At 71.4% G+C, this 48111-nt stretch carries 48 protein-coding genes and 1 pseudogene (1 of these 49 only partly in view); 20 read left to right on the top strand and 29 right to left on the bottom strand.

Annotated features, from left to right (window positions below):
- Positions 1-273: 273 nt before the first annotated feature.
- Positions 274-1677, top strand: coding sequence for a Si-specific NAD(P)(+) transhydrogenase (sthA, locus tag AC5P09_RS26305; protein WP_493876239.1), 1404 nt, complete (start codon positions 274-276; stop codon positions 1675-1677).
- Between the two features lie 9 nt (positions 1678-1686).
- On the opposite strand, the gene AC5P09_RS26300 is transcribed toward sthA, so the two are convergent.
- Positions 1687-2259 carry a DUF5709 domain-containing protein gene (locus AC5P09_RS26300; RefSeq protein ID WP_493876238.1) on the bottom strand — a complete coding sequence of 191 codons (573 nt, stop codon included), beginning with the start codon at positions 2257-2259 and terminating at the stop codon, positions 1687-1689.
- A gap of 345 nt (positions 2260-2604) precedes the next feature.
- On the opposite strand from AC5P09_RS26300, the gene AC5P09_RS26295 reads away from it, so the two are divergent.
- Together AC5P09_RS26295 and AC5P09_RS26290 are read left to right on the top strand one after the other, a co-directional pair.
- Positions 2605-4077 carry an APC family permease gene (locus tag AC5P09_RS26295; RefSeq protein ID WP_493876237.1) on the top strand — a complete coding sequence of 491 codons (1473 nt, stop codon included), beginning with the start codon at positions 2605-2607 and terminating at the stop codon, positions 4075-4077.
- A gap of 11 nt (positions 4078-4088) precedes the next feature.
- Positions 4089-5048, top strand: a complete 960-nt coding sequence (locus tag AC5P09_RS26290) for a hypothetical protein (protein WP_493876236.1) — start codon at positions 4089-4091, stop codon at positions 5046-5048.
- A gap of 77 nt (positions 5049-5125) precedes the next feature.
- Here AC5P09_RS26290 and AC5P09_RS26285 read toward each other — a convergent pair whose 3' ends face one another.
- The 6 genes from AC5P09_RS26285 to AC5P09_RS26260 all read right to left on the bottom strand — a co-directional run bounded on the left by AC5P09_RS26285 (position 5126) and on the right by AC5P09_RS26260 (position 11644).
- Positions 5126-5401: a DUF6355 family natural product biosynthesis protein gene (locus AC5P09_RS26285; RefSeq protein ID WP_493876242.1), complete on the bottom strand. Its 276-nt coding sequence runs from the start codon at positions 5399-5401 to the stop codon at positions 5126-5128.
- Positions 5402-5560: 159 nt separating this feature from the next.
- The gene (nicT, locus tag AC5P09_RS26280) at positions 5561-6712 is read right to left on the bottom strand and encodes a Nickel transporter NicT (RefSeq protein WP_493876235.1); all 1152 of its coding nucleotides are present in this window, start codon (positions 6710-6712) and stop codon (positions 5561-5563) included.
- A 141-nt stretch (positions 6713-6853) separates the two neighbouring features.
- Positions 6854-7708 carry a proteasome subunit beta gene (gene prcB / locus AC5P09_RS26275; protein WP_493876234.1) on the bottom strand — a complete coding sequence of 285 codons (855 nt, stop codon included), beginning with the start codon at positions 7706-7708 and terminating at the stop codon, positions 6854-6856.
- Between the two features lie 73 nt (positions 7709-7781).
- On the bottom strand, positions 7782-8771 hold the full coding sequence (locus AC5P09_RS26270) for a lysylphosphatidylglycerol synthase domain-containing protein (protein ID WP_493876233.1): 990 nt from the start codon (positions 8769-8771) through the stop codon (positions 7782-7784).
- Entirely contained in the window at positions 8768-10267 is a 1500-nt protein-coding gene (locus tag AC5P09_RS26265; protein WP_493876232.1) for a hypothetical protein, read from the bottom strand. Before AC5P09_RS26265 ends, AC5P09_RS26270 begins: the two co-directional genes overlap by 4 nt.
- A 159-nt stretch (positions 10268-10426) precedes the next feature.
- Complete coding sequence (locus tag AC5P09_RS26260; RefSeq protein ID WP_493876231.1) at positions 10427-11644, bottom strand: MFS transporter; 1218 nt, start codon at positions 11642-11644, stop codon at positions 10427-10429.
- Between the two features lie 121 nt (positions 11645-11765).
- Here AC5P09_RS26260 and AC5P09_RS26255 point away from each other — a divergent pair, with 121 nt between their 5' ends.
- Entirely contained in the window at positions 11766-12140 is a 375-nt protein-coding gene (locus tag AC5P09_RS26255; protein WP_493876230.1) for an ArsR family transcriptional regulator, read from the top strand.
- Here the strand turns inward: AC5P09_RS26255 and AC5P09_RS26250 are convergent, their stop codons facing one another.
- The 4 genes from AC5P09_RS26250 to AC5P09_RS26235 all read right to left on the bottom strand — a co-directional run bounded on the left by AC5P09_RS26250 (position 12141) and on the right by AC5P09_RS26235 (position 16919).
- The gene (locus AC5P09_RS26250; RefSeq protein ID WP_493876229.1) at positions 12141-14495 is read right to left on the bottom strand and encodes a glycoside hydrolase family 65 protein; all 2355 of its coding nucleotides are present in this window, start codon (positions 14493-14495) and stop codon (positions 12141-12143) included.
- A complete protein-coding gene (locus AC5P09_RS26245) occupies positions 14492-15229 on the bottom strand; it encodes an HAD family hydrolase (protein WP_493876228.1) in 738 nt (245 codons plus the stop codon). Before AC5P09_RS26245 ends, AC5P09_RS26250 begins: the two co-directional genes overlap by 4 nt.
- A 137-nt stretch (positions 15230-15366) precedes the next feature.
- Positions 15367-15924: a flavin reductase family protein gene (locus AC5P09_RS26240; protein WP_493876227.1), complete on the bottom strand. Its 558-nt coding sequence runs from the start codon at positions 15922-15924 to the stop codon at positions 15367-15369.
- Positions 15921-16919, bottom strand: a complete 999-nt coding sequence (locus tag AC5P09_RS26235) for a beta-ketoacyl-ACP synthase 3 (protein ID WP_493876226.1) — start codon at positions 16917-16919, stop codon at positions 15921-15923. The genes AC5P09_RS26240 and AC5P09_RS26235 overlap by 4 nt, the downstream gene beginning before the upstream one ends.
- Positions 16920-17577: 658 nt before the next feature.
- On the opposite strand from AC5P09_RS26235, the gene AC5P09_RS26230 reads away from it, so the two are divergent.
- Entirely contained in the window at positions 17578-18201 is a 624-nt protein-coding gene (locus tag AC5P09_RS26230) for a response regulator (protein WP_493876225.1), read from the top strand.
- A 15-nt stretch (positions 18202-18216) separates the two neighbouring features.
- On the opposite strand, the gene AC5P09_RS26225 is transcribed toward AC5P09_RS26230, so the two are convergent.
- Together AC5P09_RS26225 and AC5P09_RS26220 are read right to left on the bottom strand one after the other, a co-directional pair.
- On the bottom strand, positions 18217-19446 hold the full coding sequence (locus AC5P09_RS26225) for a sensor histidine kinase (RefSeq protein ID WP_493876224.1): 1230 nt from the start codon (positions 19444-19446) through the stop codon (positions 18217-18219).
- 151 nt (positions 19447-19597) lie between these two features.
- Positions 19598-20029, bottom strand: coding sequence for a MarR family winged helix-turn-helix transcriptional regulator (locus AC5P09_RS26220; protein WP_373464453.1), 432 nt, complete (start codon positions 20027-20029; stop codon positions 19598-19600).
- A gap of 160 nt (positions 20030-20189) precedes the next feature.
- Between AC5P09_RS26220 and AC5P09_RS26215 the strand changes: the two genes are divergently transcribed.
- The 3 genes from AC5P09_RS26215 (at position 20190) to AC5P09_RS26205 (ending at position 23627) form a co-directional block, all read left to right on the top strand.
- Positions 20190-21731: an MFS transporter gene (locus AC5P09_RS26215; protein WP_493876223.1), complete on the top strand. Its 1542-nt coding sequence runs from the start codon at positions 20190-20192 to the stop codon at positions 21729-21731.
- A gap of 166 nt (positions 21732-21897) precedes the next feature.
- Complete coding sequence (locus AC5P09_RS26210) at positions 21898-22464, top strand: hypothetical protein (RefSeq protein WP_493876222.1); 567 nt, start codon at positions 21898-21900, stop codon at positions 22462-22464.
- 347 nt (positions 22465-22811) lie between these two features.
- The gene (locus AC5P09_RS26205; protein ID WP_266451357.1) at positions 22812-23627 is read left to right on the top strand and encodes an AfsR/SARP family transcriptional regulator; all 816 of its coding nucleotides are present in this window, start codon (positions 22812-22814) and stop codon (positions 23625-23627) included.
- 86 nt (positions 23628-23713) lie between these two features.
- Here the strand turns inward: AC5P09_RS26205 and AC5P09_RS26200 are convergent, their stop codons facing one another.
- Positions 23714-24772, bottom strand: coding sequence for a DUF6081 family protein (locus AC5P09_RS26200; protein WP_493876221.1), 1059 nt, complete (start codon positions 24770-24772; stop codon positions 23714-23716).
- Between the two features lie 188 nt (positions 24773-24960).
- Between AC5P09_RS26200 and AC5P09_RS26195 the strand changes: the two genes are divergently transcribed.
- The 5 genes from AC5P09_RS26195 (at position 24961) to AC5P09_RS26175 (ending at position 28646) form a co-directional block, all read left to right on the top strand.
- The gene (locus AC5P09_RS26195) at positions 24961-25881 is read left to right on the top strand and encodes a pseudouridine-5'-phosphate glycosidase (protein ID WP_493876220.1); all 921 of its coding nucleotides are present in this window, start codon (positions 24961-24963) and stop codon (positions 25879-25881) included.
- A complete protein-coding gene (locus AC5P09_RS26190) occupies positions 25878-26561 on the top strand; it encodes an HAD family hydrolase (RefSeq protein ID WP_493876219.1) in 684 nt (227 codons plus the stop codon). Before AC5P09_RS26195 ends, AC5P09_RS26190 begins: the two co-directional genes overlap by 4 nt.
- A gap of 71 nt (positions 26562-26632) precedes the next feature.
- Entirely contained in the window at positions 26633-27712 is a 1080-nt protein-coding gene (locus AC5P09_RS26185) for a DUF6081 family protein (RefSeq protein WP_493876218.1), read from the top strand.
- A complete protein-coding gene (locus AC5P09_RS26180) occupies positions 27709-28188 on the top strand; it encodes a lipocalin-like domain-containing protein (RefSeq protein WP_493876217.1) in 480 nt (159 codons plus the stop codon). Before AC5P09_RS26185 ends, AC5P09_RS26180 begins: the two co-directional genes overlap by 4 nt.
- Positions 28188-28646 carry a PPOX class F420-dependent oxidoreductase gene (locus tag AC5P09_RS26175; protein ID WP_493876216.1) on the top strand — a complete coding sequence of 153 codons (459 nt, stop codon included), beginning with the start codon at positions 28188-28190 and terminating at the stop codon, positions 28644-28646. Before AC5P09_RS26180 ends, AC5P09_RS26175 begins: the two co-directional genes overlap by 1 nt.
- A gap of 115 nt (positions 28647-28761) precedes the next feature.
- Here the strand turns inward: AC5P09_RS26175 and AC5P09_RS26170 are convergent, their stop codons facing one another.
- Positions 28762-29829 (bottom strand): aldo/keto reductase, encoded by a 1068-nt coding sequence (locus AC5P09_RS26170; protein WP_307679066.1) that lies wholly within the window; start codon positions 29827-29829, stop codon positions 28762-28764.
- 5 nt (positions 29830-29834) lie between these two features.
- Positions 29835-30302, bottom strand: a complete 468-nt coding sequence (locus AC5P09_RS26165) for a nitroreductase family deazaflavin-dependent oxidoreductase (protein ID WP_493876215.1) — start codon at positions 30300-30302, stop codon at positions 29835-29837.
- A gap of 133 nt (positions 30303-30435) precedes the next feature.
- On the opposite strand from AC5P09_RS26165, the gene AC5P09_RS26160 reads away from it, so the two are divergent.
- The gene (locus AC5P09_RS26160; protein WP_493876214.1) at positions 30436-31107 is read left to right on the top strand and encodes a TetR/AcrR family transcriptional regulator; all 672 of its coding nucleotides are present in this window, start codon (positions 30436-30438) and stop codon (positions 31105-31107) included.
- Positions 31108-31184: 77 nt separating this feature from the next.
- Positions 31185-32321, top strand: a complete 1137-nt coding sequence (locus AC5P09_RS26155) for an acyl-CoA dehydrogenase family protein (RefSeq protein WP_493876213.1) — start codon at positions 31185-31187, stop codon at positions 32319-32321.
- 85 nt (positions 32322-32406) lie between these two features.
- On the opposite strand, the gene AC5P09_RS26150 is transcribed toward AC5P09_RS26155, so the two are convergent.
- The 6 genes from AC5P09_RS26150 to AC5P09_RS26125 all read right to left on the bottom strand — a co-directional run bounded on the left by AC5P09_RS26150 (position 32407) and on the right by AC5P09_RS26125 (position 38088).
- Positions 32407-33360, bottom strand: a complete 954-nt coding sequence (locus AC5P09_RS26150; protein WP_493876212.1) for an MBL fold metallo-hydrolase — start codon at positions 33358-33360, stop codon at positions 32407-32409.
- The gene (locus AC5P09_RS26145; RefSeq protein WP_493876211.1) at positions 33357-34352 is read right to left on the bottom strand and encodes an aromatase/cyclase; all 996 of its coding nucleotides are present in this window, start codon (positions 34350-34352) and stop codon (positions 33357-33359) included. The genes AC5P09_RS26150 and AC5P09_RS26145 overlap by 4 nt, the downstream gene beginning before the upstream one ends.
- Before the next feature lie 59 nt (positions 34353-34411).
- Positions 34412-35203, bottom strand: coding sequence for an SDR family NAD(P)-dependent oxidoreductase (locus AC5P09_RS26140; protein ID WP_493876210.1), 792 nt, complete (start codon positions 35201-35203; stop codon positions 34412-34414).
- Between the two features lie 17 nt (positions 35204-35220).
- Complete coding sequence (locus AC5P09_RS26135; RefSeq protein ID WP_493876209.1) at positions 35221-35475, bottom strand: acyl carrier protein; 255 nt, start codon at positions 35473-35475, stop codon at positions 35221-35223.
- 64 nt (positions 35476-35539) lie between these two features.
- Entirely contained in the window at positions 35540-36826 is a 1287-nt protein-coding gene (locus AC5P09_RS26130; protein ID WP_493876208.1) for a ketosynthase chain-length factor, read from the bottom strand.
- Complete coding sequence (locus AC5P09_RS26125) at positions 36823-38088, bottom strand: beta-ketoacyl-[acyl-carrier-protein] synthase family protein (RefSeq protein WP_493876207.1); 1266 nt, start codon at positions 38086-38088, stop codon at positions 36823-36825. Before AC5P09_RS26125 ends, AC5P09_RS26130 begins: the two co-directional genes overlap by 4 nt.
- Positions 38089-38264: 176 nt before the next feature.
- On the opposite strand from AC5P09_RS26125, the gene AC5P09_RS26120 reads away from it, so the two are divergent.
- Positions 38265-39284 carry an acyltransferase domain-containing protein gene (locus tag AC5P09_RS26120; protein ID WP_493876206.1) on the top strand — a complete coding sequence of 340 codons (1020 nt, stop codon included), beginning with the start codon at positions 38265-38267 and terminating at the stop codon, positions 39282-39284.
- Here AC5P09_RS26120 and AC5P09_RS26115 read toward each other — a convergent pair.
- A complete protein-coding gene (locus AC5P09_RS26115; RefSeq protein WP_493876205.1) occupies positions 39266-39520 on the bottom strand; it encodes an acyl carrier protein in 255 nt (84 codons plus the stop codon). The genes AC5P09_RS26120 and AC5P09_RS26115 overlap by 19 nt on opposite strands.
- Positions 39521-39640: 120 nt before the next feature.
- Here AC5P09_RS26115 and AC5P09_RS26110 point away from each other — a divergent pair, with 120 nt between their 5' ends.
- Positions 39641-40102: a nuclear transport factor 2 family protein gene (locus AC5P09_RS26110; RefSeq protein WP_493876204.1), complete on the top strand. Its 462-nt coding sequence runs from the start codon at positions 39641-39643 to the stop codon at positions 40100-40102.
- A 4-nt stretch (positions 40103-40106) separates the two neighbouring features.
- Positions 40107-40781: a 2-phospho-L-lactate guanylyltransferase gene (gene cofC / locus AC5P09_RS26105; RefSeq protein WP_493876203.1), complete on the top strand. Its 675-nt coding sequence runs from the start codon at positions 40107-40109 to the stop codon at positions 40779-40781.
- Here cofC and AC5P09_RS26100 read toward each other — a convergent pair.
- From AC5P09_RS26100 to AC5P09_RS26090, 3 genes are all read right to left on the bottom strand, one after another.
- The gene (locus tag AC5P09_RS26100; protein WP_493876202.1) at positions 40751-41227 is read right to left on the bottom strand and encodes a MarR family winged helix-turn-helix transcriptional regulator; all 477 of its coding nucleotides are present in this window, start codon (positions 41225-41227) and stop codon (positions 40751-40753) included. The two genes, cofC and AC5P09_RS26100, sit on opposite strands and share 31 nt — an antisense overlap.
- Before the next feature lie 51 nt (positions 41228-41278).
- Positions 41279-41761 (bottom strand): hemerythrin domain-containing protein, encoded by a 483-nt coding sequence (locus AC5P09_RS26095; RefSeq protein WP_493876201.1) that lies wholly within the window; start codon positions 41759-41761, stop codon positions 41279-41281.
- 111 nt (positions 41762-41872) lie between these two features.
- The gene (locus tag AC5P09_RS26090; RefSeq protein ID WP_493876200.1) at positions 41873-42268 is read right to left on the bottom strand and encodes a YybH family protein; all 396 of its coding nucleotides are present in this window, start codon (positions 42266-42268) and stop codon (positions 41873-41875) included.
- An 85-nt stretch (positions 42269-42353) separates the two neighbouring features.
- Here AC5P09_RS26090 and AC5P09_RS26085 point away from each other — a divergent pair, with 85 nt between their 5' ends.
- Together AC5P09_RS26085 and AC5P09_RS26080 are read left to right on the top strand one after the other, a co-directional pair.
- Complete coding sequence (locus AC5P09_RS26085; protein WP_493876199.1) at positions 42354-43067, top strand: nucleoside/nucleotide kinase family protein; 714 nt, start codon at positions 42354-42356, stop codon at positions 43065-43067.
- The gene (locus AC5P09_RS26080) at positions 43003-43620 is read left to right on the top strand and encodes a hypothetical protein (protein WP_493876198.1); all 618 of its coding nucleotides are present in this window, start codon (positions 43003-43005) and stop codon (positions 43618-43620) included. The genes AC5P09_RS26085 and AC5P09_RS26080 overlap by 65 nt, the downstream gene beginning before the upstream one ends.
- A 15-nt stretch (positions 43621-43635) precedes the next feature.
- Here AC5P09_RS26080 and AC5P09_RS26075 read toward each other — a convergent pair.
- The 3 genes and pseudogenes from AC5P09_RS26075 to AC5P09_RS26065 form a co-directional block, all read right to left on the bottom strand.
- Positions 43636-45467, bottom strand: a pseudogene (locus AC5P09_RS26075) (hypothetical protein).
- 70 nt (positions 45468-45537) lie between these two features.
- Positions 45538-47256, bottom strand: coding sequence for a hypothetical protein (locus tag AC5P09_RS26070; RefSeq protein WP_493876197.1), 1719 nt, complete (start codon positions 47254-47256; stop codon positions 45538-45540).
- 2 nt (positions 47257-47258) lie between these two features.
- Positions 47259-48111, bottom strand: partial view of a carbohydrate ABC transporter permease gene (locus AC5P09_RS26065; protein WP_493876196.1) — the 3' portion only. 50 nt of this gene lie beyond the right edge of the window; 853 of the gene's 903 nt are visible here — the last part of the coding sequence; the start codon falls outside the window, past its right edge — the gene reads right to left on this strand; it ends in the stop codon at positions 47259-47261.

Genomic DNA, 48111 nt, shown 5'->3' with positions numbered 1-48111 from the left:
TGGGCTTTCGGCCGGTGCGGCGAGAGTGCGTGCCGGGCGCCGTGGGTGCTGTGCGGGACTTTCGAAACACCCCCTAGTGCCGCGGCAGGCACCGGACGCCCGTGGGGGCGAGTCGTCGTACGGTCGGCCGCCCCGCGGTGATCACCACTGCGGTGATCACAACTGCCGCCGTTCTGCCAGGAGTTCCCCCGCGCCTCCGTGGTCCCCCGCGTGGCAGGGCAGTTGACCGTTCGCCCTTACGAAGCGGGCACCGGGACTGACACACTCCGGAGCGTGCCCGACTTCGACATGCTTGTCATCGGATCAGGTCCCGGCGGCCAGAAGGCCGCCATCGCCGCGGCCAAGCTGGGCCGTCAGGCCGCCGTCGTCGACCGCCCCGACATGGTCGGCGGGGTCTCCATCCACACCGGCACCATCCCCTCCAAGACCCTGCGCGAGGCGGTGCTGTACCTCACCGGTCTCACCCAGCGCGATCTGTACGGCCAGAGCTACCGGCTGAAGGAGGACATCACCGTCGGTGACCTGACCGCCCGCACCCAGCACGTGGTCAGCCGCGAGGTGGACGTCATCCGCAGCCAGCTGTCCCGCAACCACATCGCGCTCTTTGCCGGCACCGCCCGTTTCGTCGACGCCCACACCGTCGCCCTGCGCGAGGTCACGGGTCACGACAGGCTGGTCAGTGCCGAGCACATCGTGATCGCCACCGGCACCCGTCCCGCGCGGCCGGACAGCGTCGAGTTCGACGGGCGGACGATCATGGACTCGGACAACGTGCTGGCCGTGGAGCGGGTCCCGCGCTCCATGGTCATCGTCGGTGCCGGTGTCATCGGCATGGAGTACGCGTCCATGTTCGCGGCGCTCGGCAGCAAGGTCACCGTCGTCGAGAAGCGTGCCGGGATGCTCGACATGTGCGACGTCGAGGTGATCGAGTCGCTCAAGTACCACCTGCGGGACCTGGCGGTGACATTCCGTTTCGGGGAGACGGTGGCCGCCGTCGAGCACCACCCGAGGGGCACGCTCACCATCCTGGAGAGCGGCAAGAAGATCCCGGCCGACGCGGTGATGTACTCGGCGGGCCGGCAGGGCCTCACCGACGAGCTGGACCTCGACAAGGCGGGGCTGTCGGCGGACCCGCGGGGCCGGATCACGGTGGACGAGCACTACCGCACCGAGGTGCCGCACATCTATGCCGTCGGTGATGTCATCGGTTTCCCCGCGCTGGCGGCGACCTCGATGGAGCAGGGCCGGGCCGCGGCCTACCACGCGTGCGGGGAGCCCGTCGCCCGGATGCACAACCTCCAGCCGATCGGCATCTACACCATCCCCGAGATCAGTTTCGTGGGCCGGACCGAGGACCAACTCACCGATGACCGGGTGCCGTTCGAGGTCGGCATCTCCCGCTACCGGGAACTGGCCCGCGGTCAGATCATGGGCGACTCGCACGGCATGCTGAAGCTGCTGGTCTCCCCCGAGGACCGCACCCTCCTCGGGGTGCACTGCTTCGGCACCGGCGCCACCGAGCTCATCCACATCGGACAGTCCGTGATGGGCTGCGGCGGCACCGTCGACTACCTGGTCGACGCCGTGTTCAACTACCCGACCCTCGCGGAGTCCTACAAGGTCGCCGCCCTGGACGCCACCAACAAGCTCCGTCTCATCGACCGGATCGGGGACTGAGCGTCCCGCTCAGCTCTCCTCGTCGTACGGAAGTTCGTACGGAAGTTCGTCCGGAAGTTCGTCCGGAAGTTCGTCCGGGAGTTCGTCCTGCGGTCCGTCGGGAAGGATCGTGTCGTCCTCGACGACATGGACGGCGGCCTCCTCCGCGCCGGCGGCTCCCGCGTCGATGCCCACGTCGGAGGCGACGGCCTCCTTCGTGGTGTCGGTGTGGGCGCCCTCGTCGGGGGCGACGAGGCGGCCGGCGCGCTCGGTGCCCGCCTCGGGGTCGACCGGTTCGCCCTCCCCCTCGGGGGCGTCGCCGATGCCGTCACCGACGGTCCCGGGTGCGTCGGGGACCTCCTGGGCCAGACGCTGGTCGAGGGTCTCCCCGTCGTGCTGTTCGGCGGCGGTGGTGCCGTGCTTGGTGACGCCGAGCGGCTTCTCGGGCGGCGAGTAGCCCTCGGCGAGGGTCTCGTCGTACGTCCGCTCGTCGACGGCGTCCTGCAGGTCGAGCGGGGCCGCGTCCGCCTGCTCCTCGTTGGTTCCGGTGGGCTGGTACGCGTCGTCCGCCATCGATTCGGGGTTCGACCGCTCCGTGTCCATCGTCGCCTCCTCGCGCGTCGCACTCGTCTGTCTCGGGTGTCCTGAACCGCGTTTCCCGGTACGGGATCTCCAACCTCAAAACAGCTGTGGGAGTGGGGCCTTCGAGGGCCCAGGGAGGTTACTTCCCGGTCAATCTTGAAAGCTCAACGAGTGCCGCTATCATCACACGCACACACGGTGTGACCGTCCGTCTACGCAGCGATTGCGCGGTATCGCCACCCCTTCTTCTCGTCACCGCCCCTGACCCGAGGCCATCCCTCCGTCGTCCGGGGCGCGGCAACCCCCCACCCCTTTACGCCGCCTGGGCCTGCCCTCGCGTCGTGCACGACGGAAAGCAGCGCAACCATGAGCAATGTCAGGGGCAGAGGGCTGCAGGCCGATGCCCTCGGTACGTTCGACACGGTGGTGATGGCCGTCGCGGGCAGCGCCCCGGCGTACTCGCTGGCCGCGACCACCGCGGTCCTGGTCTCCGCGGTGGGCCTGGCGAGCCCCGCGGCCCTGCTGTACTGCGCGATCCCCATGCTCGGCATCGCGCTGGCGTTCAGCTATCTCGGCCGGATCGACGTGAACGCGGGCGCCAGTTACTCGTGGGTGGGACGTACGCTCCATCCCTTTCTCGGGTTCATCAGCGGCTGGGCGCTGGTCATCTCGGCGACCATCTTCATGGTGGCGGGTTCGCTGCCCGCCGGGTCGATGACGCTCGCCCTCTTCGACGAGAACCTCGCGGACGACACCGCGCTGTCCACGGTGGTCGGCGCGGCCTGGTTCGTCGCCATGCTGTTGGTCGTCCTGGGCGGGGCCCGGCTCACCGTCCGGGCACAGCTCGTCATGTCCGGGGTGGAGCTGGCCATTCTGGCCGTGTTCGCGGTCCTCGCCCTCTTCCACACCGACGGCGCCCGTGCCTTCGACTGGTCGTGGCTCGGCTTCGGCCACTTCGACGGCATGGCGGGCTTCGCGTCCGGCGCGCTCATCGCCGCGTTCTACTACTGGGGCTGGGACGTCACCAGCAACCTGAGCGAGGAGACCCGCAACAGCCGTCGTACGACGGGACTCGCCGGCCTCGTCGGCGTCGGCATCGTCTTCCTGCTGTTCGAGGCGTTCACCATCGCGGTGAACGTGATCCTCTCCTCGCGGCAGATCGAGGAGAACAACGCCAACGTGCTGGCCGTGCTCGGTGAGGAGGTCTGGCCGGGCTGGGGCGGCAAGCTGCTCGTCGTCGCCGTGATGCTGTCCACCATCGCCACGCTGGAGACCACGCTGATCCAGGTCACGCGCTCGCTGTTCGCGATGGGCCGCGACCGTACGATGCCGTCCGCGCTCGGCCGGGTCCACCCCCGCTGGAACACGCCCTGGGTGGCCATCCTGGTCGTCGGCACGGTGGCGCTGGTCATGCTCATCGCCTCCAACATCCTGGGCACGGTCGGCGAGATCCTCTCCGACGCCATCTCGGCGATCGGACTGCAGATCGCCGTGTACTACGGGCTGGCCGGGCTCGCGGTGGTCGTCGCCTACCGCAAGACGCTGCTGAAGTCGGCGGCGAACTTCGTCTTCGGCGGGCTGTGGCCGCTGCTGGGCGCCCTGTTCATGTTCTGGGTGTTCGTCGAGTCGCTGAGCGGACTGAGCACGGCGGCGGTCGCGATCGGCATCGGCGGACTGGCCGTCGGCCTGATCCCGATGCTCTGGTACTGGCGGCAGGGCAGCGACTACTACCGGCCCGCGAAGCTCGACGCCACCCGGACCGTCGAGTCCGACTACGTCCCCGACGACCGCGTCGGCGCGCACTCCCGTGTCCACGAGGGTCTGCCCACCGACTTCTGAGGGAGACCCCGATGACGCGACACCGCTTCGCTCCGCGTTTCGACCTCGACTGCGGGGATGCGGCCCTCAGCTCGACCCGGCACGACATCGTCATCGGCCGCTGGCAGGGACTGCGCGAACTCCTGCGCGCCACCGGCCCTCACTGGCTCGCCCGCGGCCATCGCGTCCGGCTGCTCGCCCAGGCCTGCACGAGCAGTTCCACGGCCGAGACCTGGCTCGCGGCCGAGCCGCACGGCGCCGACGCACTGGTGCTGTATGCGGCGACCGAGACGGCCCGGGCGTTCAACCTGGCCATCGCCGCGGGCCGGGGCGTGCCGATCGACCGGCGCCGCGTCGACAGCGCGGTCATGGCGTGCCTGCGGGCCGCGGAGGCGTATCCCGACGATCCCACGCCGTGGATCTCGCTGATCTCCGTGGCGCGGCTGTACCCGTCGGGGGTGCGCCGGCAGGAACTGGGGCGCTGGTGGGACGAGTTGCACGGGCGGGACCAGTACAGCGTGGAGGGCCACCTCCAGGTGCTGCACTACTACTCGGCCCGCTGGCACGGCTCCCATGGCCTGATGTACGACTTCGCCCGCGACGCGGCGGGCGTGGCGCCGCCCGGCTGCGCACTGCCGGTGCTGGTGCAGTACGCGCGGGTCGAGGAGTACCGGCACTTCCTGGACGCGGCGCAGGGCAGCCGGGCGTCCATGGGCCTTGGCCAGCACTGGAACAACGACGGCGCGGCCAGCGACGTACGGCGCACCTGGCAGCGCTGGGTCATGGGCCGGACCGAGAGCGCGGTGGAGCCGGGAGAGCTGCGTGACGTCAACTACCTGGCCCACGGGGCCTGTTCCGCGGGGCTCCAGGATGTCGCCGCGTCGCTGCTGCGGATGCTGGGGCAGCGTGCCACGCGTACGCCGTGGTCGTACACCGGGGATCCGGAGAAGCAACTCGTCAAGTGGCACAAGGAGTTCAGGCCGCGTTCGTGAGTGAGCGGGGAAAACACGGAGTGCTCCGTACCGCCCGGCCGGGCGGTACGGAGCACTGCCGAGAAGGAGACCGCTCGTCAGCAGGTGCGGCCGACGTAGTGGGCACCGGTGATCTTGCTCGCGGAACCCAGCCAGGACTTGCCGGGGCCGACACAGCGCTCGTAGTCGGGCGCCAAGGCGACCTCCACCTTGATGACGACCTGTGAACCGTCGGACGTGCAGTGGTTGTAGAAGGCGTCAGAGCCGGTCTCGTAGAACCCGCAGGGGTCGGCCGCCGCGGGGGTCGCGGTGGTGGTCACCGCGCCCATGGAGGCGAGGACGAGGGCGGCGGAACCGAGGGCGCTGGTCACCATACGACGAACACGCAAGGGAATCTCCCAGGTCGGTGGAGGGTTGGACTGCCGCTCCAGGATCGCCGGTACGCCCCAGCGGTTGATCAATTGCCGTGGCCTTTCACCCGGCGAATCGTTCTGTCGCTGGGCCGATCGGGTGAGGGGGGCCGGTTCCTCCGATCAGGCGTCCCGGGCGGCCAGGCCCGCCGTCCACCTCTCCTCGATGCGGCCCACCTTCCACACCACCAGGGCCACGATCCACGTGGCGGCGAACAGGCCGACGATGACGAAGCCGAGGACGTTCAGGTCGAGGCCGGTGATCCAGTTCCAGAAGGCGCCGTGCAGGTGGAGTTTCTCCGCGAGGAGGCCGAGGAGTTCGACGGTGCCGATGAGGAGGGCCACGGCGACGGACAGGCCGGTGATGGTGAGGTTGTAGTAGACCTTGCGGACCGGTTGGGAGAAGGCCCAGCCGTAGGCGAAGTTCATGAAGGTGCCGTCGATCGTGTCGAGGAGGGACATACCGGCGGCGAACAGCACGGGCAGGCACAGGATCGCGTACCAGGGCAGGCCGGAGGCGGCGCCGGAGCCGGCCAGGACGAGCAGGGCGATCTCGGTGGCGGTGTCGAAGCCGAGGCCGAAGAGCAGGCCGAGCGGGTACATCTGGCCGGGCTTGGTGATCGACTTCATGACGCGGCCGAGGAGGCGGTTCATGAGGCCCCGGTTGTTCAGCTGCTCCTCGAGGGCGGCCTCGTCGTAGTGGCCCGAGCGCATCCGGCGGAACACCTTCCAGATGCCGGCGAGGATGACCAGGTTGATCGCCGCGATGACGTAGAGGAAGGTCCCGGAGACGGCCGTACCGATCAGGCCGGTGACGTCGTGGAGCCGGGAGTCGTCGTCGCGGACCGGTCCGGCGAGGGTCTTCACTCCGAGCGAGAGCAGCAGCGCGAGGGCGAAGACGACGCTGGAGTGGCCGAGCGAGAACCAGAAGCCGACCGACAGCGGCCGCTGTCCCTCGCCCATCAGCTTGCGGGTGGTGTTGTCGATCGCCGCGATGTGGTCGGCGTCGAAGGCGTGCCGCATGCCGAGCGTGTACGCCGTCACGCCGATCCCGATACCGAAGGACTTCTCGCCGATGCCGTAGTGGTGCGGCGCGACGATCACGACCAGCGTGAACCAGCCGACCACATGCAGGGCCACGACCACGGCGGCCATCCCGCCCACCCTGATCCACTCCTGCCGCGTCATGGAGCCGCGGACGCGGTGCCGGGCCGGGCCCCTCTCGGGGGCGGTGGCGGGGAGGAGGGGCGGAGTGGAGTCAGGGGCGGCCGTCATCGGGGGGAGGATCTTTCTTTCCGTCGTACGGCCGCGTCGAGCAGCCTCGTGCCATCCTCCGGCAACTGCAAGTCATGTGCAGTAAAGCCCGTGACAGGTCTTCCCCACGAGTGGGAAAAGCCCCCGGTCAGGGGGCCGCGGTCACGGGGTCGCGTTGGGTCCGTCCGGCCGGCCGCGGCGTTGTTCGACCATCTCGCGGCTCAGTTCCTCGGTCTCCGGTTCGGTCAGCCGCTCGAAGCCGTCCTCGGTGATGACCGACACGATCGGGAAGATCCGGCGGTTGATGTCCGGGCCGCCGGTCGCGGAGTCGTCGTCGGCCGCGTCCCACAGCGCCTGGAGCGCGGCCAGGGCGGCCTCGCGCCGGTCCATCCTCCGGTGGAACAGCTTCTTCAACGCGCCCCGGGCGTACGGCGATCCGGATCCCTCGGCGTGGAAGTCGGTCTTCTCGTACAGTCCCCCGGCCAGGTCGAAGCTGAAGATGCGGCCCCGCTCACCCTCGGGGGCCAAGGGGTCGTAGCCGGTGAGGAGTGGGACGACGGCGAGGCCCTGCATGGCCTGGCCGAGGTTCTGCCGGATCATGCCGGCCAGGCGGCGTGCCTTCGCGTTGAGGGTCATCGCCGTGCCCTCGATCTTCTCGAAGTGCGTCAGCTCGACCTGGTAGAGCTTCACCATGTCCACCGCGAGTCCGACGGTGCCGGCGAAGGCGACCGCCGAGTAGTCGTCGGCGGGGTGCACCTTCTCCAGGTCGCGCTGGGCGATGAGGTTGCCCATGGTGGCCCTGCGGTCGCCGGCGAGCAGCACGCCGTCGCGGTAGGTGAGGGCGAGCACGGTGGTGCCGTGCGGGACCTGGTCGGGTGCGGCGACCACGCCGTCCGGCAGGACGCGGCGGGTGCTGAGGAGTTCCGGGCGGTGCGCGGCCAGGAACTCGGTGAAGGACGACGAGCCCGGGGTGAAGAACTCCTCCCCCAGCCGCCCGCCGTTCTCGTTCCACGTCATCGCGTTCCCCCTCGCCTCCGGACCGACAACCGGACTCCTACCAGAACCGGGCGGCGGGGAAACGCCGGTCGGGTCACAGCGCCTTGCGCCGGATCAGGATGCCGAGCACCAGCAGGCCCGGGACCAGTGGGAGCCACACCGTCAGCAGGCGGTAGCCGAGCACGGCGGAGGCAGCCGCGGCCGGGGGCGCTCCGGCGGCCGCGAGGGCAAAGCCGAGCGCGGCGTCGAGTGAGCCGAGGCCGCCCGGGGTGGGCAGCAGGGCGGCGGCGCAGCTCGCGGCGAGGTAGAGCAGGGCCACCAGGGCCGGGGCCAGGGGCAGTCCGACGGCCCGGGTGACGGCGATCAGCACGAGGGCGTGCAGCAGGGCGAACGCCAGCGAGCCGCCCCACAGGGCCGCCGCCCGCCGCGGTCGCACGTGGACGGCCCGGATGTCGGCCAGCACCACGCCGAGCGCCCGTCGGCATCGGGGCCACCGCCTCACGCCGAGCAGAACGGTGCCGCCGAGAGCCGCGCCGACGAGGGCCGCCCAGCCGCCCCAGCCGGACGGAATCCGCAGGACGCCGGGGCAGGCGGTGGCGAATACGGCGATCAGGGCGCCCCGCGCGATCCCGCCGGCCGCGGCCTTGACCGCGACCGCGGTCGCCGAGCGGCCGGCGGGCATCCCGCAGCGCATGAGGAAGCGCAGGTTCACCGCACCCGCGCCGAGCCCGGCGGGCAGGACGTGGCCCGCGGCGGAGGCGGCGAACTGGGTGGCGACGAGCCGCCCGGGGGGCAACCTCGAGGTCACGGCGCCCTGTTGGGCGAGCGCCGCGCACAGCCAGGTCAGGCCCGCCGCCGTGGCCCCGACCAGCAGCCAGCCCTGGTCGGCCACGGCGAGCCGGAGGGCGCCGGTCTCCAGCACGGGCCAGTGGCGCACGGCCAGACAGACGGCGGCCACCAGGACGCCGAGGGCGAGGACGGTGTGCCAGCAGGCGCGTCTTCGGGTGGGCGTGACGGCGACCTGCTCGGACGTCGTACGGACCTGCCCTGGCGGGCCGACGTCGGCGACCCGCTCCGACGTCATCCGGGCCCGTCCCGGCGATCCGGCGCCGGTGCGATGTGCAGGTCCAGTCCCGCGGAGCGGTGCGTCTCCCAGTCGCGGGCGTACGCGGGCGGAGCGGCGCCGGGCCGGGTCAGGGTGGCGGTCGGCAGGCGGCGGGCGGTGCGCAGGATGTCCGCGGGGGTGCTGTTGGCGTTGGGGCCGCCGGTCGCCGCCGAGGAGCAGCCGGTGTAGTAGCCGACGGGGATGGACTCGCGGCCGGTGAGCAGGCAGGGCGGGCGGACGCCCAGGCGGTGCAGTTCGGCGGCGTTGCGGGCCCAGTCGCGGCGGTCGGCGGTGGTGCGGTCCACGGTGCGGTCCAGGACGGCGTACTGCACCGCCAGATGCCCGGCCAGCCCGACCGCCAGCAGGCTCGCCACCACCGGACGCCACCGGCCGGCCGGCGTGGTGACCAGGCGGAACAGGGCGTCGGCGACCGGGATCGCGAGCAGGGCGTAGGCGGGCTGCAGGAAGCGGGGAGCCGCGTAGCCGATCATGAACAGGTAGGGCACGGCGGCCGTCGTGGCGCAGGCCAGCGGTAGCAGCGTGGGCGCGGTGCGCCGGGCGCGTACCGCGACCACCAGTCCGACGGCGGCGAGCAGCGGCAGCACGAACCACCAGGCCATGACCGCCGGGTTGGGCAGCGCTCCGGTGCACGGGCGGCACAGGGCCCGTCCGGCCAGGCTGCGCAGTTGATCGTCGACGGCGAAGTTCCAGCCGAGTCCGCCCTGGATGTCGGACGCATCGGACAGCCGCCGGCCCAGTCCGCCGTAGCCGACGTACGCCTCGATCACCCACTCCGCCGCGCCCGCGACGAGTCCCCCGACGAGCGCGACCGCGAGTCGCCACCGGCGGGCCGCGACCACCAGGACGAGCAGCGGCAGGGTGACCCACACGGCGTCGGTGGGCCGCATCCACGCCATGAGCGCGGCGCCCGCCGCGATGCCCCACAGGGCGGCCCGGTCGGTGCGGTCGGCGCGGGCGCGCAGGAAGCAGCCGACGCTGACCAGGGCGCCGACCGCGACCCAGTAGTTGGGCATGGCCTGCGGGCCGTAGAAGAGGGTGATCCACAGGGAGGCGAAGAGCGCGCCGCCCACGGCCAGGACCCGGGTCGGGAACAGGCCGCGCCATACGCGCAGGGCCAGGTACAGGCCGAGGCCGGAGAGCAGGGCGAGGTAGACGCGGAGCAGTTCGGTGGAGGTCGACCAGGACGCGATCGGCGCGACCAGCAGGGACACGCCCCGGGCGCGCGGTGCGCTGAAGAAGGCCGCCGGGGCCTGGGTGCCGACCTGGCTGACATACACCGTCTCGTCCCAGCCGAGGCCCATGCCCGGGCGTACGAGAACCAGTTGGGCGAGCGTGAAGGCGCCGGCCACGGCCGCGAGCAGCCACTCGCCGCGCGTGCGCCAGGACGTGCCGGGCACGGGTGCCGGTTCGCCTCGCCGCATACCGACGAGGATGGCCTTCGTGCCGTGGGCCATCGTCCACCCCTCACCCCTACGTGTCGTAGGGCTTCTAAGACTCCGCTTCCCGGCGGGCGGAAGGCGGTTTCAGGTAAGCAAGGAAAACATGGACAAACTAGCTTGCTTCGGACTGATGTGCAGGGTGGAGTTCGGCCAGGTGCCTGACGCCCTCGCGGGTCAGTCGACCGACCTGCGGGCCACGAACACCGCGCCTGCGAGCCCCGCGGCGGCGAGGGTCGCGGCGAACGCGGTCGTCGCCGCGGACAGCCCCACGGCGTCGCTGAGGTAGCCGACCGCGACGGGCAGCACTCCGGCGGGGACGTACCCGCCCACGTTCAGGGCCGCGTTGGCTTCCGCGAGGCGGTCGGCGGGGACGTGCGAGCCGATGAGGGTCAGGCCGCCGAGCTGCCCGAGCCCTTGGCCGCCGCCGGACAGGATCGCGGCGGCGGCCAGCAGGGGCGCCGAGGAGAGGTGGACGGCCGCGGCCAGGAGCACCATCGCCGCGACGACCGAGGCCGCGCCGGTGAGCAGGATCGTGCGCACCGGCAGCCGCCGGACGGCGAACTGGACGGCCGTGGCGGCGGTGAACATGACGAACGCGGTCGCGCCGGCCACGATCCGGCTCGTCGTGTCGAGCACGTCGGCGAGCAGGGACGGCCCCAGGGACAGCACGAACGACGTGGAGGTGATGCCGGGCGCGAACACGGCGACGCCCATGAGGAGTCGGGTGCGATGCACGCGTGGCACGGAGGGCACCCGGATCCACGTCCCGGCGCGCGGCCCGGCCGGAGGGTCGAGCGGCAGCCGCCACACGACCAGGACGGCGAGCGCGAGCAGGACGATCTCCAGCAGGAACACGGTGACCGTCGCCCCGGGCAGGGTCTCGGAGAGGACGCCCGCGAGCAGCGGGCCGGTGCCCGCGCCCAGGACCATCGCGGTCGACGCGAGCAGTGCGGCGAAGCGCCTGCGCCCCGGTCCCGCGACATCGGCGACCGCCGCCATGCCCGCCGAGACCACGGCCCCCACCGCGATCCCGCTCAGCAGCCGCGCCGCCACCAGCGTGAGCACGGACCCGGCGGTGGCGAACAGCACGCTCGCCACGACCCCCAGCACCAGTGCGGGCAGCAGCACCGGCTTGCGCCCGACCCGGTCCGAGACCACGCCCGCCACCAGCAGCGCCGCGAGCAGACCGACGATGTAACCGGCGAAGACGACGGTCAGCATCCCGGACGAGAAGCCGAGCCGGTCCCGCCACACCACGTACAGCGGGGTGGCCGTGTTGGACAGCACGAACACCGCGGTCACCGGCCAGGCGGCCAGCCACACCGAGCGCCGCGACGGGCCGGGAGGGCGCGCCACGGCTGTGGACGGGACGGCACGACGGGTGGCACGCATGAACACTCCTCCGGGAGCAGTACGAGAAAAGTCGAACTACCAGTACGACTGAAGTCGAACATGGATGGCTGTACGATTCAACTCGTACTGAGGCTCGTACCGAACCCGCGAGGTGATGGAGATGGCGCCGGCCACCAGGTCCCACCGTTTCACCGGACCGTTCCCGGCGCCCGCCGACCTGCCCGCCCCGCTGCCCGAACCGGCCCGCGGGGAGCTGCGGTTGGAGGCGGTCATGGGGGCGCTGAGCGACCCGCTGCGGATGGGGATCGTCCGGACACTGCTGCTCGACGCGGAGGCGTACGACCATCCCTGCGGCTGGTTCGGTCTGGACCGGCCCAAATCGTCCCTGACGCATCACTTCCGCGCGCTGCGGGAGGCCGGGCTGATCAGGCAGCGGCAGTACGGCCTGGAGCGGCGCAGCCACGTACGCGTCGAGGACCTGCAGGTCCGGTTCCCGGGCCTGCTGGAGCTGATCGCCGACTGGACTCCCGCGTAGTCAGCGGGCGTTGGGGCTGCGGTGCGGGGGCTGTTCGGGGGCGGGGCGGGGTTTTTGCGCCGGGACGGGGCGGACCACGGGGCCGTCGCCGTTGACGGTCAGGGGGTTGCCGTGGTGGCGGATGGTCAGGGGATCGCCCGAGACCAGGGTGTACGTGGCCTTGTCCGGGCCGATCTCCACGCGCAGGCGGCGGCCCAGAAGTTGGACGGTGAAGGCGAGGCGGCTGAACCGGTCGGGCAGGCGGGGCGAGAACCGGAGTGAGTCGCCGTCGCGGCGCAGCCCGCCGAATCCGGCGACCAGCGCTGTCCAGGTGCCGGCGAGGGAGGCGATGTGCAGCCCGTCGCGGGTGTTCTGCTCCAGGTCGGCGAGGTCCATGAGCGCCGCCTCGGCGGTGTACTGGTAGGCGAGGCCGAGATGGCCGGCCTGTGCGGCGACGACGGCCTGGCAGCATGCCGAGAGCGAGGAGTCCCGTACGGTCAGGGGCTCGTAGTAGGCGAAGTTGCGGGCGATCTGCTCCTCGTCGTGGAACTCCTCGAACCAGCCGCTGCACATGTACATCGCCAGGACCAGGTCGGCCTGCTTGACGACCTGTTTGCGGTAGAGATCGAAATAGGGGAAGTGCAGGAGCAGCGGGTACTGGTCCGCCTTCGTGCCGGCGAAGTCCCAGCGCTGGTAGCGGGTGAAGCCGGCGTGCTGTTCGTGGACGCCGAGGTCTTCGTTGTACGGGATGTGCACGGCCTCGGCGGCGTCCCGCCAGGCGGCGCTCTCCTCCTCGTCGACGCCGAGCCTGGCCGCCTCCTCGGGGTGGCGTTCGCAGGCGTCGGCGGCGGACAGGAGGTTCGCCCGGGCCATGAGGTTGGTGTAGAGGTTGTCGTCGGCGACCGCGCTGTACTCGTCGGGGCCGGTGACGCCGTCGATGTGGAAGACGCCGTGGTGGTCGTGGTGGCCGAGCGAGCGCCACAGACGGGCGGCCTCCACCAGGAGTTCGACGCCGGTGTGGCGTTCGAAGTGGGTGTCGCCGGTGGCCGCCGTGTAGCGCACGACGGCGTCGGCTATGGCGGCGTTCACATGGAAGGCGGCGGTGCCGGCGGGCCAGTACGCGGATCCCTCCTGCCCCTCGATGGTCCGCCAGGGGAACGCAGCGCCGCGCAGGCCGAGTTGGGCCGCGCGTTCCCGGGCGGCGGGCAGGGTGTTCTGCCGCCAGCGCAGCGCCTCGGCGACGGAGTCGGGCGCGGTGTAGGTGAGCAGGGGCAGGACGAAGGTCTCGGTGTCCCAGAAGGCGTGGCCGTCGTAGCCGGAACCGGTCAACCCCTTGGCGGGGATGGCGCGTTGTTCGGCGCGGGCGCCGGCCTGCAGGACGTGGAAGAGGGCGAAGCGGACGGCCTGCTGGATCTCCTCGTCGCCGTCGACCTCGACGTCGGCGCGGGCCCAGAAGTCGTCGAGGTAGGCCCGCTGTTCGTCCAGCAGTCCCTGCCAGCCGCTGTGCGCGGCCGCCGCCAGCGCCGCCTCGACCTGGTCGCTCATCGCGGGGCGGGAGCGGGCGCCGGACCAGCCGTGGGCGACGAGCTTCTCGACGCGCAGAAGCTGCCCCGGTTCCAGGACGGAGGTGACCGTCAGCCGGGACACGTCCACGTTGCTCTCGCTGCTGGTCGTGGTCCGCTCGGGTCCGTCGATGACGTGGTCGGCGGCCACGGCCACCCGGAAGCCGCTGCGGCGGGTACGGTGCACCAGGCGCAGCCGGGCGCCGGAGGCGAAGTCCTCCTCCGGTTCCAGCGGCGACTTCAGGGCGCGGGCGGCGCGCGGGTCGCCGTTCGGCTCGGGCAGGCTCTCGTTGGCGACGAGTTCCGACTGGATCACTACCCTGATCCGGCTGTCGACGGGTTCCACCTCGTACGCCACGGCCGCGATCGCCCGCTGAGTGAGGGAGACCAGCCGCGTCGAGCGCACCCGTACCCGGGAGCCGGCCGGCGAGACCCACTCGCACGTCCGCTCCAGCACTCCCCTGCGCAGGTCCAGCGTTCGTTCGTGGGCGACGAGCCGACCGTAGCGCAGGTCGAACGGCTCGTCGTCGACCAGCAGCCGCAGCACCTTGCCGTTGGTGACGTTGATGACGGTCTGGCCGGACTCCGGGTAGCCGTAGCCGGCCTCGGCGTAGGGCAGCGGGTGCAGTTCGTACACCCCGTTGAGGTAGGAGCCGGGCAGGCCGTGCGGTTCGCCCTCGTCGAGGTTGCCGCGCCAGCCGACGTGGCCGTTGGACAGCGCGAACACGGACTCGCTCTGGGCGAGGACGTCGAGGCCCAGGTCGGTCTCGCGCACGGCCCAGGGTTCGACGGTGTACGCCCTGTGGGTGATCACGCCTTGCCTCCCAGTTCGGCGAGGTCCTTCACGACGACGTCCGCGCCGTGCGCGTACAGGGCGTCGGTCTGTCCGACGCGGTCGACGCCGACGACGTATCCGAAGTGGCCGGAGCGGCCCGCGTCCATGCCGGCCAGGGCGTCCTCGAAGACGGCGGAGCGCGCGGGATCGACGCCCAGGTCGTGGGCGGCGGCCAGGAACGTGTCCGGGTTCGGCTTGCCCGGCAGCTTTCGCTCGGCGGCGACCACTCCGTCGATGCGGACGTCGAAGCAGTCCTCGGCGTCGATGGCGCGCAGGACGTCACGGCAGTTGGCGCTGGAGGAGACGATCGCGGTGCGCAGGCCGTGGGCGCGGACCGCCTCGAGGTAGCGCAGCGTGCCGTCGTAGGCCTCGACGCCGTCGGTGCGGATCTTCTCCAGCACCAGGACGTTCTTGCGGTTGCCCAGGCCGCGGACCGTCGGGGCCGCCGGTGGGTCGTCCGGGGCGCCTTCGGGCAGTTCGATGCCGCGGGAGGCGAGGAAGGTGCGGACGCCGTCGGCGCGCGGGCGGCCGTCGACGTACTCGTCGTAGTCGCCATCGCTGAACGGCCGGAAATGCTCGCCCTCGCGTTCGCGCAGGAACGCGTCGAACATCTCCTTCCAGGCGGCCGCGTGCACGACGGCCGTCTTGGTGACCACACCGTCGAGGTCGAAGAGGCAGGCCAGGATGTCTTCGGGAAGACCGAGCTCCGTCATACAGGACACGGTTCCCCAGAAGACCGCTTCCAGCGGGTGGCGCACGCCACACAGGGCGCACTTCACGACAAATTCTCACCCCCTCTCACGCCTTCGCACGCCCTCTTGTACACCGGGGGCCGCTACGAGACCCGCGGTCAGGGACGTGGCAGGCGGGCGTGGTCGGGGCGGCGCAGCTGCCGGAAGGCCCGGTCGTGGTAGACCAGCGGCTCGCCCCGGCCTGACTCGCCCCGGCCGGAGAGGACATGCCGTACGGCGCCCACCAGGATGATGTGATCGCCGGCGGGGTGACGGGCGTGCACGGCGCAGTCCAGGACCGCGAGCGCGCCCGCCACGGCCGGGAGCAGGCGCGGGGTGGTCACGGTGTCCTCGGCGCGGAACTTGTCCGCGCCGGTGGTGGCGAAACGGGTGGCGAGGACGCTCTGCTCCTGGTTCAGCAGGCTGACCGCGAAACCCCCGCAGTCCATGAACGCCGCATAGGAGCTGGAGGTCTCGGCGAGGCAGACCAGGACCAGTGCCGGGTCCATGGAGACGGAGCAGAACGAGGTGGCGGTGAAGCCGTGCGGACGGCCCTCGGCGTCATCGGTGGTGACGACGACGACTCCGCCGGCGAGCTGGGCCATGGCGGCCCGGAACCCCTCACGGACCTGGGAGGGACCGACGTCGGCGACGGCCCGCCGATCGGTGCGGTTCACGGCAGAACCACCACCTGGGCGGCGAGGTTGAGGCCGGCTCCGAAACCCACCAGGAGCGCGGTGTCCCCGGCGGACGCCTGCTGGGAGGCGAGCAGCGCCTCCAGGGCGAGCGGTATGGACGCGGCCGAGGTGTTCCCGGAGCGGACCACGTCGCGGGCGACGGCGGTGGCAGCGGTGAGCCCGAGCCGCTCGGACATCAGCTCGATCATGCGGAGATTGGCCTGGTGGGGAACGAAGGCACCGAGCCCGGTCGGCGTCACCCCGGCCTCGCCGAGCGCACGGGCGGCGGCGGGGGCCACCTCGTCCATGGCCCAGCGGAAGACCCGGCGGCCGTCCATGCGCATCCAGGGCCGTTCGGGGGCGGCGTCGCCGGCCGAGGCCCAGGGGGCGGTCATCCTCAGCGCGTCGCCGTGGGCGCCGTACGCGCGCCGTACGACCGGGCCGATCCCGGGCGTGTCGCAGTCGCCGACGACGACCGCGCCCGCGCCGTCCGCGAAGAGGAAGGAGATCGTGCGGTCGGTGGGTTCCACGAGGTCCGTCATGCGTTCGGCACCGATGACCAGCACCCGGCGGGCACTGCCCGCACGGACCGCGTCGGAGGCCATGGCCAGCGCGTGGCAGAAGCCGGCGCAGGCGGCGGACAGATCGACGCCCGCGGCGGAGCCCGCGCCCATCTCGTGCGCCACCCGCACCGCCAGCGGAGGGGTCTGCACCAGGTTGGACATGCTGGCCACCAGCACGAGGTCGACCTCGGCGGGCGTGGTCCCGGCCTGTGCCAGGGCCTTCTCGGCCGCCGCGGTGGCCATCATCGGCAGCGTTTCGTCGTGGTCCGCGAAACGGCGTTCGACGATGCCGCTGCGGGTTTCGATCCACTCCTCGGTGGAGTCGATGAGCCGGCAGATCTCGGCATTGCCGACCACCCGGCGCGGCCGGTAGCCGCCGATCCCGAGAAGCGCGCTGTGGCGGGCCTCGGCTGTCATGACGGTCCGTGTCATCACCGTCTCCTCCGTATCGGCTGCGGCATCCGTGAACGGATACGTCCATCGCGCCCAGCGTCGAGGGGGGCGGTGGAGAAGCCCTTGAGCTCAGCTCAGGGCATGGGTGGCGGCCGTGATCCGCACACCGGGCGCACGACCTCTGCACAAGTGCCCGCGTTATAACCCGGTTCGCCGTGACTCGCCCATGTCGAAGGTGGAGAGATATCCACCGATCGCAAGAAAGTTCGGACTACGATGACGGCGGCTCGATGACTGACCTGCCTTCCGGCTCGCCCGGAAAGGCGAAGAGTATCCGGAATTGGTGGCGTTGAAGCTCGTTCGGCCCCGGGGGGATCGCCGTGCACACCGAACCGGACACTCTCCTCATCGCGCTGTCCGTCGAACCGGACGACGGCATCATGCCCTCGCGCAGGCCCTGTTCGGGACCTGGTCATCCCATGCAGATGACCGACGACGGGGAGCCGGCGCGCCCGGCACCGGCCCGACTCCCGCCGCGGCTGGACGACGAGCTGCTCCGGCCGCACCCCGCCCCGACTCCGGTCGGTCCGGTCCGCCGCGACGCCTCGCGCCGGCGGGCGAAACGCTCCGGCCCGGCCGGAGGGGCCGGCTACGGGCCGCCTCAAGCCGCCGGCCGGCGAGCAGAAGCAGATCAACCATGTGGGGGGAACGGCTCGTGATACGGCTGATCATCGCCGAGGATGTGCCCATGCTTCGCGGGGCGCTGGTGGCGCTCTTACAACTGGAGCAGGACCTCAGCGTCGTGGCGGAGGTGGGCAATGGGAACGACATTCTGCCCGCCGCGCTGGAATTCCGGCCCGACATCGCCGTGATCGACATCGATCTGCCCGGCACCGACGGACTGACGGCCGCCGCGAAGCTCCGTTCCTGTCTCCCCTCCTGCCGGGTGCTCATCATCACGAGCCTCGGCAATCCGGCGGCCCTGCGGCGAGCACTCGCCGCCCAGGTGGACGGATACATCCTCAAGGACGCGCTGCCGAGCGAGCTCACCCAGGCGATACGCAAGGTGGCGGCCGGGCAGCGGGTCATCGATCCGCAACTCGCCCTGATGGCCTGGGAGGGCCCGGCGCAGCAGCTGACCCCGCGTGAGGTGTCCGTACTGCGCCTGGCCGCCGCGGGCGAGGACGTTCGCGTCATCGCGAAGGAACTGCACCTGAGCGTCGGTACGGTGCGCAACTACCTCACGACGATCGTCCACAAGCTCGGTGCCCGCAACCGGGTCGACGCGGTCCGGATCGCCCGGGACAACGGGGTCATCTGACCACCACCCTGCCCGTCAGCTCGCATGGTGCGGAGTGGGCCGTCGCTCAGCAGTGGGCCACGGTCCGGCGAGCCGGGTCGGCACAACGACGCGCAGGTGGAACCAGCCCCACTCGGTGGTGCTGATCAGCCCGCCGCCGACGGCACCCAGTCGGTAGGCGAGATTGCCGAGGCCACCGCTGCGGCGGTCGGCCTCGATGGGTGACACCTCGGCCTCGACGCCGTCGTTGGAGATCGCCATCCACAACCGTCCGTCGGTCTCGCCGAACTCGATACGGCAGCGCCTCGCCGCGCTGTGGCGCAGCAGATTGGTGACGGCCTCCCGCAGCACGATGGCCAGGATCGTGCCGGTTCTCGGGTCGAGCTCACCGGGCTCGCCCTCGATCGCGGTCTCCACACCCGCCGCGTTCAGCACTCCGGTCACCGAACGCAGTTCCGCCACGACGGACATCTCCCGGTAGCCGTGGGCGACGGCCCGGACGTCGGCCAGGGCCTGCCGGGCGATGTTCAGGGTCTCGACCAGCTCCTTCCGGGCGTGATCGTCGTCGACTCCCACCTTCCGCAGCGTCAGTTCGCTCTTCAACGTGATGGCGGAGAGGCTGTAGCCGAGCAGGTCGTGCAGATCGCGGGCGAAGCGAAGGCGCTCTCCGGAGACGGCGGCCCAGGCCGCCCGATGGCGCAGCCTGTACTGCTCCACGACGATGTCGCTCAGCCGGGTCAGCCCATGAACCATCAGTCCGATGACCACGGTGGCGAGCGTCAGATAGAGCGACTCGACGAGGGTGAACCGGGCGACGGCGAGCCCGAACACGGCACAGGCGTTGAGGACGAACAGGATCCAGGCGAGCACCGATCCCCGGAGCACGACCAGTACGGAGCCCGAGAGGAATCCGCCGAAGCCGCCCCACAGCACGCCGCACATGGGGAGCGGGGCATAGGCCAGTGCGGCCTGGAGGGCCAGCGTCCAGGGGCCGATCCTGGCCCTGAGGTGAGCGGTATAGGGATTGCAGTGGAACAGCTGCAGTCCGAAAAACGCGATCAGTATCAGTACGGCGCTCACGAGACCCGGGGATTCGTGGTGCCACTTCAGCAGATTCAGTACGGCCATCAGCGCGTAGCCCAGCTGGACCGCGGCGGTGAGAAACAGGGCCAGGCGCGGCCCCGTTCTGTCCAGTTCCACGCCGATTCCCGGTTCACGGTCATCGAGGTCGGCGTCGTCGTGGAGTCGGTTCTCTGCGTAGACCACGTAGCTTTTCCCCCTGCGCATACATGGACCGACCCCCGCAGTCGTTCACGGGGGCGTGCGAACAATCGTCGCGTCACAGGAATGGCCGACCCTCCCAAGGGTGGGCCGTTCCCGCGAGAGGCGCGCCACGGCGCGCGCCTGCGGACGTCGATCAGTCTGCGGTGGTGGCGACCGTCTGTCGCTCCTGCGCGCCCATGAGCTCCCGCTCGTATGCACGCAGGGTGTCGATGAAGGTCCGTCGTTCGGCCGGGCTCAGCGGTTCGAGTGCGACCCGCCAGGCGCGGACCCCGTTCTCCAGCCAGGAGCGCACCGCGTCCCGATAGGGCTCGGCGATGCTGACGATCTTGCGGCGCCGGTCGGCTTCGTCCTCCTTGCGTTCCACCACGCCGTACCGGTTCAGCTCCCCCACGAGCAGGCTGACGGTGGCCGGGACCAGCTCCAGCCGGGTGGCCAGCTCGTTGACGGCGAGCGGCCCGTCGAAGAACAGATAGGCCAGCAGGGACAGGTGGCGCGGAGCGAGGTTGTACTCCTCCAACTGCCGGGGCACCGGTGTGCGCTTGGTTCGTGCGACGACACGCGGCATGAGGAGCAGGAGCGTACGGACTCCGTCGTCGACGCTCAGCTCTGTCCCCTCATGACCATCGCTTGACATGACACAGCCCCCGCAATAGCTTTGCTTTGAAAGCAAAATAGATTTGTCTTGCTTCCCGTGCTGGTCCCGAGCCTACCGGAAGGGCCGTCCCATGACGGTGGAACAACAAGCTGATACGACGCCCACGGCGGAGTACAGCCCCAAGCGCTGGGCGACGCTGGCCGTCACCCTGTTCGCGGTGTTCATGGACATGGTGGACAACACCGTCCTCAACGTGGCCCTGCCCGCCGTCCAGGAGGACCTGGACGCCTCGTCCGCCCAGCTGGAATGGTCGGTGGCGGGGTACACGCTGGCCTTCGCCGCCGCCATGATCACCGGGTCCCGCCTCGGCGACCAGCTCGGACGCCGGCGGATCTACCTCATCGGCCTCGGCTGCTTCGTCGCCACCTCGGCACTGGCGGGCGCGGCGGTCAATCCCGAGATGCTCATCATCTCCCGCGTCTTCCAGGGCGTCGCAGCCGCGCTGATGGTGCCGCAGGTCCTGGCGATGCTTCAGGTGGACTTCCCGAAGTCCGAGCGCCCGAAGGCGATGTCCCTCTACGGCATGTCGCTGGCCGTGGGTGGCATCGGCGGCCCACTGCTGGGCGGCGTCCTGCTGGAGGCCGACCTCTTCGACCTGGGATGGCGGCCGGTCTTCTTCATCAACATCCCCGTCGGACTGGCCGCGCTGATCGCCGCCGCCGTCCTCACCCGCGAGTCGCGCGTGGAGACCCGGGAGAGCTTCGACATCCGCGGCACCCTGATCGCGACGGTCGGCCTGATCAGTCTGCTCTTCCCGCTCGTGCAGGGGCGGGAACTGGACTGGCCCTGGTGGACCTTCGCCCTGATGATCGCCTGCCCGGTGATCCTCTGGCTGTTCGTCCGCTACGAACACCGGGTGATCGCCCGCGGCGAGTCACCGATCATCAACCCGGCACTGCTGCACCACCGCAGCTCACTCGGCGGTCTGCTGGTCGCCATCCTGTTCTTCTGCGGAATGGCCTATCAGCTCGTCCTCACCGTCCACCTCCAGACGGGCGAGGGGTACTCCCCGCTGCGCACCGCGGTCGCGCTGGTCACGTTCACCGTGGGCGTGGGCATCGGCTCGTCCGTGGCCCCGCAACTGATGCCGCTCGGCCGCCGGGTGGTGCTCCTGGGCTGCGCGGTCATGGCCGTGGGCATGGGGGTCATCACCTGGACCGTCGACCACTACTCCGGCTCGCTGGAGTGGTGGCACCTGGCACCCGGCATGATCGTCTCCGGTATCGGCCTCGCCATGGTCGCGGGGACGCTGCTCACCATCGTGCTGGCCCAGATGCCCAAGTCCGCCTCGGGCGCCGCGTCCTCGCTGATCAACACGTCCATCCAGGTCGGAGTGGCCACCGGCGTCGCGATCGTGGGCACCGTCTACTTCACGTTCCTGGAGGACCGGCACTCGCCCACCGACTCGGCGGTCGTCGGCCTGCTGACCGTCGTCGGACTCTACGTACTGGCCGGACTGCTCGCCTTCGTGCTGCCGCCGGGACGCGTCGACGTGAGCGACGCCGATGACACCGATGACACCGATGACGAGACCGACCACGACCACGCGGCGGCGACCGCCGGCCCGGCCCTGCCCCCGGAGGCCGAGCCGAAGGCGCGCGTCGCGCCCTGAGAGGGACACCCGCCCTCGCCAGGGGTGCCCCGTCGCGAGCGATCGCGGCGGGGCACCGGCATGTCCGCCCCGGGCGCCCTCGACCGATCCTCGATCATCACGGACCACAGTGTGCGGCACGGGACCTTCACAGGTCCTTCAGGATCTCCACGAAAGGGACGTGCCCATGCTCTCCACGCTCTCCGCCTCTTCGAGACGGCTCACCCGAGGCACGCTGGCGACCCTCGCCGGCGTGCTCGTGCTCCCGCTGCTCGGCTCGGCCCCAGCCGGCGCCCAGCAGGCCGCGAGCGGGACGGCTCCGGCGGTCTCCATGGCGGAACTCGACTTCCTGCTCGGCGAATACACCTGCGCGTACACCGACCTCACCCTTGAGGAGCCCACCACGGTCACCCTTCACTGGGACACCGAGAAGACACTCGAGGGCAAGTTCTACGAGATGCACCTCAGCAGCCCCGACTTCGAGGGACGCTGGGTCTTCGGCGAGAACACGGTCGACAACCAGTACACCTCCTTCTACTGGGACACCTGGGGCAACACCGGCACCGCGACCTCCCCCGGCTGGAAGCGCGGCATGCTGCGCTTCCAGGGGCCGTACATCACGCCCGGCGGGCACGCGGACAGCAAGGACGAGTTCCGGGTGATCAACGGCGACCGGTACACCGACGACGCCTACATCCGGTTCGAGGGACAGCCGTGGAAGCAGATCAGCCATGTGGACTGCCGCCGGTCCTGAACCGAAGGCGGCGCCCCGCCGTCCCAGAGCCGCTCAGAGCGCCGCACACAACCCCGCGCCCGACCTCGGGCCGGGGCTTTTACATCCCGGCCTACAGGACGACAAATTTACGTTACATACGGTTGTTCACGCCGACGAAACTGTGCCAGAATTCACATTCCCCGGTCCGGCGGCCGGCAGGGCAGCGCCACGCGATATTGGCTTGATTTCGCCCTCCCCAGAGTCCGCGCGCCCATCACCCCTGCCCGGGTATGAGGAATTCATAGGTACAGCCATGCTGGATTCACTATGGCGATCCGAAATCCTCTGCGAGGCTCCCGACTGGAATTCCAAACAGGGGGCTGGGTATGGATATCGAAGTATTAGGACCGCTCGACATCCGTCTGGACGGCACATCGATCGTGCCGAGCGCGGGCAAACCTCGACAGATACTGGCACTCCTCGCCCTGCGAGCCGGACGGATCGTGCCCGTCCCGGTTCTCATGGAGGAGATCTGGGGTGACCGAATACCCCGCAGTGCGCAGACCACCTTGCAGACCTACATCCTTCAACTCCGCCGCAGGATCAGCGCCGCCCGGCCGGACGTCCGACGCCCGACGGCGAAGGACGTACTGTCCACCCGGTTCGGCGGATACCAGTTGTCCGAACCGGTGCACAGCAGCGATGTCGGCACCTTCCAGCGACTCACGGCGGAGGGCAGTGCCGCACTGGAAAGAGGCGAGGCCGGCCGGGCCGCCGAGGTGCTCGGCCGGGCCCTTGCCCTGTGGCACGGCTCGGCCCTCATCGACGTGCCGACGGGGCATGTCCTGAACACCGAGATCCTCGGCATCGAGGAGGGCAGGGCGCGGGCGCTCGAACTGCGGATCGAGGCCGACCTGCGACTCGGCAGGCACGCCGAACTCATCGGCGAGCTACGGATGCTGGTCGCCCAGCATCCGCTGCACGAGAGCTTTCACGCGCAACTGATGATCGCCCTGTGCCGTTCCGGGCACACCTGGCGGGCCCTTGAGGTCTACCAGCAGCTGCGCTCCACACTCGTCGGCGAACTGGGTGTCGAACCGTCCGCCAAAATACAGCGGCTGCACCAGCAGGTCCTGGGCGGAAACATGGGCCGGCCGCGCAGCACCCACGTGGAGCGCGACCTCTCCCTCGAACTGCGCTAGCGCACACAGCACGCAGCACACAGCAGCGGGGCCGTCCTCGTCCTGGACGGCCCCGCTCCGTCGTGCCCGGTGTGCCCCTGGCCCGGTCAGGGCCTGCGGACCACCTTGGTCCAGTCGATCTTCATCTCGGAGCCCTGACCGAAGAGCCGGTTCTCGATCCGGCTCTCGTCGTCGAGGAACCGCTGTTCCACCGGCTCACCGCGCCGCGGATCGAAGTAGAAGCCGTCCTTGTTCTTGAGCCGCACCAGCGCCCCGCCGTCGGCGGCACCCGGCTTGGCGCCGTCCAGCAGACTGCCCAGCCCCATGCCGCAGGTGATCTGGTTCAGCGTCACCCGCTCCTCGACGCCGCCGTGGTCGAGCGTCATGTACTTGCGGTCGAAGGCGCGCGTGCCGATCTTGTCGGTCTGGAGCTTCTGCCGGCCGTCCACGAACCAGGTCACCCGCTTGCCGCCCTGGTCTATGCGGACCTCCAGTTCGTGCATCGCCCCCCGGTCGGTCCTGGCGATCGGGATCGCGTAACCGTACGAGGCGTAGTCCTCGGTGTCGCTCGGCAGGCGCTCGTAGATGGCGTAGACGGTGTCGTTGGTCACCGAGAAGTCGGCGATCGCCCGCGACTCGAAGTCGGCGGTGATCAGCGCGATCGAGGCGAGCCGGATGTCGGACGCCGGGTCCTTGACGGTGGCACCGAACGGGTTCTCGGTACCGAAGGTCCGGGCCGCCACCTTGTGCATACAGCTGATGGAGCCGGTGTCCGGCACCTCGAAGCCCGGCACGTTCTCGGCGGTGAACCGGTTCGGGAAGGCGATCCACTTGATGTGGTCGTCGGAGTCCGCACCGCCCTCCGGTCCGGTACTGCGGGCGTAGGCCGGATCCCCCGTCTTCGGGTTGACGCCGGTGGGCACCACGTTGAGCACGCCGCCCGGCGTGGTGACGACGGCGTCCCCGGTCGGCCACTGAGCATCGCCCTGGAGCAGCCAGTTGCCGTCCTCGCCGGTTCTGAACCCGGTGTCGTACCCGTCCTGGAACAGGACCGTGCCGCCGCCGGACCGTGCCTGCGGTTCCGTCTGCGCGGACTGCGCGGTGGCCGGCAGAAGCGCCACCACGGCCGCTGCGGCCACCACTGCGTACGCGGCCTTGTGCCTCATCGTTCCCCTTGCCACAACTACCCCCTGTTTCGACGGTTTCCGGTTCCCCGACCGTGCCGGAGGGCACCGGAGTTTCTCTCGAGGACCACTGCGGCACGAGCTTCGACAGCTGCTCGACCGGGGCTCCAGCGGGGGCGGGGATGGTGACCGCGAGTCAGTTCCCGCACCTCAGGAAGGACACCCCGGACATGGAACGACAGCCCGATCCGCTGCTAGAGGTCAGCGAGGAGATCGCCACCGCGCTCGCGGAACGACGTCCGGTGGTGGCGCTGGAGTCCTCGCTCATCACCACCGATCCCTCGTCCGAGACCGCCTCGCTGATCGAGAAGGCGGTGCGGGGCGCCGGGGCGGTACCCGCCACCATCGCGATCGCCGGCGGGAAACTCGTCGTCGGTCTGACGGACTCCCTCATCGAACGCTTCGCCACCACCAAGGGCATTCCGAAGATCAGCGCGCGGGACATCGGCGGCGCGCTGGCGGGCGGCGGCCTCGGGGCGACGACGGTGGCCGGCACCATCGTGATCGCCGAGCGGGCCGGCATCGAGGTGTTCACCACGGCGGGCATCGGCGGCGTGCACCGCCGGGGCCAGGACACCCTCGACATCTCCCCCGACCTGCTCCAGTTCCGCCGGACCAGGATGACCGTGGTCTGCGGCGGCGCGAAGAGCATCCTGGACCATCGGCTGACCGCCGAGTACCTGGAGACGGCCGGCATCCCCGTGTTCGGTTACCGCACGGACAAGCTCCCGGCCTTCGTGGTGCGCGAGGCCGATGTGCCCGTGACCCGCATGGACGATCTGCACCTCGCCGCGCGCGCCGCCGAGGCGCACTGGCAGGTCAACGGAGCCGGCACGGTGCTGCTCACCAGTCCCATCGACGAGCAGGACGCCGTGGACGAGGCGATCGTCGAGGCGGCCATCACCGAGGCCCTCGCGCAGTGCGACGAGGACGGCATCGTGGGCAACGCGGTCAGCCCGTATCTGATGAAGGCGCTCGCCCGGGCCTCCGGCGGCATGCTGCCCAAGGCCGGTCGCTCGCTGCTGCTCAGCACCGCCCGGGTCGCGGGAGAGTTCTCCGCCGCCCTGAGCGCCGTGCAGGCCGAGCGGTGACCGGCGCCCCCACCGAGGCGGTCCGTGGCGTGATCCTCGACCTCGACGGCACGCTCGCCGACACCCCCGCGGCCATCGCCACCATCACCGCCGAGGTCCTGGCGACGATGGGCACGGCGGTGTCCCGGGAGGCGATCCTCGCCACGGTCGGGCGGCCGCTGCCGGCTTCTCTCGCCGGGCTGATGGGCCTTCATGTGGAGGACCCCCGGGTCACCGAGGCGACCGAGGAGTACGGGCGGCGGTTCGGGGCCCACGTCCGCGCGGCCGGTCCCGAGCTGCTCTTTCCCGGGGTCCTCGAAGGGCTCGACCGGCTGTCCGCGGCCGGGTTCCGGCTGGCCATGGCGACCTCGAAGGTCGAGAAGGCCGCGCGCGCCATCGCGGAACTCACGGGTCTGGACGACCGGCTGACGGTCATCGCGGGCGACGACAGCGTGGAGCGCGGCAAGCCGCATCCGGACATGGCCCTGTATGTCGCCCGGGAGCTCGGGCTCCCTCCCGGGCAGTGCCTGGTGATCGGTGACGGGGTGCCCGACGCCGAGATGGGGCGGGCCGCCGGAATGACGGTGATCGGCGTCTCGTACGGCGTGTCCGGGCCGGACGAACTGAAGCAGGCGGGGGCGGACGCCGTCGTGGACTCCTTCCCGGCGGCGGTCACCGCCGTACTGGAGGGACACCGGTGAACACGCCACGCACACCCCGCACCGCGCGCCCTCGCGCAGCGCTGGACACCCCGAGGAAAGGAGCGGCTCCGATGCCGCGCAGAACGTTCGTCTCCCGGCACGGCCTGCTGCTCGCCGTCGCCGCACTCGGCACCGTCATGACGACGGCGGGGACCTCCACCGCCAAACCGGGCAGCCGGGGCTACCGGCTGGTCTGGGACGACTTCGCCGACGGTTTCCGCACCGAGGGCGAGGACGCCCGCTGGTTCCACGTGGCCGGCGGTCCCTACCGGGCCGACGACGGCATCGTCACCACCCGCCGGGGCGAGCTGTCCGTGCGGGCGCGTGGCAGCCACCCCGTGACCGGCGAGCCGGCGTTCACGCAGACCATCCCCGCCGAGAACCCGGTCGGCATGCCGGGCTCCGGGGACCACGCCAAGTTCATCGCGTACACCAGTCACACCGCGACGAGCGGCCACCCCGGTTTCGACGCCCACGACGGCTACGAACTCCTCTTCGAGACGCGGCTCTCCGGCCGGACGTACGGCACCGCGGGCCACCCCTTCGGGGACGCGGTGCAGGATCCGGACGACGATCTGCGGCTGGCCTCCGCGATGATGCTGACCACCGACCCGGAGACGTCCGTCTCCTTCGACTTCGTGGTCACCAACAAGCGGATCTACGCCTGGTACGGGCGCCCCACCTTCCTCCGCGGCCAGTTGGGCGACTACGCCTCGTTCGCGCACACCGTGCCGCTGGCCACCCGGCAGCCGGGCGACAGCCACGACTTCGGCATCGCCTACGACCGCGCCGCCGGGGTGGTGCGCTGGATCGTCGACGGCCGGGAGCAGTTCCGGGTGGACCGCATCGGCCACCGTCTCGACCGGTCCACCGCGACCCTGGACGAGGGCGGCGAGGAGACGCTGGTCAGGCCGAGGCAGCTCAATGCCGGGCTGGGGCTGCTGACCCTGCTGGACGCGTCCTGGCCCACGGACAAGGGCCTCGTACGGCTGTCCGCGCGCAAGCACACCACGTACTACCGGCCCTCGGTCGGCGCGCCGCAGGAGCAGACCTTCGCCGACGAGGACAGCACCGACGCCGGGCGGCTCTTCGGACAGGGCGCGGCCGTCCGGCTCGGTTCCTACCGCGTCACCAGCAGGCGCTCGCGGTGACCCCGGAAGAGGTCGTCGGAGTGTGGCGGCTGGCCTCGTACACGGAGGTGGACGAGGACGGGACCACGGCGCCGGGGCCGCTGGGCGAGGCACCGGCCGGGCTGCTGATCTACACCGCGGACGGCCATGTCGTGGTGAGCATGATGAAGACCGGTGACACCCCGGCCCTGGAGACCTACATGGGCTACTCCGGGCACTGGCGGCTGGCCGGGGACCGGATGACGCACCGGGTCCTGGTGAGCGCCCACCCGCGGATGGCGGGGACCGAACAGCTACGCCGCGTCGCGCTCGACGGCGACACGCTGACGCTGCGCGGCACGGCCGTGACACCGGTGGGAGGCCGCGCGCCGGAACGCCTGCTCACCTGGCGGCGCGCGAAGCCCGACGACCCCGACGACACGGCCTCAGGCAGCACGGCGTCCGATCACACAGCCTCCGACGACACGGCGGCACAGCAGGAGAAGGAGACGGACTGATGCCCAGTTACGTGGACGCGCCCGACGGCTGGTGGCGGGAGTTCATCATGGCCGATCCGCCCAGGACCGCGAAGGCCTCGGTGGTCCGCAAGGACGGCAGCCCTCATGTCGTTCCGGTCGGAGTGATCATGGACGGCGACGACATCATCTACACATGCCAGAAGGACAGCGTGAAGGGCCGCTCCCTGCAACGGGACGGCAGGATCGCGATGTTGTGGGACGACGAGCGTCCGCCGTTCTCGTTCGTGCTGGTGCGCGGGCGGGCGACGCTCAGCGAGGACATCGACGAACTGCGCGCCTGGACCGCCCGGATCGGTGGCCGGTACCACGGCAAGCGGCGCGAGGAGGAGTTCTCCGAGCGGTTCACCATTCCGGGCGGCGTGGTGGTCCGGGTGAAGGTGGAGCAGATCGTCGCCAAGGTGAATCTGTCGGAGACCGTGAACGTGAAGGAGTCCTAGCTCCCTCGGAGGCCGACGCGGTGACGCCGCAGTGCGGCGGAGAGGGCCCGTTGCCCCCTCCGCCGCACTGGCGTGTGATCCCGCGTGACTCCGCGTGTTCCCTTCGGGTCCCTGCTTATCGGGCGGCCCCGTACTGGTCGTCGGCCGGCACCCGTCGTACGGTCGTCCGCCGGTCCTCGACCTGCTGCCAGCCGTCGCTGTAGATGGCGTCCCGCATCGCCGGGAAGCGCAGGAAGTCGTGCGGGAAGCCCGGCTCCACCCGGCTGACCCGGTCCAGGCCCGCCAGCCACTCGTCCTCCAGCAGCGCTTCGGTGGCCCCCAGGTTGTCGGCGAGCTGCTCGGGCTTCGTGGCGCCGAGGATCGGCACCACGTTCCCGGGCCGGGACAGCAGCCAGGCCAGCGCCACCTGGGCGGGGCTGCGGCCGGCGGCCTCGGCGACGCGGACGGTCTCCTCGACGACGTCGTCGCCGGGACCGGTACCGCCCTGCCCCCAGGCCACGTGGTCCAGCCGCCCCTCCTCGGACCGCAGGTACTTGCCGGTGAGCCGTCCGTCGGCCAGCGGGCCCCAGGCGAACACCGGCAGGTCGAAGGCGTGGGCCATCGGGAGGAGTTCACGCTCGACGGTGCGCTCCAGCAGGTTGTACCTGATCTGGAGTCCCGCGAAGGGCGACCAGTCGCGCAGCTCGGCCAGGGTGTTGGCCTGGGCCACCTCCCACGCGGGCCAGTCGGACACACCGACGTAGAGCACCTTGCCCGCACGTACCTGGTCGTCCAGCGCGCGCATCACCTCGGGCACCGGGGTGAGGGTGTCTCGGGCGTGCACCCACAGCATGTCCACGTGGTCCGTGCCGAGCCGACGCAGGCTCGCCTCCAGGGAACGCACCAGGTTCTTGCGGTGGTTGCCCGCGGAGTTGAGGTCGCCGGGCAGCATCTGCATCGTGTACTTGGTGCTGAGGACGAACTCGTCGCGGCGCCCGGCGAGCAGCTTGCCGAGCGTCGTCTCCGCCGAGCCGTCGCCGTACTCGTTGGCGGTGTCGAGGTAGTTGCCGCCGGCCTCGGCGTACTGGTCGAAGAGCTGTGCGCGCGTCGCCTCGGGGAGTTTCCAGTCGTCGCCGAAGGTCATGGTGCCCAGCGCCAGCCGGGAGATCCGGACGCCGGTCCTGCCGAGGAGCGTGTAGCGCACGGCGATCAGTCCTTCCGGCTCAGCAGGACCAGGGGGATCTTCCGTTCGGTCTGGGCCTGGTAGTCGGCGAAGGCCTGTACCTCGGCGGAGGCCTCGGCGAAGAGGCGGTCGCGCTCCTCGCTCCCGGGCGGCACCTCCGTCGCGAGGGCCGAGTAGGTCTCCTGGCCGGTCTCGACGGTCACCCGGGGGTTCACCTTGATGTTGTGGTACCAGGCGGGGTGGGTGTCCGCGCCGCCGTTGCTGCCGAAGATCAGCAGGCTGCCGTCGGGCTGGGCGAAGTAGAGCGTGGGCACCGTGCGCGCCACACCGGACTTCGCTCCCTTGGTGGTGAGCAGGATGAGCGAGCCGCCCTCGAAGGGGCCGCCGACCTTGCCGCCGTTCTCCCGGAACTGCTGCATGACCGGGAGGTTGTAGCTGCCCGGGTCATCCTCGGCGGGCGTGGTGGGCGCGGGGTCGAACTGGTCCAGAGCCACGGGGACTTCCTCTCGGCGAGACAAACGGAAACTTCTCCATATCGGTGCGCGTCGAGACTAAGCGGAGAGACTTCCGTCTCGCAAGCAACGTCCTCGCACGCCGCTGGAGCAGCGGCGAACTATGCTCACGGCCATGTCCGCAGCCCCCGCCGAACGCGCCGACGCGGCGCGCAACCGACAGAAGATCCTGGCCGCGGCCGCCCGTCTGGTGGCCGCCGGGGCGGCGGAGCGACTCTCCCTCGACGAGGTGGCCCGGGCGGCCGACGTGGGCGTGGGCACGGTCTATCGCCGCTTCGGCGACCGCGCCGGACTGGTCTTCGCGCTGCTGGACGAACAGCATCAGCTGTTCCGGACCCGGGTGCTGGAGGGCCCGCCCCCCTTGGGGCCGGGAGCCGACGCCGGGGACCGGCTGCGGGCCTTCCTGCACGCGCTCGTCGACCTCTCGGTCGGGCAGCGCGAACTGCTGCTGCTCGCCGAGTCCAGCTCGCCGCCCGCGCGCTTCGTCAGCGACTCCTACGCCTTTCAGCACGCGCATGCCACCCGCCTGATCGCCGAACTGCGCCCGGACGCCGACGCGGCCTTTCTGGCCGACGCACTGCTGGCCCCCTTCGCGCCCAGCCTGATCGACCACCAGTGCCGGGCCAGGGGCTTCTCCCCGGAGCGGATCAAGACCGGCTTCGACCAGTTGCTGCACGGCACGCTGCAGCCGGGAGCGGCGGTGGCCCCTGTCGAGCGGGCCTCCAGGCGCCTTCCAGCGGACGACGGGAGCGTGGCGGACGACGGGTGCGCGAACGCACGCCGCTGACGGCATGGCCGCCTGGAGCGCGACGTCCATGCCCACGGCTGCTTCCCCGCACGAGGCGGTCCATGGGAGGCGCAAGGATGCTGGACACCGAGGAACTGGCCCAACAAGCCGCCGAATCCGCGCGACGGGCCGAGGAAGCCCGCGGGCTCGAACCGGACGTGGTCAAACTGCTGGTCGAGGTCGGCTTCGCCCGGCACTTCGTACCCCGGGAATGCGGCGGCGCCGAGGGCACCTTCGCGGAGCTCACCGAGGCGGTGGCACGGGTCGGCGCGGCCTGTCCCGCCACCGCCTGGTGCGCCTCGCTGGCCGCCAACCTGGCCCGGATGGCGGCCTATCTGCCCGCCGACGGCTACCGGGAGGTGTGGGCGCAGGGCCCCGACGCCCTGGTCGCCGGGTCCCTCTCCCCCTTCGGGAAGGCCACCCCCGCGGCCGGCGGCTGGACGCTGTCCGGGCGCTGGCCCTACATCAGCGCTGTGGCGTACGCGGACTGGTTGCTGCTGTGCGGCACGCTGCCCGACGGAGCCGGGCCCCGGGTCTTCGCGGTACCCCGGGACGCGGTGGAGGTCGTGGAGAGCTGGGAGAGCGTCGGCATGCGGGCCACCGGCAGCCACACGGTGGTCGCGTCCGACGTGTTCGTTCCCGAGCGGCGCGGCTTCGCCCGCGCCGACCTGCTGACGGGCCGCCCCACGGCGTCCGCGGCACCCTGCCACACCGTGCCGCTGGAAGCGGCCAACGGCCTCTCCTTCGCCGGGCCGCTGCTCGGCGCCGCCGAGGGCGCACTCGCCCAGTGGTCGGCCTACGCGGTGGTCAAGGCACGCACCGCGCTCGCGCGGCCCCAGGCGCCCGGCCCCAGCCGTGAGGCGCTCGCGGGCGTGCTGGCCCACTCGGCCGGGGAGACGGACGCCGCGCGGCTGCTGCTCGAACGGTGCGCGCTCGTCGCCGACCTGGGTGCCGAGGTGACGCCCGAGCAGACCCGGCGCAATCTGCGCGACACCGCCCTGTCGGTGCGGATGCTGGCCTCCGCGGTCAACCGGCTCGCGGCGAGCGGCGGGACCACGGGTTACGGGGAGAGCGCCCCGTTGCAGCGCTACTGGCGGGATGTCAACACCTCGGCCACCCACGTGGCGCTCCAGTTCGAATCGGCGGCGCTGGCCTACGCCGAGGGCCGGCTGTGGACCACGGAGACCGGCAGTTCGGCAGTGGCGGCGCGGTAGCGACCACGCAACGCGGAAGAGCCGGCCGGGCCCTTAAGGGCTCGGCCGGCTCTTGCGTCGGAGGGGCTCTCGGACGAAGCGGCTCTCAGGCGTGCGAGAGGGGAAGTACACCGCCGTTGTACGCGACCATCTCGCCGAACACCGACACCACGTCGAGGACGCTGCCGAGCGCTTCGCCGGCCAGTTCCGCGTAGGCGCGGTGCAGGTTGGCCACGAGCCGCTCCGGGTCGCGCAGGCCGCCGAAGGGACCGGGCCCCGTCTCGCGGGCGAGTTGGAGCGGCGTCAGCCCCGCCGCCCTGCCCTCGGTGGCCCGCTCGGTCAGCCAGCGGAAGTACTCCTCGGTCCGGGTCAGCGACTCGGGGCCGCTGACGGGTCCGTGGCCGCCGACGACGGTCCGTGGCTCCAGCTTCCGTATGAGCTCCAGGGTGGCGAGGGACCCGGCGACGGAGCCCATCAGCACGAACGGCGTACAGCCGGGGAGCACGACGTCGCCGGCGAACAGCACGCGTTCCTCGGGCAGCCACACCAGCGTGTCGTTGGTGGTGTGCGCGGGGCCCGGATGGATCAGCTCGATCCGGCGCTCGCCCTGATGCAGGGTCAGCGACTGACGGTACGTCAGATCGGGGAGCATCAGCTGGATGCCGCCCCACTCGACGTCGGGCCACAGTCCGGTCAGTCCGAGTCCGGCGGCCTCCATCTCGGTACGGGTGTCCTCGTGGGCGACGACGACGGTGCCCGGGCCCGCCAGTGCGGCGTTGCCGAAGGTGTGGTCGCCGTGGAAGTGGGTGTTGACGATGAGCCGGGGAGACTCGGGCGTGAGCCCGCCGAGGGCGGTCCGCATGGCACTCGCCCGAGCCTGGGTGGCGGCCGTGTCCACCAGCACGGGCCCGCCGCCCCGCCCCGGTTCCAGCAGGATGCCCGCGTTGCTGACGCACCAGCCGCCGTCGGGCTGTATGTACGCGAACACGCCGTCGGCCAGCTCTTCCAGCCGTGCCGGGGCAAAAGGCCGGGTTGCCCCGGTCACGGTGTGACCGCTCACTCGGCGGCCCCCTGCTCGAGATGGCTGCGGGCCGCCCGAAGGGTGCCCCGGCTGTTGGCGCCGATGATGTCCCGCGCCTTGCGGAGCGCCTCGGCCAGGGTGGTGCCCGGTCCGAACACGCTCTCCACCGCGGTGGGGTCGAGGGCCACCGTGTGCCAGGCGGTGACCCGGGTGCCCTCCGGCCGGCTGCTGAAGAGCCACTCGCCGGAGTGCGCCAACAGTCCGCGCGGCGGGGTGGTCTGCTTGTAGACGATCCGCTCGTCCGTGAAGCACAGCCGTACCGACTGGGTCAGGTGCGTACTGCCGTCCGCGGCGGAGGTCTCCATGTCCATGGTCTGCACCTCCGCACCCGCGGTGGCGGCGTCCGCCGGGGTGGTCTCCACGTCGAGCCCGGCGACATGCGGCAGCCGCTTCGGCCACAGGTCGGCGCGGTACAGGAAGTCGTAGACCTCCGGGACCGGTGCGGCCACGAGCTCGTGGTCGCTGAAGCTGAGGATCAGCTCGTCCGGCCCCTCGGGGCGCTCCGCCCAGGTGCGGAGGGCGCCGATCTCCGCGGTGCTGTTGGAGTCCAGCGCGGCGGCGATGCGGTCGGCCGCGTGCGGATCGCCGGCGGTGGTCCAGCGGTGCCCGAGTTCCAGCCGGCCGGGGCTGCCGGGCGAGGGGTCCTCGAACCGCCAGTGACCGGTCATCTCCGTGAGCGGCGCGGCCGGGTTCTCCTGTGCGAAGTCGATGCGGTTGCCCGCCGGGTCGAGCACCCGCCGCGAGGTCCAGCTGCGCACCTCGTTGCCGACCACCGCCCACAGCCGGATGCGTTGGACGTCCCCGGTGCGGTCCAGCTGCTGGGACCAGATGCAGGGCGCGAAGAGCAGCGGCCAGCGGCCGACGTCCTCGATGAGCCCGTAGGCGCGGCGGGCCGACGCGGCCAGCTCGGTCACGTGCTCGGCGGACCGGGTGGGGCCCTCCGCGGTCCTTACGTGCGTCTGTGTGTCCACGCGGTGGTTCTCCTCCATGTCGGTGATGGCCGAGGCGTCTCGGTGATGGCCGGGGCGAATCAGTAGTTTCCGAGGCCGCCGCAGACATTGATGGCCTGCGCGGTGACGGCCGCCGCCGCGTCCGAGACCAGATACGCCACCATCGCGGCGACCTCGTCGGGGTCGGTGTAGCGGCCGAGGGGGATCTTGGCGTTGAACCGCTCAAGGACCTCGGCCTCGGTGGTGTTCCAGATGTGGGCGTAGTGCTCGCGCACATTGCCCGCCATGGGCGTCTCCACATAGCCGGGGCAGACCGCGTTGACGGTGATGCCGCTCTTGGCCAGCTCGAGGCCCAGGGCCTTGGTGAACCCGACCACGCCGTGCTTGGAGGCCGAGTAGGGCGCCCCGAACACGACGCCCTGCTTGCCGCCCGTGGAGGCGATGCTGACGATCCTGGCGCGCCCCAGCTCACGCATCCGGCCGGTGGTCAGCACCTGCTTGGTGACCAGGAAGACGCTGTTGAGGTTGGTGTTGATGACGTCGAACCAGAGTTCGTCGGAGACCTCGGCGGTGACACCGCCGCCGCTGCGCCCGGCGTTGTTCACCAGGACCTCCACCGGACCGAAGCGGTCGACGGCGGACTGGACGAACTGCCGCACGCTGTCGGCCGAGGTCACGTCGCACGCGGTTCCGTCGGCCGTCACCCCGCTCTCCCGGAGCTCCTTGACGGTCTGGGCGAGGGCCTCCCCGTCCCGGGCGCAGAGATAGACGGGATGCCCGAGCGCGCCCAGAGAAGCCGCGACGGATCGTCCGATGCCCCGGGTCGCTCCGGTGACGACGGCGGTGCCCCGGGGGGCCTGTATCTGCTCCATGGTGTCGGCCCGCTCTCTCAGGCGGCCTGGGCCGCGGCGTGGTTGACCCGGTCGAGGAACTCCCGGGGCGTCTCGATCTCGGTGACGTCCTCGTCGGTGAGCGTGGCCCCGAACCGCTGCTTCATCAGGGCCGCCGTCTCCAGCAGCGCCAGCGAGTCGTAGCCGAGGTCGGTGAAGGGGACGTCCAGGTTCTGGGCGGTGAGCGCGACGTCCTCGTCGGCGCCGGCGCACTCGGTGAGCACACGGACCAGGTCGTTGAGGGTGATGGTCATGAGGTGAACTCCTCGCGTAGGAAAACGGGTTGTAGCCGGGGCGGGGTGGGGCGGGGATCGGACATCAGGCGGCCCGGGCCGAGCGGACCACCACGGCGGCGTTGAAGCCGCCGTGCCCCCGCGCCAGCACCAGGGCGGTGCGCAGCGGTGCGTCGCGGGGTGCGCCGCGCACCAGGTCGAGACGGTGCTCGGGCACCGGCCGGTCGATTCCCGCGGTGGGCGGTATGACGCCGTCGCGCAGGGCGAGCAGGGCCGCGGCCACGTCGAGCGGCGCCCCACCGCCGTAGAGCCGGCCGGTGAGGGTCTTCGGGGCGGTGACCGGCACGCCGTAGGGGCCGAACAGGGAGCGCAGTGCCGCGGCCTCTTCGTCGTCGGCCGCGGGCAGTCCCGCGGCGTCGGCGAAGACCACGTCCACGGCCTCGACGCCCAGCCCGCTGTCGGCGAGGGCGAGCCGTGCGGCGCGTTCGAGACCGGGAGGGCGTCCCGAACCCGGCCGGGGGGAGAAGGTGGCGGCGTACCCGGCGATCTCGCCGTACACCCGGGCGCCGCGCGCGCGGGCCGCCGTCTCCTCTTCGAGGACGAGCATCGCGCCGCCTTCGCCGGGTACCTGGCCCGCCGCGCGGGTGTCGAAGGGCAGGTAGGCGGTGGCGGGGTCGTCGGAGCGGGAGAGCCGGCCGCTCGCGAGGTGGGAGACCAGGCCCCAGGGGTCGAGGGAGGAGTCCATGCCGCCGGTCAGGGACAGCTTGACGCCGTGGCGCAGGGTACGGCGGGACTGGCCGATGGCATCGAGGCCGCCCGCCTGTTCGGAGACGAGGACACCACTGGGTCCGCGCAGTTTGTGGCGGATGGACAGCTGGCCGGTGTTGACCGCGTAGAACCAGGCGAACGACTCGTAGACGCTGACCTGTTGCGGGCCCTGGGTCCACAGTTTGCGGATCTCCCGGTGGGTGAACTCGAATCCGCCGGTGGCGTTGGAGGTGACCACACCGCAGCCGTACTCGCCGTATCCGTCCCGTCCGGCCAGTTCGGCGGGGTCCGCGTCGGCGTCGGCCAGCGCCTCGGCCCCCGCGACGAGGGCCAGCCGGGTCACCCGGTCGGTCTGCGGCAGCAGTCGGCCCGGGATGTGCTCGGCCGCGTCGAACCCCGCGATCCGCCCGACCAGGCGGGCCGGGTAGCGCGAGGCGTCGTAGTCGACGACCGGTCCGATACCGCTCGCGCCGCTCAGCGTGGCCTGCCACCACTGCTCGGTGCCCAGGCCGTTGGGGGCGGCGACGCCGATGCCGGTGATGACGGCGGTCGGCCGTTCTGTGCGCTCAGCGGTCTCCTGGGCCGCGGACGTGGCCAGTGTCATCGCGCGGTCTCCTCTCGGGTGAGGACCATGGCGGACTGGAAGCCGCCGAAACCGCTGCCCACGCTGAGGACGGCGTCCACGCCGTGCTCCCGGGCCTCGTTCGGCACGTAGTCCAGGTCGCATTCGGGGTCGGCTTCGTGGAGGTTGGCGGTGGGCGGGACGACGCCGTTCTCCATGGCCAGCGCGCAGGCGGCGATCTCGATGGAGCCGATGGCGCCCAGCGAGTGCCCGACCATGGACTTGATGGAGCTGATCGGCACCTCGTAGGCGTGCTGCCCGAGGGTCTCCTTGAAGGCTGCCGTCTCGTGCCGGTCGTTCTGCTTGGTGCCCGAGCCGTGCGCGTTGACGTAGTCGACGACCGAGGGGTCGAGCCGCGCCTGGTCCAGTGAGTGCCGGATGGCCTCGGCCATCTCGTGGCCGTCCGGCCGCAGGCCCGTCATGTGGTACGCGTTGCAGCGGGTGGCGTAGCCGCCGATCACCCCGTAGACATGGGCGCCCCGGGCCCGTGCGTGCTCCAGCTCCTCCAGGACGAACATGGCGGCGCCCTCGGCGAGTACGAAGCCGTTGCGGGTGCGGTCGAAGGGCCGGGAGGCGTGCTCGGGGTCGTCGTTGCGGGGGGTGGTGGCCTTGATCGCGTCGAAGCAGGCGACGGCGATCGGGGAGATCGGGGTGTCGGCCGCCCCGGCGATCATGACGTCGACGGTGCCCTCGGCGATGAGGTCCCGCGCGTAGCCCACGGAGTCCAGCCCGGAGGTGCAGCCGGTGGAGACAACCGTGGCGGGGCCTTCGGCGCCCACGGTCCAGGCCACCTCGGCCGCCAGGGAACTGGGCACGAAGGCGTCGAAGAGGTGCGGCGACACGTAGTCGCTGTCCACCTCCCACAGCCGGCCGCTGTCGCTGAGGACGAGGTATTCGCGTTCGAGTCCGGTGGTGCCGCCGACCGCGCTGCCGACGCTCACCCCGGTGCGGTGCGGATCGAGTTCGACGAACTCGAGGCCGCTGTCCGCCATGCACTCCCGGGCGCTGGCCACGGCGAACTGTGCGGCCCGGTCCAGGCGCCTGATCTCCCGCGGGCTGAGCCCGCTCCGCCGGGGATCGAAGTCGACTTCGGCGGCGACCTGGGAGCGGAAACGGGAGGGGTCGAAGAAGGAGATGGTGCGGGTGGCGGTACGGCCCGAGACCAGGAGGTCCCAGAAGGCCTTCTTGCCCACCCCGCCCGGCGCGACGACGCCTATCCCGGTGATTGCGACACTTCGGTTCACTGTCCTGCCCCTCGTTCGGCTGCCTCCGACTGTCGGCGCAGCTCCTCGACCACCGCTCGAATTCGGCTGGCGGCCCCATGGCGCCGGTCCAGCGGCGGTCCACTCCAGGTCGAGACGGGACGGACAGGCTCGGCCCGCCCGCCGGAGGTGCCGGCGGCCGAGGCGAGGGGGGTTCCGTGGAGCGCCGTCGAAGTGTGCTGCTGCTGCCCGGACAGGGCGCGCAGCGGGAACGCATGGCCGCCGGACTGTACGAGGTGGAGGAGGAATTCACCGCGCCCATGGAGGAGTTCTTCGGCCGGCTCGGCGCGGCGGGGGCCCGGCTGCGGTCGGCGTGGCTGTGCCCGGCGCCCAACCCGGAGCTCGACGAGTCCGCGGTGGCGCAGCCGCTGCTGCTCGCCGTGGGCCACGCACTGGGACGTGCGGTGGGGGCGGCGACGGGACCTCCCGGGCTGCTGCTCGGCCACAGTGTGGGCGAGTTGGCGGCCGCCTGCCTGGTGGGCGTCTTCGATCCGGCGGACGTCGGCGCGCTGGCCGCCGCCCGCTCCCGGGCGCTGGAGGACAGCGGGCACGGCGGGATGCTCGCGGTGGCGGCACCGGAGGGGGAACTGCCCGAGGATCTGGGCAGTTTCGCGCCGGGGGTGGCCGTCGCCGCGCTCAACGGACCGCGTCAGACGGTGCTGGCAGGACCCGCGGAGGCGCTGGCCGCCTTGGAGCGACGGCTGCGGGACGGCGGGTTCCTGGTGCGCGCGCTGCGTTCGGGGCACGCCTTCCACAGCCCTGTCATGGAAGGGGCCGCGCTGCGCTTCGGTGCGGCGCTGGCGGAATTCGGGCCGCGTGCTCCGCGGCCGGGCAGCACCGTGGTGTCCACCCGTACGGGGGTCGCGATGACCTCGGACCAGGCGCGGGATCCGCACTTCTGGGGCGGGCAACTGGCCGCCCCGGTGCGGTATTGGCCGGCTCTGCGCGCACTGCTGGACACCTGGGGAAGGCGGCCGGGGCTGCTGCTGCTCGACGGCTCCGCGGACCGGAGCCTGAGCGCCCCGGCCCGGCACCACCCCGCGGTGCGGGATGGCGCCAGCGAGGTCGTCCCCCTGCTGGCCGCCGGCCGGGACGCCGGTGGCCCGGCCGACGCGACGGTCTTCGCCGAGGCGCTGCACCGGCTGGGGGACCAGCGCGATCACACGAGGGTGAGCTGACCTTGGACGTACTGGATGAGGGCGGCGGGGGTGGTGAGTTCGTCGAGCTGTTCGTCGGGCACGGTGACCGCGTAGTCGTCCTGAATGCGGGTCACGATCTCGTAGACGGTGAGCGAGTCGAAGCCCAGGTCGGTGAACTCGGTGTGCAGCGTGGAATCCTTGATCTCCTCAGCTGTGGCTCCGTCGAAGCAGGCGTTCACGATGCCCTGGAACTCGGTGATGGTGAAGGTGGCCATGCGGCACACACTGTGCGGTCGCACTCGACGGGGGCTGGAGACCGGCTCGACGGCAGCCTGACGCCGTCGGCTCCGCCACCGCTCGATCCTGCCTCCAGTCGGCGGCCGCAGCATCGGGCCATGACCACTGACGAGTTGGCGAACGGTCCCAAGCTTCCCTCCGCCGAGCTGTACGTGGAGGTGACACAGTTCTACGCCCGGCAGATGCACCGGATGGACACGGACGACTTCGGCGGTTTCGCCGCCACGTTCGTCGCGGACGCGGTGTTCGCTCTCGCGGGCGGCACCGAGTTGATCGGCCCGGAGGCGATCGAGGCAGGCGCGCGGGCGGCGGCGGGCCGGTTCGACGGCGCGCAGCCGCGGCACTGGTTCGACATGATGACGGTCGAGGAAGCCGACGACGGCACGGTGTCGACCAGCTACTACGCGACGGTGACGGTCACTTCCGCGCAGGGTTCCGTGCTGGTGGAGCCGACCTGCTTCGTCCGGGACACCCTGGTCCGGGTGGGCGGGGTGCTGCGCAACCGCTCCCGGGTCATCGAGCGGGACGACCTCGTGCTGCGCGCCCGGGCGCAGGGCTGAGCACGTGTGGTCGGTGGTGATCCCGGTCAAGCCGTTCAGCAGGGCCAAGTCCCGGCTCGCGGCGGGGCTGGGCCCGTGGCGCCACGAGCTGGCCCACGCCTTCTTCCTGGACACACTGTGGGCGGTACGCAACACCGAAGGGGTCCGTACGGTCGTGGTGGTGACCGCCGATCCGCTGGCCGCCGCGCAGACCCGCACCCTGGGCGCGGTGGTCTGCCCGGACGCACCCGGTGTCGGTCTGAACGCCGCCGTGCGCCTCGGGGCCGCCAAGTGCCGTGCGGTGGGCCCGGAAGGCCCGGTGGCGGTGCTCACCGCCGACCTGCCGGGCCTGCGTCCGCAGGAGCTGGAACAGGTCCTGCGGGAGGCACGCCACCATCGGCGGGCCTTCGTCGCCGACCACACCGGCGAGGGAACCACCGTCCTGACGGCGCTCACCACCGCCGGCCTCGCGCCCGCCTTCGGTTCCGGCTCCGCGCACCGGCACGCCCTGAGCGGGGCGTTCCCCGTCGAGATGCCGAGCGACTGCGGTATCCGGCTCGATGTGGACACCCCGGAAGACCTGGCGCGCGCGGCGCTACGAGGGGTGGGGCCGTACACGGCGGCGCTGTTCCGTCTGCGGAAGGCGAGATACCCGGTGGCCGATCCCGTTCAGGGTGCTTCCTCGACCGCTTCCTCGTAGCTCTGGATGGCGCGAACGATGGTCGCGCGATCCTGCGGGCTGAGATCGTCGAAGACCTTGCGCCAGGCCCTGGCCCCGCTGGCCAGCCAGGCGTCGACGGCCGCGCGGGTGCTGGGGTCCTCGGAGAGCGAGACGATGCTGCGCCTGCGGTCGCCGGGATCGGAGTGACGCTCCACGACGCCCTGGCGCTGGAGGTCGCTGACCATCAGGCTGACCGTGGTCGGCGCGACCTCGAGCCGGGCTGCGAGGTCCTTGACGGACGTGGGTCCGTCGAAGAGCAGACAGGACAGCAACGACAGGTGCCTGGGCGCCAGCCGCAGGGAGCGGAGCTGTTCGGGCACGGGGGCGCGTTTGGCGCGGGACACCAGCCGGGGCAGGCTGACCAGCATCGCCCGTACCGCCTCTTCGGTGGTGAGGCGGTTCCCCGCGTCCGGCTCCTCTGACATCGCTTCGACCTCCAGGTCAGCCACGGTACCGGACCCTGGTGCGGCGCCGTCCTACGAGGTGGGGCCGGGCGCGGTCACCCCCAGGGCGGGCAGCAGGTACGTCTCCTCGTAGACGAAGTGCTCCTCGAGGCCGGCCACCGTCCGCTCCAACTCCGCGCGCAGCCACGTCAGGTCCTGGCCGTCGTCGTTCTCCACGAGCTTGCTGAGCCGGTCGAGGCCCGCGGCCACCTGCCGGTGTTCCTCGCGCAGCCGCTCGATGACGGGGGCGATCTCGGGATGGCGCTGCTCGAAGACGGGGAAGGCGCCGTCCTCCATGGTGTGGTGGTGGTGCAGTCCCACGCAGTACTCCAGGCAGCGGGCCCGTAACTGCTGGACGAGGGAGGCTCCGTCGCCGGTGCCGCTCACGGCGGCCGTGAGCCCGTCCTCCTCGTCGAGCGCGGCCCGCAGTGCCGAGAGCTGCGCGCGCAGTTCCCGGTGTCCGATGAGCAGCTGCCGGCCGGCGGCGCGGCTGTCGATGTCCTGAGGAACGGGCATGGAGACCTCCGAGAAAAGTTTGTTTTCAAAGCAAACTCATCTGTGAGGCTACAGACGTCCGCGGACTCCCGTCAATCACGTGCCGTCCCCGCCGTGGGCCGTACGCCGGGGTCAGTCGTGCGGGAACGAGTGGTGCTCGTGGGCGACCAGCCAGCGGCCCCGCTCCTTGCGCAGGCCGAAGGTCAGTCTCAGGCGCAGGGTGGGCTGTGCGGCGAGTTCCTCCGGTGAGGCGCAGCGCAGCAGCGCGTGGGCGTAGGCGACGTCGGTGCCGGCCGTGATGTCGAGGGTCTCGATGTCGAAGCAGGCTCCCTGGGCCTGCCACGCGAAGAACGGCGGCCAGGTCGCCCGGTAGGCGGCCAGACCGTGGATGCCCTCGTGGGGCGGCGGTACGTCGAACATCACGAGGTCCTCGGCATGGTCCGCGAGGACGCCGTCGAGGTCGCCCCGGTGGACGGCTTCGGCCCACTTGGTGATCAGCGTGCGGATCTGCGCCTGGTCGTCGGACATGGCGTCGGCTCCCTACTCCCCCTGGGTCCAGACTGCCCCGCGCACCCGAAGTCATCGACTTCACGCCGGGTGACACACTCGGAGCGTGCCGCTGACCTTCGACGACCTCCTCATCCGTGCCCGGGCCCTCACCCGCCACGGCCGCCGTGCGCTCCTCGGCATCGCGGGCAGTCCGGGCTCGGGCAAGACCACGCTCGCCGAGCACCTCGTACGGGCGCTCAACGCGGACGGTGACCCGTGGGTGGCGCACGTTCCGATGGACGGCTTCCACCTCGCCGACGCCGAACTCGACCGGCTCGGTCGACGTGACCGCAAGGGTGCCCCCGGCACCTTCGACACGGCGGGGTACGCGGCGCTGCTGCGGCGGCTGCGCTTCCCGGAGTCGGACGGCGAGGTCGTGTACGCGCCCGGCTTCGAACGGGTGCTGGAGCAGCCGATCGCGGGGGCGATCCCGGTGCCGCCGACCGCCCGGCTGGTCGTGACGGAGGGGAACTATCTGCTCCTGGACACGGGCGTGTGGGCGCGCGTCCGGGCCGAGCTGGACGAGGTGTGGTTCTGCGACCTCGACGAGGACGAGCGCGTGCGCCGACTGGTCGCCCGGCACGAGGAGTTCGGCAAGGGGCACGACGAGGCGGTGGCGTGGGTGCTCGGCAGCGATCAGCGCAACGCCGAGCTGGTCGCCGCGACACGGGAGCGGGCGGATCTGGTGGTGCGGGGCGTCGTAGGGTGGCCGGATGGGGCTGGACATCACCGTGCTGGCGGTGGACTGGGGGCGGTTGGAGCGGACGCCGGCGGGTGAGCGGGAGGGCCTGCTGTACGAGGCCATGGACCCCGACGACGAGCCCGGCCCGCGGCCCGAGCCCGAGGCGGGCTGGGTGTTTCCCGCCTCGCCGAAGGTGCCGTGGAGCGGACGGTACGAGTTCCGCCTCACCCTTGGCTCGTACAAGCCGCATTTCTGGGCGGCGGACGGCTGGGACAAGGCCCGGGAGTTCGCGGACCCCGCGCTGCGCGAGCCCTTGGACGGCTTCCTCCGCGGCCTGATCTGGTGGGGACCGGACCTGGACGACGAGGACGACGAGTCGGACGGCCGCCTCTTTCCCTCGGATCCCGAGCCCTTTGGGCCACGCCGACTGCTCGTCCGCCCGCCGGCCTCGGTACGGGCGCTCGCCGCCCACTGGACCCGGGCCGAACCGCTGGTGGCCGCGCTCCGCGAGACCTACGACGCACACGCCTCGCACCCAGCAGGGTGGATCCCGGACTTCGACGCGTTCGACGCCCTGGTGCGCCAGTGGGCCGAGGTGGTCGCCGAGACCGCCCGGCGCGGATGGGGCCTGCTTGGTCTGACCGCCTGACGTCCGGCCCCGTGGTCAGCGCCGCAGCGTCAGTTCCGGCTCCGCGTGGGCGTCCCCGGCCACGTCCCCGATCACGGCGGTGAAGGCGTCCGTCCGCACGATCAGCCCTTCCCCGCCTCGCTCGACGGACACCCTGAACGGCTCCTCGGAGCCGTACCGCACCGCGAAGACATGCAGGTTGTCCGGCGCGTCCTGGATCGGCCCGGCCTCCAGGGCCGTCGAGCTGACCAGGTGCCGCCGGCCCTGGTCCGGGTTGCCGTAACCGCGCGGGTCCTCGGCGAGGGCGAACGCCGCCTGCTCCTGGGTGAGTTCGGCGCGGGCATCGAAGTGGTCGGCGCCCTCGGCCTCGGGGTGGGTCAGGCGCAGGGTGCCCGCCGAGGACACGGGAGCGTGGGCCGTACGGCGGACCCGGTCGCCGTCGTCCTCGGCGTAGGGCAGGCCGGCCAGCAGGTACGGCGTTCCGTCGAGGCGTTCGACGGCGACCGTCGTCCACAGCAGCGTGCCGTCGGTGACGTACAGGGAGCGCACATGGCGCAGGACGTGGTCGCGGCCGACGACCGGCTTGGTGACCAGCTTGGCCGTCAGGCCGTCGGCGCGGACGTCGCGGACGCGGACCTCGCCCATGGGGCGGCACAGCAGGAAGCCGTCGGTGACGGGGCCGAAGCCGTGCTGGCGGTTGACGGCGGCGGGCAGGCAGTACGTGCCGCCCGCCTCGACCACGGCCGGGGTCATGCGGTCGTCGAAGGCCACCGAGACCGTGCCCGCGCGCAGTTGGTGCCGTGCGGTCGCCGGGGACGGCTCGCGGTGCCAGCGTGTGGTGTCCTGGATCTGCCAGACCAGCATCCACGCGAAGTGGCCATCGACTCCGCCGTCCGCCTTGGCCGCGTGCCGGGCCCAGCGGCTGTCGCCCCGGTAGCGGCCCAGGTCGGAGCCGATGCGGGCGCCGAAGTAACGCAGGCCGAGGACCGACTCGAAGGCGGAGTGCTGCTCGCTGTAGCGGGGGCCGCCGTTGCCGAAGCCGCCGCTCGTGAGGCGGGCGTCGATGTAGCGGGCGAGCGCGTCGCCGTCCTCGGCGAAGATCTCCTCGCCGCTGACCCGGTGGGCCTGGGCGAGGAAGGAGAGGGAGATCGGGCCGTAGTTGTTGTCGTAGGCGCCGCCGTGCTCGGGGGGCAGGAGGGCGCCGCGGTCGCGCACCCGGTGGGCGCGGATCTCGTCGGCGTACAGCTCCAGCGCCCGCGCGCGGACCGACTCCCCCTCTTCGCGCGGCAGATGACCGGCCAGCATCAGGCCGCCGACCACGCAGCCGATCGCCTGGTTGCCCGCCTCCTGCGGGTTTTAGAAGGTCGCCTCGGTCAGCCGGCGCCAGTAGCCGTGCGCCAACTCCAGCAGCCGCGTGCGCTGTTCGGCGTCGACCAGGCCGTCCGCCGTGTCCAGCACGTTGACCGCCTGGAGCAGCGCCCACACCGTGCTCGGCCAGTCGCCGATGGGGTGCGCGCCCGTCGCGAGGGTGTAACGGGCGTACGGCAGGCGGGAGTTGCGGGCCCGCAGGTTTTCGGGTAGCCGGGGTTGTCGTCGACGTACACCCGCTCCCGCAGGTGGAAGGCGAGGCTGCGGCGTACCGCCTCCGGCAGACGCGGATCCTTCGTGCGCTGCCAGGCGAGCGCCAGCAGGGAGGTGATGCCGAGTGACGTGTCGCCGATGTCGTCGACGCAGTCGGGGTGTTCGAGGTTGCCCTCCGGCGTGAGCCGGGCCAGGGCCTGCTCGACGACGTCGGCGAGGACGGCGTCGTACGCCTCCGGAGTGTCCGGCAGGTCGTGCAGCGGGCCGCGCTGGTGCGCAAGGTGCACGGGAGGGGGCGCGAGGCGCACGGGGATCAGCCCTTCATGCCTGAGGTGGCCAAGGCGTGGGTCGTCGGCGTCACACGACAGATGCGGGCCGGCGGGCGTGCAGTGCGACGGTCAGTGTGTGCGGGCCGAGTCCACCGATGTAGACGCGGTTCCCGGTCGTCGCGTCGGTGCCGCCCACCACGGTGTAGTCCTGACCCGGGTCGTAGCGCAGTACCTCGCTCCGGTCCGGCCCGGCGAGCGGTTCGCCTGCCTCGACGTCGGCCTCGACCCGGATCTCGTCGTCACCGACCCGGTAGGTCATCGGCCCGTTCGTCAGGCACCAGCGTCCGTCGCCGATCGGTACGGCGCCCTCTGGCACGCCGCCCGGCCGGAAGGTCAGTTCGAGGGCCCAGGGGACCCGTGGTCCGCTGATGTCGATCCGCAGGTCGGCACCGTCTTCCCTCAGGTCCACTTCGACGCGGGTCGTCTGGGAGACCTCGTCCCGAGGCCGGTCCGGGAAGGCCATCGCGGCCGAGAAGCGTCCCTCGTCCGCCATTCGGTAGGCACCGCCGTCCTCCCGCCGGTCCGGCGGGAGCGGCTGGTAGTAGGCGGCCATGAGGGTTTCGGTGAGCCGGTACCGGTTGTCGGCGAGCTGTTGCATGCCGGCGGCGCGGAACGGGCCCAGGTCGAAGAACCCCCGCGAGAGACGGACCGCGTCGAGGACGGCGTCGCCGGCGAACAGGCGCAGGAAGGTGGGGTTGCAGGCGAGGCCCGAGCGGATGCGCCGGTGCTCGGGCACGTCGGAGCCGCCGTACACCACCGTGTGCGCGGTGGCCGAGGCGCGGGCGGCGAGGCGTGCGGTGGTGAGGTACCGGTCGCGCGGAAGGATCTCCGCAGTCGGGGCCGGCAGGGCGCGGCACAGGTCCGGGGTGAGGAGGGTCTCGGCGAGCAGGTCGGGGTCGTCCATACCGCCGGCGGCCGCCAGCCGCGCCACCCGGGCGAAGTCGCCCCGGCCGGTGCGGATCGCGAGCAGCCGGTAGTGCGGCAGGTAGGGCGCCAGCGGGAACGGGTGGTTCTGGTCCTGCCGTCGCGAGTGGACGGTCTCCACCGTGCCGTCCGGCCTGATCAGGTCCAGGGTCGTGGCGAGATTGCGTTCGACGGCGTACAGCAGGTCGGCGCGGCCGAGCACTTCGGCCAGCAGCAGCAGCGACGGGTTGGACACATGGGCCGCGTAGTTGGCGCTCCGTTCCGAGTACAGGCCCTCCGCGTCGATGTCGACGCCCTCGGCGAGCCACTCCTCGACGCGGTCGAGCAGCCGGTCGTCCGGGAACGACCGGTGCAGCCGGGCCAGCGCCGCGCACAGCTCCCAGCGGTGGTTCGGGGTGTGCACCCCACCTGTCAGGAGACTGCCACAGGCGGCGCCGGCGATCTCGGCGAGCGCGGCCGCGACGTCCCCCAGTTCCGGCCCCGCGCCGACGGCGAGGACGTGCGCGTCGCACACGTCGTTGACGGTGAACGCGGAATCCGGCGGCGACTGCACGTTGTCGCCGCCGGCGAAGAGGCCGGTGGGTGTCTGTACGGCCCGGAGGGCGCGGAGCTGGGTCATCGTGGCGGCGATGGCCTGCCTGCTGCTGTGCAGTACCGAGTCCGGGGAGCGGTACGCCGCGACCAGGGTCTTGACCCGGCGGGCCAGGCCGCGGTGCGGCACACCGGCGGGTTCCTCGTCGGGGCCGGCCGCCAGCGGGGCGGCCAGCCGGTCGGCGGCGCGGGCCGTCGCGCGGACGAACTCGTGGTCGAGCGGGGTGCGCAAGGTCAGTCCTTCAGTCCGGCATTGATGTCTGCGTTCATGACGTAACGCTGGAACACCAGGAAGACGACGATCAGCGGAACCATGGAGATGACCGATCCCCCGAGCAGCACCGACCAGTTGATGTTCTGCGCCCCGACGAGGCTCTGGATGCCGATCTGCACGGTGAACTTCTCGGGGTCGTTGAGCATCAGCAGCGGCCAGATGTAGTCGTTCCACCGCCACTGGAACGACAGGATGGCGAGCGTCAGCATGATGGGCCGGGAGATCGGCACCATGATCCTCAGGAAGATCGACAGCTCAGGCGCGCCGTCGATACGGGCGGCCTCGATGAGCTCGTCGGGGACCGTCAGGAAGAACTGGCGGAACATGAAGCAGCCGGTCGCGGTGAGCACGGCCGGGAGGATGATGCCGGCGAGCGAGTTGTAGAGGCCGAGGTCGCGGACCACCAGGAACTGCGGGGCGAGCATGACCTCGGACGGCAGCATCGTGGTGGCCAGGATGCCGACGAAGAAGACCTTGAGCCACTTGTTGTCGTACTTGGCCAGCGCGTACCCCGTGCAGCAGCTGACTCCCACCGTGAGGATCGTCGCGATCACACACACGATGGTCGTGTTGATGAAGTACTGGGCGAAGTTGGCGCTGCGCCACGCTTCCGTATAACCCGACAGCGTGGGGTTCTGCGGAAACAGCGTCAGCGGAAGGGAGAACAGGTCTCCCGCCGGTTTGAAGGAGCTGAGGACGAACCACAGCACCGGCACCGCGTAGAGGGCCGCCAGGACCCACAGCAGAGTCGTCGCGGGCACCGCGCGCCGAAGCCCACCGCTGGCCGCGCCGCGGGGCCGCTTCTTGGGAACA

The sequence above is a fragment of the Streptomyces sp. a15 genome, from assembly GCF_059026085.1.
The sequence above is the reverse complement of the archived record's forward strand: the minus strand, read 5'-3'. Positions and strand labels throughout refer to the sequence as shown.

Excerpts from the sequence above, each read along its gene's own strand:
- AC5P09_RS26300 (WP_493876238.1), bottom strand. The coding sequence starts at position 2,259 with ATGGACACGGAGCGGTCGAACCCCGAATCGATGGCGGACGACGCGTAC.
- AC5P09_RS26295 (WP_493876237.1), top strand. The coding sequence starts at position 2,605 with ATGAGCAATGTCAGGGGCAGAGGGCTGCAGGCCGATGCCCTCGGTACG.
- AC5P09_RS26290 (WP_493876236.1), top strand. The coding sequence starts at position 4,089 with ATGACGCGACACCGCTTCGCTCCGCGTTTCGACCTCGACTGCGGGGAT.
- AC5P09_RS26285 (WP_493876242.1), bottom strand. The coding sequence starts at position 5,401 with ATGGTGACCAGCGCCCTCGGTTCCGCCGCCCTCGTCCTCGCCTCCATG.
- nicT (WP_493876235.1), bottom strand. The coding sequence starts at position 6,712 with ATGACGGCCGCCCCTGACTCCACTCCGCCCCTCCTCCCCGCCACCGCC.
- prcB (WP_493876234.1), bottom strand. The coding sequence starts at position 7,708 with ATGACGTGGAACGAGAACGGCGGGCGGCTGGGGGAGGAGTTCTTCACC.
- AC5P09_RS26270 (WP_493876233.1), bottom strand. The coding sequence starts at position 8,771 with ATGACGTCGGAGCGGGTCGCCGACGTCGGCCCGCCAGGGCAGGTCCGT.
- AC5P09_RS26265 (WP_493876232.1), bottom strand. The coding sequence starts at position 10,267 with ATGGCCCACGGCACGAAGGCCATCCTCGTCGGTATGCGGCGAGGCGAA.
- AC5P09_RS26260 (WP_493876231.1), bottom strand. The coding sequence starts at position 11,644 with ATGCGTGCCACCCGTCGTGCCGTCCCGTCCACAGCCGTGGCGCGCCCT.
- AC5P09_RS26255 (WP_493876230.1), top strand. The coding sequence starts at position 11,766 with ATGGCGCCGGCCACCAGGTCCCACCGTTTCACCGGACCGTTCCCGGCG.
- AC5P09_RS26245 (WP_493876228.1), bottom strand. The coding sequence starts at position 15,229 with ATGACGGAGCTCGGTCTTCCCGAAGACATCCTGGCCTGCCTCTTCGAC.
- AC5P09_RS26235 (WP_493876226.1), bottom strand. The coding sequence starts at position 16,919 with ATGACACGGACCGTCATGACAGCCGAGGCCCGCCACAGCGCGCTTCTC.
- AC5P09_RS26230 (WP_493876225.1), top strand. The coding sequence starts at position 17,578 with ATGTGGGGGGAACGGCTCGTGATACGGCTGATCATCGCCGAGGATGTG.
- AC5P09_RS26220 (WP_373464453.1), bottom strand. The coding sequence starts at position 20,029 with ATGCCGCGTGTCGTCGCACGAACCAAGCGCACACCGGTGCCCCGGCAG.
- AC5P09_RS26215 (WP_493876223.1), top strand. The coding sequence starts at position 20,190 with ATGACGGTGGAACAACAAGCTGATACGACGCCCACGGCGGAGTACAGC.
- AC5P09_RS26210 (WP_493876222.1), top strand. The coding sequence starts at position 21,898 with ATGCTCTCCACGCTCTCCGCCTCTTCGAGACGGCTCACCCGAGGCACG.
- AC5P09_RS26205 (WP_266451357.1), top strand. The coding sequence starts at position 22,812 with ATGGATATCGAAGTATTAGGACCGCTCGACATCCGTCTGGACGGCACA.
- AC5P09_RS26200 (WP_493876221.1), bottom strand. The coding sequence starts at position 24,772 with ATGAGGCACAAGGCCGCGTACGCAGTGGTGGCCGCAGCGGCCGTGGTG.
- AC5P09_RS26195 (WP_493876220.1), top strand. The coding sequence starts at position 24,961 with ATGGAACGACAGCCCGATCCGCTGCTAGAGGTCAGCGAGGAGATCGCC.
- AC5P09_RS26185 (WP_493876218.1), top strand. The coding sequence starts at position 26,633 with ATGCCGCGCAGAACGTTCGTCTCCCGGCACGGCCTGCTGCTCGCCGTC.
- AC5P09_RS26175 (WP_493876216.1), top strand. The coding sequence starts at position 28,188 with ATGCCCAGTTACGTGGACGCGCCCGACGGCTGGTGGCGGGAGTTCATC.
- AC5P09_RS26160 (WP_493876214.1), top strand. The coding sequence starts at position 30,436 with ATGTCCGCAGCCCCCGCCGAACGCGCCGACGCGGCGCGCAACCGACAG.
- AC5P09_RS26155 (WP_493876213.1), top strand. The coding sequence starts at position 31,185 with ATGCTGGACACCGAGGAACTGGCCCAACAAGCCGCCGAATCCGCGCGA.
- AC5P09_RS26140 (WP_493876210.1), bottom strand. The coding sequence starts at position 35,203 with ATGGAGCAGATACAGGCCCCCCGGGGCACCGCCGTCGTCACCGGAGCG.
- AC5P09_RS26135 (WP_493876209.1), bottom strand. The coding sequence starts at position 35,475 with ATGACCATCACCCTCAACGACCTGGTCCGTGTGCTCACCGAGTGCGCC.
- AC5P09_RS26130 (WP_493876208.1), bottom strand. The coding sequence starts at position 36,826 with ATGACACTGGCCACGTCCGCGGCCCAGGAGACCGCTGAGCGCACAGAA.
- AC5P09_RS26115 (WP_493876205.1), bottom strand. The coding sequence starts at position 39,520 with ATGGCCACCTTCACCATCACCGAGTTCCAGGGCATCGTGAACGCCTGC.
- AC5P09_RS26110 (WP_493876204.1), top strand. The coding sequence starts at position 39,641 with ATGACCACTGACGAGTTGGCGAACGGTCCCAAGCTTCCCTCCGCCGAG.
- AC5P09_RS26100 (WP_493876202.1), bottom strand. The coding sequence starts at position 41,227 with ATGTCAGAGGAGCCGGACGCGGGGAACCGCCTCACCACCGAAGAGGCG.
- AC5P09_RS26095 (WP_493876201.1), bottom strand. The coding sequence starts at position 41,761 with ATGCCCGTTCCTCAGGACATCGACAGCCGCGCCGCCGGCCGGCAGCTG.
- AC5P09_RS26090 (WP_493876200.1), bottom strand. The coding sequence starts at position 42,268 with ATGTCCGACGACCAGGCGCAGATCCGCACGCTGATCACCAAGTGGGCC.
- AC5P09_RS26080 (WP_493876198.1), top strand. The coding sequence starts at position 43,003 with ATGGGGCTGGACATCACCGTGCTGGCGGTGGACTGGGGGCGGTTGGAG.